This window comes from Mesorhizobium sp. P2_B5 (assembly GCF_056404775.1).
In genome coordinates this window covers 57,180-112,694 of the sequence record NZ_JBFUDJ010000001.1, presented here as the reverse complement: position 1 = coordinate 112,694, position 55,515 = coordinate 57,180, and the positions used below count along the sequence as shown (strand labels likewise).

The following is a 55,515-nucleotide window of genomic DNA, read 5'->3' as shown; positions in this document are numbered from 1 at the left end:
GCCGCCGGCCGGTACGGCTCCTGCGGCGGCGGTGTCGGAAACACGCCGGCTGCCGCCTGCATCTTGCTGGCCTCGGTCAGCGACGGATCGCGATCCCAGACCCGCCTGATATCGAGCGGCCTCGGGATCACAACCGTGCCGTCATAGCTGCGCGCGCAGCCGCTGCTGGCAAGCAGCGCCACGCCCAGGAAACAAGGCACGATCCAACCAGTCATCCGCAATACCCCTGCCGACTTATAGCCCGGCCGGGGTTCCGCCGACAACCGGCGGAATACCGCAGGGCAATGTGGGCTCTGGTTGGAGTTTGGATGCGTTATGGTTAGCGGATCATTAATGCTTCTCGGGCACATTTCGCCGGCGAACCGCTGAGGGGGTTCGGCCTTGGCTTTCGGGGTGGGAACGGAATGGCTGACGGGACTGTTGGAACACGCGGCGGACGCGGTTCCCGAGAGGGGGCTGTGAACGGCAAGGATACGTCCGTCGGGGGTTCACCCGAAGCGCCGCATGAGCCGGTCGAGGCCGGTTTGCATGGCGAGGACGATTCCGCCGGGGCTTCACCCGAAGCGCTGCGCGAGCTGTTCGAGGCCGCTTTGCGTGGCGAGGACACTCCTGGCGAGGATTCGCCCGAAGCGCTACGCCGGCTGGTCGAGATTGCTTTGTGTGGCGAGAACGCGTCCGCCGGGGCTTCACCCGAAGCGCTGCGCGAACTGGTCGAGGCCGGTGCTGACTGGGTCTGGGAGACCGACGCGGAACTGCGCTTTTCCTGGCTTTCAGAAAATTACCAGGCTGCCACCGGCATCGATCCCGCCAACATTCTTGGTCGCTTCCGCTTCGATTTCCTCAAGCAGATGGTGCATGGCAATCGACACGCCGCCGCACATCTGGAGGATCTGCAGGCGCATCGGCCGTTTCGCGACTTCGTTTATGAATTGAAGGGCGGCCGCCCCGGCTGCCGCTGGGTTTCGATCACCGGCTCGCCCCGTTTCGACGGCGAGGGCGAGTTTACCGGCTATCGCGGCATTGGCCGCAACGTCACGGCGCTGGCCGGCGCGCTGGACGACCTTCGGCAGGTGCCGCCAGCCGCAGACGAGAGCACGCAGCATCTTGCCGATCTCGAGCGGACGATGGATGCCATGCATATGGGCGTCGTGCTGCTCGACGCCAAGCTCGACACGCTCATTGTCAACAAGGCCTATCGCGACCTCTCAAGGATTCCCGATGGCGCCGTCACCGTCGGCGCGCCGTTCAGCCTCCTGATGGAGCTCAACCGCCGCAACGGCATCTATGGCGATCTCGACGAACAGCAGTGGCAGCATTACCTCGCCACCCGTATCGAGGAGATTCGCGCCGGCTCGGTTGCGCCGCGCGAGTTCACCCATGCCAATGGCCGCACCATGATGTTCTCGGTAACGGCGCTGTCCGGCGGCAAGCGGCTCCTGACCTATTACGACATCACCGAGCTGACGCTTCGCGACGCGGCGATCGAAAGCGCCAACGCCAGGACCGCCGAGACTTTCGCCAATCTGCGCACGATGGTCGACCAGATGCCGATCGGCGTGCTTGTCCTCGATGCGGACATGCGCACGGAGGTGATCAACCGCGCCTTCTATGATTTCTGGGAAATCGATCCCCGACGCGCCGGGATCGGCTGCGGCTTCCGCGAGCTGATGCAAGCCAGCCGCGATATGGACCCCTACGGCGCCGACGACGCCGAATGGCAGCGCCACATCGCCGAGCGCGAAGCAGAAATCTCGGCCGGCGTGGTGGGCTCTAGGCAATTGCCGCGCAATGACGGCCGTACGCTGATTGCATCGCTGGCGCCGCTCGCCGGCGGCAAAAGGCTGATCTCCTATGTCGATGTCACCGACATAAAGGACCGCGAGGCCGAACTCGCCGAGGCGCTCGAAAAATCACGGCTGGCCGAGGCGGTGATCAACGCCGTCGAGGACCCGATTTTCGTCAAGGACGACAATCTGCGCTTCGTCTTCGTCAACGAGGCGTTCTCGGCGCTGTTCGGACAGACGCCGCAAGCGATGCTGGGCAGGCCCGGCGGCGACTTCATGCCGGGGAAGGATGCCGCGCTGTTCGAAGACAGCGAACGCGCCGTGCTGGCGACCGGCACGCCTTATGAGATCGAGGAGAATTTCGAGGTCGAGGGCGCCAGGCGCTCGCGCATCGTGCGCAAGAACCGCGTCGGCATGCCAAGTGGCCGCAACTATGTCGCCGGCTTCCTATTCGACATCTCAGACATGAAGCGCCGCGAGACGGAAGCCGAGGACGCGCGCAAGAACCTTGCCACGGTGCTGGAATCGCTCCCCGCGGCCGTCATCATCTACGACCGCGACGACAAGTTCGTCTTCGCCAACCGCAAGCTGCAGGACACGCTGCCGGCGCTGGTGCCGGCATGGCAGCCCGGCAGCAGCTTCCGCGACGCGCTGGAACTGGGACATTCGGTCGGCTATTTCCGATCGAGCGGCGATCCCGAGATCGACAGACTCTATGACGGCGACCGCGACGTCTGGCTCAGTGCCATCCTCGCCCGCTACCACTTGCCGAACACCTCCTACGAGCGCCTCAATGCGGACGGCCGCTGGTACCAGGTCTACGATATGCGGACCGAGGACGGCACCTTCATCGGCGTGCGCGTCGACATTTCGGAGATCAAAAGCCGCGAAAAGGCGCTGCAGGAAAGCATGCGTCAGATCGACCTGTTCCGCCACGTCATGGACGAACTTCCGGTCGCCGCCTTCATCAAGGCGCAGGATCTGAGCATGGAATTCGTCAACAAGGCCTGGTGCGCGCTGACCGGCATCCCCAAGGAGGAGGTTATCGGCCGGACCGATCTCCAGCTTTTCAACATCGACGACGCCGAAACCTACACCCATGACGACACCGAGGTCGTCGTCACCGGCCGCGGTCGCGAGATCGAGGAGCCCGTTACCCATCGCGACGGCACGGTGCGGCAATTGATGACGCGCAAGAGCCGCCTGGTGGCGCTCGACGGGTCGGTGCACCTGGTCGGCTCCAGCACCGACATCACCGAGGTCAAGGCGCGCGAGCAGGCGCTGGAAGAAAGCATGCGCGAGAACGAGGTGTTCCGCAATCTCATCGACAATGTGCCGGTGTCGATCTACGCCAAGCGCTCGGACCTGCGCCAGTTCTACGTTAACAAGGGCTGGTGCGACCTGACCGGCCTGAGCAAGGAGGAGGCGATCGGCAAGACCGACGTCGAGATCTTCGGCGCGGACGGTGAGGCCTTCGTCGCCGGTGATATGGCCGTGCTGCGCACCGGCGAGACGCAGGAGATCGAGGAGACGGTGACGCTTGCCGACGGCAATGTGCGCCACCAGTTCGCGCGCAAGGGCGCAATGATCGCCTCCGACGGTTCGCTCTATCTCATCGGATCGACCACCGACATCACCGAATTGAAGATGCGCGAGGCCGAGCTGCGCGAGGCACGCCAGCGCGCCGTGCTCGCCGACCGCGCCAAGTCGGAATTCCTGGCCAATATGAGCCACGAGATCCGCACGCCGATGAACGGCGTGCTGGGCATGGCCGAGCTGCTCGCCAAATCCGACCTCGACACCAAGCAGAAGACGTTCACCGACATTATCGTCAAGTCGGGCAACGCGCTTTTGACCATCATCAACGACATCCTCGATTTCTCCAAGATCGATGCCGGCCAGCTCGTGCTCGACCCGGCGCCGTTCAACCTGCCCGAGGCGATCGAGGATGTGGCGACATTGGTGTCGACACGCGCCAAGGAGAAGGATCTCGAACTGATCGTGCGTGTCGAGCCGGGCCTGGAAAGCCTGTTCATCGGCGATGTCGGCCGCATAAGGCAGATCGTCACCAATCTGCTCGGCAATGCGGTGAAGTTCACCGACGAAGGCCATGTGCTGGTCGATGTCACCGGCGAGAGGGTTGTGGCCGGAACCAGGCTCACCATCTCGGTCACCGACACCGGCATCGGCATTCCGGAGGACAAGCTGAAGGCCGTCTTCGAAAAGTTCAATCAGGTCGATACCTCGTCGACCAGGCGCCACGAAGGCACCGGGCTCGGCCTTGCCATCACCTCGCGGCTGGTCGAGTTGATGGACGGCGAGATCGGCGTCGAGAGCGCCGAGGGCAAGGGCTCGACCTTCTGGTTCACCGTCACGCTGCCGAGGGCCGGCCAGCAGACGGTGCAGCGCATCATGCCCGTCGACGTCACTGGCGCGCGGGTGCTGATCGTCGACGATAACGCCGTCAACCGCTCGATCCTGACCGAGCAGATGGTGTCGTGGACGTTCGATTCCTGCGCCGCCGAAAGCGGTGCCGAAGGGCTGAAGGTGCTGGTCGCCGCGGCTGCCTATGGCGTGCCTGTCGACTGCGTCGTCCTCGACTACCAGATGCCGGGGATGAGCGGTGCCGAAATGGCGCGCATCGTGCGCAACACCGCAGGGCTGGCCGACACACCGATCATCATGCTGACCTCGGTCGACCAGTCGCTCGCCAACACCGGCTACCGCGACCTCGGCATCGACGCGCAGCTGATCAAGCCGGCGCGCTCCTCGGTGTTGCTGGAGACGCTGGTCGCGACCATCCAGCGCCATCGCCACGGCACGACAGGCCAGGCGCCGGAAGCCGCAAGCGGCGGTTCCGGCGAAGCGATGGTACAGCGGGTGTCGGCGCCGCCGGCACGCGCCGCGTCCGTGCGGGCGCAGTTGCATCCGCCGCCAGTGCGCGCCCGCGCCCGGGCCGGCGGCAACGAACGCGGGCTCGACATCCTCGTTGCCGAGGACAATGAGGTGAACCAGATGGTGTTCACTCAGATCCTCGGTGAAACCGGCTACAGTTTTGAGATCGTCGGCAACGGCCGCAAGGCGCTCGACGCTTTCGGCCGGCTCAATCCGCGCATGATCCTGATGGATGTCTCGATGCCGGAGATGAACGGGCTCGAAGCCACGGCCGCGATTCGCCGGCTGGAGCAAGAGAGCGGCACGCATGTCCCGATCGTCGGCGTCACCGCGCATGCCTTGAAGGGCGATCGCGAGCGCTGCCTGGAAGCCGGCATGGACGATTATCTGCCCAAGCCGATCAGTCCCAAGGCGCTGCTCGAAAAGGTCGAGCGCTGGGCCGGCATCGCGAGCGAAGCCCAGCGAGACGCCGGCTAGCTGACATCAGCGCCGGGATTCGGCGGTGCCGCGACGTCCAGGGATATGGTGCGATCGCACCATATCAAAGCTTGCGCCCAGTCGGGAAAATGGCGGCAACTCAACCGCTCATTCAGTTACGGGCGGGAGCAAGCGACCGCCGACAAAGAAACAGCGTCGAAATCTACCCCAACGGACCTGTTTTTGGCGATGGCTCGGCCAAGATACGCTCTGGCCACGGGCAACGCGCTCCCGTCCGGTTTTTCTTTCTCGGCATCGCGGCCTGCGATCCCCCGGGACAAATGCCGGCGCAAAATCCCGCAAGCTTATGATTCCAGCGGCAAACTGCGGCTCTCGCGGAGAGGCCGGGCGGTTGCGGTTTTCAGTGCGTCCATCCGACGTTACCGGGCTGACACGAAACTGTCATGCGACTGTAATAATCGAAGGCTATTGGCCTCAGCGGGCGCCGGCTGAAGAGGGCGCCGAGAGACCATCTTCCGAACAGGAGCAGGCCACATGAAGAAATTCCTCGTTACGGCATCGGCCGTGGCGGTAGCGTTCGCCGCATCGTCGGGTGTCGCCGCCGCGCGCGACCAGATCCAGGTCGCCGGTTCGTCGACCGTGCTACCCTACGCCAAGATCGTCGCCGAGCAGTTCGGCGAAACCTTCACCAACTTCAAGACCCCGGTGGTCGAGTCCGGCGGCAGCGGCGCCGGCATCAAGGAATTCTGCAAGGGCGTCGGCGAAGACACCATCGACATCGCCAACTCCTCGCGTCCGATCAAGAAGGACGAGCTGAAGTCCTGCGCCGACGCCGGCGTGAAGGAAGTCCAGGAAGTCCGCATCGGCTATGACGGCATCGTCTTCGCCACCGACATCAAGGGCCCGGATTGGGCGCTGGTTCCCGCCGACATCTACAAGGCGCTCGCCGCCAAGCTGGTCGTTGACGGCAAGCTCGTCGACAATCCGAACACCAAGTGGAACCAGGTCAACCCGAAGCTGCCCGACTGGGATATCGCCGCCTACATCCCCGGTGAAAAGCACGGCACCCGCGAAGTGTTCGAGACCAAGCTTCTCGACGCCGGCTGCGACAAGGCCGCCCTGAAGGCCGCCGGCGTTGCCGACGACAAGGAAATCGGCAAGACCTGCATCGCCATCCGCAAGGACGGCAAGGCTGTCGACATCGACGGCGACTACACCGAGACGCTCGCCCGCATCGACTCCAACAAGACCGGCGTCGGCGTGTTCGGCCTCGCCTTCTACGAGAACAATGCCGACAAGCTGAAGGTCGCCACCGTGGAAGGCATCGTGCCTTCGACCGAGACGATCGCGACCGGCAAGTATCCGGTCTCTCGCCCGCTGTTCTTCTACGTCAAGAAGGCGCATCTCGGCGTCGTTCCCGGTCTCAAGGAATATGTCGAGTTCTTCCTTGACGACCAGATGATCGGCCCGGAAAGCCCGCTCGCCCAGTACGGCCTGGTTTCGGCTCCGGATGCCGAACGTCAGGCGCAGCGCGACGCGTTCGCTGCCGGGAAGAGCATGTAATCAACGACTGGATCAGGGCGCGGACCAAATCCGCGCCCTGATTTCGCTGCATGCCGCAACGGCGGCGGCGATCTGAATTTTCCCTGGGGTGGGTGATGTCGTCCTTGCTCGTACTCGCCATAGTCATTGCCATCGGCGTGGTCGCCTTCGTGATCGGCCGCCAGCGCGCCGCGGCGCACGATACCGGCAAGGTCAAGCCGCATTCGCGCGCCCACTATCACGGCTGGTGGGCCTTTCTACTCGCCGTCCTGCCTGCCGTCCTGCTGCTCGCCGTCTGGGACATCGGCTCGTCCTTCTATCTTGACCGGCACATCCACGCCGCCCTGCCCGAGCGCACTGTCGACTCCAAGGTCGCCAGCGAAGCACTCGACGCCAGCCTGGTGAAGAGCCTCGCCAAGGGCCTGCGCCGGCTCGATGCCGGAACGCCGCTTCCCGCGACGTTCGCTGAATTGCAGCCGCTGCTCATCGCCAAGGGCGTGGCGCTGGCCAGCGACACGCAGGATTACATGATCCCGATCGCCGTCGAGGCGAACACGGTCCAGGATAGGCTCGGCCTGTTTGGCGCGGTGCTGACGCTTGCGCTGTCGATCGCCGGCGCCTTCTATGCGCTGCGGCAGATCGCGCCGCGCGCCAGGGCGCGCAACAATGTCGAGAGGCTGATGCTGTGGGGGCTGCTTGCTGCGTCGACCATCGCCATCCTGACCACGGTCGGCATCGTGCTGTCGATGCTGTTCCAGACCATCACCTTCTTCGAAAGCGTGTCGCCGATGAGCTTCTTCTTCGGCACCGTGTGGGATCCGCGTTTCGCCGCTGCCGGCTCCGGCGGCAGCCAGGGCCAGTTCGGCCTGATCCCGCTTCTCGCCGGCACGCTTTATATCGCCGCCGTCGCTCTTCTGGTGGCGGTGCCGGTCGGCTTGATGTCGGCGGTCTACATGGCCGAATATGCTTCGCCCAAGGTTCGTGCGGTGGTCAAGCCGGCGCTGGAATTGCTCGCCGGCATCCCGACCATCGTCTACGGCATCTTCGCCGTGGTCACGCTCGGGCCATCCCTGCGCGACCTGTCGGCGGCACTCACCGGCGGTTCGCCCTTCATCCAGGGCCAGAGCATCTTCACCGCCGGCCTGGTGATGGGCGTCATGCTGATCCCGGTCGTGTCCTCGCTGTCCGACGACATCATCACCGCGGTGCCGCGCGCCATGCGTGACGGCTCGCTTGGTCTGGGCGCGACGCGCTCGGAGACGATCAAGCGGGTGATCCTGCCGGCGGCACTTCCCGGCATCGTCGGCGCCATCCTGCTGACCGCGTCGCGCGCCATCGGCGAAACAATGATTGTCGTGCTGGCGGCGGGTGTCGCCGCCAATCTCACCGCCAATCCGTTCGAGGCGATGACGACCATCACCGTCAAGATCGTCAACCAGCTGACCGGCGACCTCGAGTTCAACTCGCCGCAGACGCTGGTCGCCTTCGCGCTCGGCCTGACGCTGTTCGCGCTGACACTGGTGATGAACATCGTCGCCCTCTACATCGTGCGCAAGTACCGGGAGCAGTACGAATGACCGACATTCCCCTGGACACGATGGCGGGCGCCGTTGCGCGTCCGCGCCGCGACATAGGGCTGAAGGCGCGCTACGCCGCTGAACGCCGTTTCCGCATCTACGGTGTGATTGCGATCTCGGTCGGCCTGGCCTTCCTGGCCATCATGCTGATCACCATCGTCTCGAAAGGCTACACCGCCTTCTGGCAGACGACGGTGACGCTGCCGATCAGCTTCGACGAGAAGGTGATCGATCCCTCCGGCAAGCGCGCCACCGATCCGAGCGTGCTGATCAAGGCGAACTATCCCAAGCTCGCCGACACCGCGCTGATGGCCAAGCTTGGCATCGACCCAAGCAACAAGCCGATGGTCATGAAGCTCAAGGGCTTCCTGTCGGAAGGCGCCCGCGTCCAGCTGCGCGACATCGTCGCCGCCGATCCGTCGGTGATCGGCACGACGCGCGACGTCAACATCCTGGCCGCGGCCAATCTCGACTCCGCCTTCAAGGGCCAGATCGACCTCGGCGTCGATGAAGCGCGCCGCAAGGTGTCCAACCAGCAGATCGACTGGATGAACAAACTCAAGGCCGACGGCGTGATGGCCGAGCATTTCAACACCGGTCTGTTCACCTATGGCGCCTCCAGCCGGCCCGAGACGTCAGGCATGGGCGTGGCGATCATCGGCTCGTTCTACATGATGGTGATCGTGCTGCTTTTGGCGCTGCCGATCGGCGTCGCGGCCTCGATCTATCTCGAGGAATTCGCCAAGAAGAACCGCTTCACCGACCTGATCGAAGTCAACATCAACAATCTTGCGGCGGTGCCGTCGATCGTCTTCGGTCTGCTCGGCCTTGCCGTGTTCATCAACTTCCTCGGGATGCCGCGCTCGGCCGCCTTTGTCGGTGGCCTGGTGCTGACATTGATGACGCTGCCGACCATCATCATCGCGACGCGCGCGGCCCTTGCCGCGGTGCCGCCGTCGATCCGCTCGGCAGCGCTTGGGCTTGGCGCCTCGAAGATGCAGATGGTGTTCCAGCACATACTGCCGCTTGCCGCTCCCGGCATCCTGACCGGCACGATTATCGGCCTGGCGCGTGCGCTCGGCGAGACAGCACCGCTGCTTCTGATCGGCATGGTCGCCTTCGTCGCCGACTATCCGAAGACACCCTTCGATCCGGCGACCGCCCTGCCGGTGCAGATCTACATGTGGGCAAACGAGGCCGAACGCGCTTTTGTCGAGCGCATGTCCGGCGCCATCATCATCCTGCTCGTCTTCCTCATGGCCATGAACATCACCGCGATCGTGCTTCGGCGCCGGTTCGAGCGGCGCTGGTAGAAAAAAGGCAATTTGGTATGAACATCATGACCGAACAGTCTCTTGAAAACGCAGTGGGCGATAAAATGAACGCCAAGTCGAACGAAGTCATCAAGATGCGCGGCGACAAGGTCGGCGTGTTCTACGGCGAGAAGCAGGCGCTGTTCGACGTCAATCTCGACGTCCGCCAGAACCAGGTGACGGCGCTGATCGGCCCGTCCGGCTGCGGCAAGTCGACCTTCCTGCGCTGCCTCAACCGCATGAACGACACCATCGATTCGGCGCGGGTGACCGGCAAGATCACGCTCGACGAGGACGACATCTATGACAAGAACATCGACGTCGTCGAACTCAGGGCGCGCGTCGGCATGGTGTTCCAGAAGCCCAATCCGTTCCCGAAGTCGATCTACGAGAACGTTGCCTACGGCCCGCGCATCCATGGGCTGGCCAAGCGCAAGTCCGACATGGACCAGATCGTCGAGTCGAGCTTGAAGAAGGCGGCGATCTGGAACGAGGTCAAGGACCGCCTGCAGGAGCCCGGCACCGGCCTGTCCGGCGGCCAGCAGCAGCGCCTGTGCATCGCGCGCGCCATTGCGGTGTCGCCGGAAGTAATCCTGATGGACGAACCCTGCTCGGCGCTCGACCCGATTGCCACCGCACGCGTCGAGGAGCTGATCGACGAGCTGCGCCAGAATTACACGATCGTCATCGTCACCCACTCGATGCAGCAGGCGGCGCGCGTGTCGCAGCGCACGGCGATGTTCCACCTCGGCTACCTGGTCGAGGAGGGCGCCACCGACAAGATGTTCACCAATCCCGACGACAAGCGCACCCAGGACTACATTACCGGCCGCTTCGGCTGAGCCGTCCAGCGGTTGAATTTTCAGGCACGAGGACCACGATCATGGGTGAACATACCGTCGCCTCCTTCGATGAAGAGTTGGGCCAGATCAGCAAGCTGATCCGCGACATGGGCGATCTGGCCGGGTCGATGGTCAGCGGCTCGACAAAAGCGCTGCTCAATTCCGACAATGCGCTGGCGCAGCGCGTCGTGTCCGACGACGCCATCATGGACGCGCGCCAGCGGGAACTCGACGATCGTGCCATCACGCTCATCGCCAAGCGCCAGCCGATGGCCAACGATCTGCGTGCCGTGGTCGGCTCGATCCGCATGGCCGGCGACCTCGAGCGCATCGGCGATCTCGCCAAGAACATCGCCAAGCGCGTTGGCACCGTGGGCCTCAGCGTCACGCCGCGCGACCTCTCGCATTCCATCGATGCGATGGCGCAGCTGGTGCTGATCCAGGTGCAAGGGGTGGTCGAGGAATATGCCGCCGCGGATGCCGCAGCCCTGGCGAAACTCAGGAATGAGGACGAACGTATCGACGTCAAATACACGTCGGTGTTTCGTGAACTCTTGACCTACATGATGGAAGACCCGCGCAACATCACCGCCTGCACGCATCTCCTGTTCTGCGCCAAGAATCTGGAGCGCATCGGCGATCATGTCACCAACATCGCTGAAAATGCGTATTATGTGCTGACCGGCCAGCAATTGCCCGCCAATCGCCCGAAGCAGGACGAGACGGCGATGGCCACTTCGGCCTGACAAGGGTGAACTGCTGATGATCGCGCCACGCATCATGGTCGTGGAGGACGAGGAGCCGCTGGGCGTTCTTCTCCGCTACAACCTCGAATCCGAAGGCTACCAGGTCGAGGTGGTGACGCGCGGCGATGAGGCCGAAATCCGGTTGCAGGAAAATGTGCCCGACCTTCTGGTGCTCGACTGGATGGTGCCGGCTGTGTCCGGCATCGAGCTCTGCCGCCGGCTGCGCATGCGGCCCGAGACCGAACGGCTGCCGATCATCATGCTGACCGCGCGTGGCGAGGAGAGCGACCGCGTGCGTGGCCTGTCCACCGGCGCCGACGACTATCTGGTCAAGCCGTTCTCGACACCGGAATTCATGGCGCGCGTGAAAGCGTTGCTGCGCCGCGCCAAGCCGGAAGTGCTGTCCAGCGTGCTCAAGGTCGGCGACATCGTGCTCGACCGTGAATCGCACCGCGTCTACCGCAAGAAGAGCGAAATCAGGCTCGGACCGACCGAGTTCCGCCTGCTCGAATTCATGATGCGCCATCCCGGCCGCGTGTTCTCGCGCAGCCAGCTGCTCGACAATGTCTGGGGCGAGACGATCTATATCGACGAGCGCACGGTCGACGTGCATGTCGGTCGACTGCGCAAGGCGGTCAATAATGGCCGCATGCCCGACGTCATCCGCACCATCCGCGGCGCCGGCTACGCCATCCGGGAAGATTAGGCGCGCCGCGCTGTTGCCGGCCCCTCAGGCGACATGCTTGCCCGCTTTCGCCTGAATCCCCGGTGCGAAAATCTCCTGGTCGACGAAGCCGAGCGCGCGCATGGCGCAGCCTTCGCGGATCAGCGGCAGTTCGTTGGGCTCGGTGTCGAAGGAGATCGATTTCGAGTGCTGGCCGCCGGCGGTCTGAGCAATCGCCTCGCGCAATGCCGGTTCGATCAGATCGAACGCGGCGGCGCTGACTCCGACCATGGCGACAGGTGCTGGATCGATCAGCGCGAACAGGCTGCCGAGGCCGAAGCCGAGCGCCTCGCCGGCCTTGCGGTAGGCTTCGCGCTCGGGGCCATCGGTCTCGCGGGCACGTGCGGCGAGCGCCCGCATGTCGGCGTCGCCGACATCGACCGGTTCGGCATCCTCGCTCATCATTTTGGCGCTGCGCCAGATGGCGTAGTTGCCGGCATAGGCCTCCACGCAGCCGCGCCGCCCGCAACGGCACAGCGCGCCGCCGGGCCGATGGATCATGTGGCCGAACTCGCCGCCCGACGAATGGGTGCCGGTGAACAATTCGCCCTTCAGCACCAGCCCCATGCCGATGCCATGCGAGAGCAGGATAGCGATGAAATTGTCGCGGTAGCGCTCAGGCTGGCGCCATTGCAGCGCCACCGCCATCATGTTGCAGTCGTTTTCCATGGTGGCCGGAATGCCGAACTCCGCTTCCAGTATGTCGGCGAAGGCAATGTCGGTCAGCGGCGTGATCGGCGACCACAGCATGGCGCGGGCCTGCGAATCGGTGATGCCCTGGATGCCCATGGCAATACGGGCGACGCTCTGGACATCGAGGTCGGGGTCCTCGATCCGGCGCCGGACAATCGCTACGCATTCGCCGATCAGCTCGTCGCGCGGCATGGTCAGCGTGTCCAGCCGACGCTGCTCCTCGGCGATCACATGGCCGGCATAGTCGATGACGGTGACGGAGAGGAAGTTCAGCGACAGCACCACGGTCATCACCGCGGCGGCTTCGGGGTTGAGCGCAAGGCCAACCTGCGGCCGGCCGCGCTTCAGCGCACCCGTCTCGCCGGGTTTGCTCTCGGCCAGGATGCCTTCGGCAATCAAATCCGAGGAGATCGCCGATATGGTCGAGTGGCTGAGGCCGGTGGTCGCCGCAATCTCGGTCCGCGACGGCTGGCCGGCCCGGCGCACGGCCGAAATCACCATCGCGCGGTTGCGACGGCGCAGATCATCGTGGCGGATTCCAACCGACATCGTTTTTGTTTTCCTCCCGGACCTCCTCGCGCCTCATGATAGTGGAGGCATTTGGTGGTACCAGCCAAATATTGGCAGAAGCAGGCGGCGCTGTCATTGTTTATTGCGAGTCTCGAAAAAATTCACAGAGGCCATCAGATTCCATCAGAATCGATGTTGACAGCGCCTCGCCGTTGGACCAGTATTTTTTCGAGGCTCGAAAAAATAGAGCCTCTGTGTGCCGGCCTTCGGGTCAGTTTTGTCGCGCCGTGCGCGGCGCAGGGAGGGTTATCATGAACAGATTTGCAGCCGCCATGCTGGCGGGTGTCGCCATGTCGCTGACGCTGGTGTCGGTCGCGCAGGCGAAGGACAAGGTCATCGGCGTGTCGTGGTCGAACTTCCAGGAAGAGCGCTGGAAGACCGACGAAGCGGCGATGAAGGCGGCGATCGAGGCGGCCGGCGACAAGTACATTTCCGCCGACGCGCAGTCCAATCCCGGCAAGCAGTTGACCGACGTCGAAAGCCTGATCTCGCAGGGCGCCAACTCGCTGATCATCCTGGCGCAGGACGCCTCGGCCATCGGCCCGGCGGTGCAGAAGGCGCTGGACGAAGGCATTCCAGTCGTCGGCTATGACCGCCTGATCGAGAACAAGGACGTCTTCTATCTGACCTTCGACAACAAGGAAGTCGGCCGCATGCAGGCCCGCGAAGTGTTCAAGGCGAAGCCCGAAGGCAACTATGTCTTCATCAAGGGCTCGGGTGCCGATCCGAATGCCGATTTCCTGTTCGCCGGCTCGATGGAAGTGCTCAAGGAAGCCATCGACTCGGGCAAGATCAAGAATGTCGGCGAGGCTTACACTGATGGCTGGCTGCCCGCCAACGCCCAGAAGAACATGGAACAGTTCCTGACCGCCAACGACAACAAGGTCGATGCGGTGGTTGCGGCCAACGACGGCACAGCCGGCGGCGTCGTCGCGGCGCTGACGGCGCAGGGCCTGGCCGGAACCGTTCCGGTCTCGGGCCAGGACGGCGACCATGCCGCGCTGAACCGCATCGCGCTCGGCACGCAGACCGTGTCGGTGTGGAAGGACGCGCGCGAGCTCGGCAAGAACGCCGCCGAGATCGCTTCGCAGCTGGCCGACGGCAAGAAGACGGGCGACATTGCCGGCGCCAAGGACTTCACCACGCCCGGCGGCAACACCGTCAAGTCGCTGTTCCTGACCCCGGTTGCCATCACCAAGGACAACCTCAACGTCGTCATCGACGCTGGCTGGATCAAGAAGGACGAAGTCTGCGCCGGCGTCACTGCCGGCAGCGTTGCAGCCTGCAACTAAAACCGGACCCTATCGGTTCGAAATCTCGGCGCCGCGGCCCAAAAGCCGCGGCGTTTCTCCAAGGGCTTCCGCTTCAAATGACCACGGAAAGCAAATAGCATCCATGTTCCGGCATCCGCGCCAGACGGCAAACCGGTGGGAGGATAGCATGACCGACACGACCTCTAATCAGCCGGTCGCCAGCACTGCTGCGGACCGGGCGCGCGCATCCGAGCTCAGCGCCGTCGGGCGGTTCCTCAAGGCTACCGAACTCGACACGCGCATGCTCGGCATGGTCGGCGCCCTGCTGGTCATCTGGGTCGGCATACACATCCTGTCGGGCGGGCTTTTCCTGACGCCGCGCAATCTGTGGAACCTGTCGGTGCAGACCTCCTCGGTCGCGATCATGGCGACCGGCATGGTGCTGGTCATCGTCATGCGCAACATCGACCTTTCGGTTGGCTCCGTCGAAGGCGTGATCGGTATGATCATGGGCGTGGCGCAGGCCGAATTCCTCATTCGCGTCATCGGCTTCCAGCTCGGAAATCCCTGGCTCTGGATCATCGCGCTGGCCGCCGGCGTGGTGCTTGGTCTGCTGATCGGCGCGTTCCAGGGCTTCATCATCGCCTATATGGAGGTTCCGGCTTTCATCGTGACGCTGGGCGGCCTACTGGTGTGGCGCGGTATGGCATGGCTGATCACCAGCGGGCGCACGGTCGCGCCGCTCGACGCCACCTTCCAGCTGATGGGTGGCGGACCACGCGGCTCGATCGGCGCTACCGCCAGCTGGATCGTCGGCATCGTCGCCTGTGCGGCGGTTGCCTTCGCGCTGCTCAATGGCCGCTCGCAGCGCAAGCGGTTCAGCTTTCCACTGCGCCCCGTGTGGGCTGAGGCCTTGCTTGGCGTGGTCGCTTGCGCGGCCATCCTCGGCGCCGTCTGGATCGCCAATTCCTATCCATGGCCGATCGGCATCGTGCGCCAGTATGCGCTGCAGAACGGCATCACCCTTCCCGAAGGCGGGCTGTTTATCGCGCATGGCATCGCCATACCGGTGCTGATGGCGGTGGCCACGGGCATCATCATGACCTTCATCACCAAGCGCACGCGTTTCGGCCGCTATGTCTTCGCCATTGGTGGCAATCCGGAAGCAGCAGAACTTGCCGGCATCAACACGCGCTGGGTGACCATGAAAGTGTTCATGATCATGGGCGTGCTGGCGGCGATCAGCGCGGCGATCTCGTCGGCCCGCCTCAACGCGTCGACCAACGCACTGGGCACGCTGGACGAGTTGCTGGTCATCGCCGCCGCCGTCATCGGTGGCACGTCGCTGGCCGGCGGCGCTGGAACGGTGATGGGCGCCATGCTCGGCGCGCTTCTGATGCAGTCGCTGCAATCCGGCATGGTGCTGCTCGGCATCGACTCGCCGCTGCAGAGCATCGTCGTCGGCGCCGTGCTGGTCATCGCCGTGTGGCTCGACACCGTCTACCGCAAGCGGGTCTAGGGGAGGAACGATCATGGAAAAAACTGCTCCCACGGGCACAGCGCTGATCGACATGCGCAACATCTCGATCGCCTTCGGCGGCATCCGCGCCGTCGACGATGCGTCCATCGATCTTTTCCCGGGCGAGGTCGTGGCGCTGCTCGGCCATAACGGCGCCGGCAAGTCGACGCTGATCAAGATCCTGTCGGGCGCCTACAAGCGCGACGCGGGCCAGATCTTCGTCAACGGCCAGGAGGCGGCGATCTCCAACCCGCGCGACGCCAAGAAATACGGCATCGAGACGATCTACCAGACGCTGGCGCTGGCCGACAATGTCGACGCCGCCGCCAACCTCTTCCTCGGCCGTGAGCTGATGACCGGCTGGGGCACGCTTGACGATGTCGCCATGGAAGCCGAGGCGCGCAAGGTCATGGGCCGGCTCAATCCGCGTTTCCAGCGCTTCAAGGAGCCGGTGATCAAGTTGTCGGGCGGCCAGCGCCAGTCGGTGGCGATCGCGCGCGCCATCCTGTTCAACGCCCGCATCCTGATCATGGACGAACCGACGGCCGCCCTTGGTCCGCAGGAAACGGCGCAGGTCGGTGAGCTGGTCATGCAGCTCAAGGCAGACGGCATCGGCATCTTCCTGATCAGCCACGACATCCACGACGTGTTCGAACTCGCCGACCGCGTCTGCGTGATGAAGAACGGCCAGGTCGTCGGCACCGCGCGCACCACCGATGTCACCCAGGACGAGGTGCTTGGCATGATCATCCTCGGCAAATGCCCACCCGGCGCCATTCCCGGACCGGGCGCGCTGAAGATCGCCGCCTGAGACGAGCGCCATCATCGGCCGACGGTCATCTTCTCCGATGCGCGATCGATAAGCCGGCTAATATCTGGAACGTGATGTGCCAGCTGTCACGATGGTTTGGCCTCGCCATTGTGTTGGCGCGGTGACATGCCATAAAGGTCCCAGATACATGGGCCGCAGCATCCTTTGAAGAAGTTTTTCCCCATCGTCGCCTTCATTGCCGTCGCGCTGATCAGCATGACGATGGCAGGCTTCGCCTACTTCGCCACCCAGGAGGCGGCGCGGATCAAATTCGAGGCGACGGCCGACGATGCGCTCAACCGTATCGAAAGCCGCATCGACCTGCATCTGTCGCTGCTGCGCTCGACGCAGGCGCTGTTCGACGCCCGCAATGGCGAGATTTCGCGTAGCGAATTCAAGGCCTTCTTCAGCGCGCTCGACGTCGACAGCAATTTCGCCGGCCTGCGCGGCATCGGTTATCTCAGGCTGGCCAAAGCCGGCGACGAAGCGGCGGTCGAGCGCGACATGTTGCGCGACCGTGGCGTGCCGCACGCTGTCTATCCGGACACGGCACAGTCCTGGCGCACCCCCGTCGTGCTGTTCGAGCCGCTCGATCCTGCCAACGAGTCGACCATCGGCTACGACATGTTCACCGAACCGGTGCGGCGCGAAGCGATCGAAAAGGCGATGGCCGATGACGCACAGCATGCAAGCGGCCTGGTTCAACTCGGCCAGGGCGCGGGCGCGGCACAGACCTTTACCGGCTTCCTGGTCTTCGTCAGGCTCAATGTCGAAACCGCGCCGGATGGCATTAACGCCTCCAGGTCGTCGACATCAGGCTTTCTCTACGCCGCTTTCCGCGCCCGCGACCTGTTCCAGACCGCGCTCAGCCGCACGCCGCTGCTGCCGGTCAACACCGAGGTCTATGACGGCAAGGTCGATGCCGACAATCTTCTGTTCCAGTCGGAAACGCCGCCGGTTGCGAGCTTTGGCGACAGGCTCTTGGTGACGCGCAAGATCATCGTCGCCGGCCGCCCGTGGACGGTGCTGTTTCGGCCGACCAGCGCTTTCTCGCAGCCGTCTTCGCGCGCCATTCCGGTGATGCTCGGCTTGTTCGGGTTGCTCCTGGCGGGCGCGATCGCGCTGGTGGCGCGCTATCAGGAGCGCGCCTATGACGCCAAGTCGCTGTTGCATGAGACGACGGAAAAGAGCCTGCTCGAAAAGGATCTGATGCTGCAGGAGATGAAGCATCGGATCAAGAATTCGATCACGCGGGTGCTGGCGATCGCGCGTCAGACGGCAGCGCACGCCACCGACGTAAAGGAGTTCTCCTCTTCCTTCTCGGCTCGCCTGCAGGCAATGGCGGCTTCCCAGGACATGCTGACACGCTCGCGCTGGCAGAAGGCCGACCTTGGCGATCTCTTGCGCATCGAGCTTGGCCAGGTGTTCGGCAAGGAGCTCCCGGACGGGATATTGTCAGGCCCTCAGGTGCTGCTCGACGAGACGACGACGCAGGCGCTTGGCCTGACCTTTCACGAACTGGCGACGAATGCGCTGAAATATGGCGAGGCCGGCAATTCGGTCGGCGCGCTTAAAGTGGACTGGTCGTTCCAAGGGCGCGGATCCGACAGGATGCTGGTTCTGAACTGGCGCGAGGCCGGGCAGAAGCAACTCGAAGCGCCGGCCAAGACCGGCTTCGGTACCAAGCTGATCGATCTCAATGTCACGCGCGAATTGCGCGGCACGATCAGTCGGGATTTTCGTGCCGACGGGCTTACGGTGGAAATTAGGATTCCGCCGCCTGATACACGCAAACAAACGGAGACCGGCTAACCGGTCTCCGTCTCGATCGTTTGACGCTTTGAAGCGGATCAGCAGCGAGCGGTGTAGAGCCGGCCGCGATTGTCGCGATACTGGCAATAGCCATTGCGCAGGTTGCGCACCAGCAGACCGGAACCGGCACCAACGGCTGCGCCGACGAGCGCACCCTTGCCGCCGCCAACCAAGCCGCCGACGCCGGCGCCTACCAACGTACCGACACCCACGTCCTGTTCGGTCGTGCTGCAGCCGCTGACGGCGACCACGGCAACCATGGCAATAATCAATTTCCGCATTGAGTCTCTCCTCACTTTCGTCCTCACTTTAGTAAGCTCGAGCCGCCATTTAGCATGAAATGGCGGCCTTTGCCCGCTCGATCTTATTGTTGGCCAAGATAGTCTTTTTCGCGGCGCGCCACGTTCGACGCGACCATGACGTTGGAAATCTGCAAGGATGCGTCAAGTGAACCGTCCGGGCGCACGTTCCAGACGATCTGGTCGTAGTCGTCCTCCAAGGCAGGATCGACGGCAAGGCATTTGGCGACGACATGCTGGGCCTGGCCCTGCACGTCGCCCATGGCAAAAGGCCGCTCGGCGGTGCATGCCTCCGCGGTTTCGAACACGCTGACCGGCACCGACAGTTCGCGGCATTCGGTCATGCTGTTCGAACAGCCGACAATCAGAAGCAAAGCAGCGATGTGTTCCACGGCGACAAGTCCTCTCGCCACAAGAACGGTCCACAGCCGTCAAAGTTCCTGTGATACAAGCTGGGGACGTTAATAATCGGCTGGCCAGGAGCCAGACCAGCCTTCAGCTCAGCCAGATTTGGGAGCAGCGTGAACCCGAAGCGAACGTGGCTCAGCCCAGCTGCGACGCCACGATCAGAACGATGGCGGCGACGAGCGCGACAGCGGCGAAACGAAGCAAGGGATGCCAGGCGTGCGGCGCAGGCGAGGCGAAAGCATCAGGATCCTGAAAGCCGCTCATCGAGACGCGGGCGGCCTGCTCCAGCCTGTTCATATCGGCAACCGTCAAGATCATTCCTCCCATAGTCGGGTAGCAGGCCACGGCGTCGGTTGAATCGGTCAAGAGCCGGCAATCTCTGGGTGCCTCAGCATCGGACTTTATGGTGAACAGCCGGTTAAGGAATCCGGCGCTCCGGGCTCTCTGTTTGACGCAATTCGGGACGGAATTGCTCTGAGGCAAAGCTGGCCGCTCACTCGGTTTCGAAATTGCCGTGCGGAACGACAAGCCGATATTCGAGGCGGTCGCCGGTGATTTCCAGCGTCGCCGTGCCGTTCAGCGATATCGGCACAACGCGTTCGAGAGCAACGCTGCCGAAGCGTTTCTCGGTGCGCCTGTTGTCATTGGCGACAATGGCCTCGACCCAGGTCAGCGACAAAGCCGGCTTATCAGCGGCCTCCGTGACGCTCGACAGATTGGCGGTTACCTCGACGAAGCCATCCGGCCGCGCCAAGGCGCCGTAACTGAATGAATTGACTGCGAGCTCGTGCATGGCCAGGCCGATATGAAGAGCGGCGTTGGGATTGAGGTAGGGATTGACGCCATTGAACCGCAGGCTCTGCGCGGGATCGGCGCCATAGCGCACGACCTGGCCACGGACTAGTTCGCGTAGTGCGGCACCCCGCCAGTTCGACGACGTCACCAGGTCCTGGGAGGAGGCCAGTGACTGCAGCCGACCGCGAAAGCGCGCCAGGAAATCGTCCGATGTCTCGGAATAACGGCTGGTCTGTGTGGCAATGCTCTGGATGATGGCCAACAGGTTCTTGGAGCGGTGACTGACCTCGCGCAGCAGCGTCTTCAACGTTTGTTCTCGGCGTTTCTGCTCGGTTGTCTCCACCATTGTGGTGACAACGCCTTGGACATCGCCGCCGTCGGCGCGATCGGCATCGACCCAGACTTGAAACCAGCGGATGCCTTCAGCAGTGGGAACGCTGAGCTCGAGGCGCTCAGGATTGCCGGAAGCGATGACATGGCGTCTGATGGTATCGATGTGGTCGGCCTGCGCCGGCGGCAGGATGCCGTTGCTGTCCGCAGTATCGGAAGCCCATGGCTCACGCATGTTGCGCGCCCACACGGTCTTCATTTCGCGGTCCTGGTACAGAACGGAAATGCCGGCATTATGCAGAGCATGGAGCAAGGCGCGGCCGAGCTGCATGCCGCTTTCAGCGGGGTGCAGGGCGATGACTTCGTCATTCCGCCCGCTTTCGCCTGTCTGTCCGCCTCTGGAACGCATCAGTCACCTGTCCACCCACTCAAGCTGAACGATTCACGCTGAAATCAGTTCCTGAAATAACCCCCAAAACAGGTCCGCCGGACGGTGTCCCGTTGAAGGATACCGCCCGGCGGTAGCTGGAAACCGTTTGAGGGGTGCGGCTTCCAGTGTTGGCTCGCTGCCGGTCTTACGACGCCCGCCTGAACAGGCCGGCCAGAAGCGAGATGACGAGGAAGGCGAGAAAGATGAAGAACAAGATTTGCGCGATGCCGGCGGAGGTGCCGGCGATACCGCCGAAACCAAGCGCGCCGGCGATGATCGCCACGACAAGAAATACGAGCGCCCAGTAGAGCATGATCCGTCTCCTTCCGATGCTGAGATAAAAACGTGGGTGGCTGGTGTTTGTTCCACCATTTGCCGAAAAAGACAGGCTTTGGAAGGGCCCGGACGCGAATTGATTCGGGGCACGCGAGCGCGACCACGCAAAGCGCGGCATGGAGCGACCGACAACTGGCGATCACCGGGTGGACGATCGCCAGTGCTTGGCAACGCCGGGATGCGGCGACGTTGGGGATTGTGTCAGGCGGCGGCCTTGGCCTGACGGTCGAAGAACAGCGCCTGGCTGATCAGCGCCTTGACCATGTCTGGGTTGAACGGCTTGGTGACGAGGAAAGCGGGTTCGGGCCGCTCGCCGGTCAGCAGACGCTCGGGGAAGGCGGTGATGAAGATCACCGGCACCGAAGTCGACGACAGGATTTCGTTGACGGCATCGATGCCCGAGCTGCCGTCGGCAAGCTGGATGTCGGCCAGCACCATCTTCGGCCTTGTCTTGCCGAACATCGCCACCGCCTCGGCATGGGTGCGGGCCGTGCCGACGACACGGTGGCCGAGGCTCTCGACCATTTCCTCGATATCCATGGCGATCAGCGGCTCGTCCTCGATGATCAACACGTCGGTCGCCACCTGGCGGGAGATCTCGTTGCTCGCCTGGGCCAGCAGTTCTGAGAATTCCCTGGCGTCGACATCGAGAATTTCAGCCGCCTCGTCCTCGCTAAAGCCTTCGACGGCGACCAGCAGGAAGGCCTGGCGGGGCCGTGGCGCAATGGCGTTCAGATTGGCGGCGGCGCGCTGCTCCCATGCCGATTGCGCATGCTCCTGCGGAACGCGGATGGCAATGGAGGTGAACAATTTTGCGAAAACCTTGTAGATCGCGATGCGGTCGTTCGACGCTTCGGGGAAGATGTCGACGTCGGCGATGATGGCTTCGAGCATCGCGGCGACCAGCGCATCGCCACTCTCCTGCGATCCCGAAACGGCGCGCGAGAAGCGGCGCAGGAACGGCAGGTGCGGAGCAATGGTTGCGGAAAGGCTCATGATAGACGTCTCCCTCAGATGACGTAATTGCATAGATTCCAGGTCAAGCTGATTGCAAGCCCCGGCAAACAACGCGGGTTTTGTGAAAAAGTTCCGAGGGTTGTGGAACGAATCTCCAAGGACGACGTTTGTGGTGCGATGGGCAACCAGACGAGGGGGCCGCTTTTGCGTTGTGTAACAGGGCGGCTAAGGCGCTGGAATTTAAGGGCGAAATGAGGACATGAATAAAGAAACACTGGCTGGCGCCGCTGACAGGCGCCGGGCCAATTCCGGTGACCCGCTCGGGGCGAATTCGGAAATCGGCCGCAAACTCAAACAATATTATGACGAGCTGGTCTCCGACAATGTGCCGGATCGCTTCGCCCAGTTGCTTAGGCAACTGGAACAGGCCGAACCCGCACAGAAGAAGGACTGAGGCATGGCAGCTGTCTCACAAGGGTTCAAGACCGATCTGCTCGGCTCGATCCCGAGCCTGCGGGCCTTTGCCGTGTCGCTGACGCAGAATGCCGACAAGGCCGACGATCTGGTGCAGGAGACGCTGGTCAAGGCCTGGGACAAGCATGAGAGCTTCCAGCCCGGCACCAACCTCAAGGCATGGCTGTTCACCATCCTGCGCAACGAGTTCTATTCGCAGATGCGCAAGCGCGGCCGCGAGGTGCAGGACAGCGACGGCATCATGACCGCCAGGCTCGCCGTTCATCCGGCCCAGCACGGCCAGCTCGACCTCAAGGATTTTCGCGGCGCGCTCGAGCAACTGCCCGAGGACCAGCGCGAAGCCATCATCCTCATCGGCGCTTCCGGCTTTTCCTATGAGGAGGCGGCCGAGATTTGCGGTTGCGCGGTCGGAACGATCAAGAGCCGGGTCAGTCGGGCTCGCACACGGCTGCAGGAGATCCTGAAAATCTCCGGCGAAGACGAATACGGCCCCGACGCCATCTCGTCGCAGGTTACCGGCTCAAACGCCGCCTGACAGCGGAGCCCGTTTGCGGGCTCGGGCTTTCGAGTACCGATCGAAGGCATTTCAGACTGGCGCGCGGCCGCAGGCCACCGCCAGCGCCCCGACGAGATCGTCTCCCGAATATGGCTTGGTTACCAGTCGTACGCCGGGGAAAGACGCCCTGATCTCGTCCGCGTCCGAATAGCCGGAGGCAAAGACGAAGGGCGTGCCCGCCTGGCGCAGTTGCGCGGCGAAGTCGAGCGTCGACGTTCCACTCAGCATCAGGTCGACGATAACGCCGTCGAACTTGTCGGCGATCGTCTGCTCGTCGATCTCTGCCAGGTCGCGGGCAATCACCACGTCGCCGGCGCCATGGTCGCGGCAAAGCTGCTCGACATCCATGGCGATCAGGAATTCATCCTCCAGGACAAGAATTCGCAATCCCTCAAGCAATGGGGGCACCTGGCAATCTCTCCTTGATTCTTGCGGCATCGGGCTCAGTGACTCCAGTCAACCGCATCGCGGACCTTGGGGGGAATGGCCAGTGGGCCTTAATCCGAAAAATTCGCTCGCCGGGTCTGCTCCAACGCCAGGCGAGCTTCGAATTCGCCTCACTGGAGTGCAGTGAGTCATGATCGCTATTTGCTATCCTGTCATTTAAAAAAGACATGCCCATCGCCGGCGTGGAACTGCGGCCCTTGCAAAGGCGTTGCAGTCAGTCTCTGTCAAAGGGGCATTCGAAGAGGGGTCGAAATGTCTGGCCAGAATGGTCGTTCCTTTTCCAGTCGCCAATATCCGTGCGAGAAGTGCCCGCTCCGGCCGTTGCAGGTGTTCCGGGACTTCGAGAAGCAGGAGCTTGCGTTCGTCAGCACGTTCAAGAAGGGCGAACTTGCCGTCGACAAAGGCGCGACCGTCCTCGTCGAAGGCAGCCACAGTGCTCATCTCTACACGGTGCTGTCGGGCTGGGCTTTCCGCTACAAATTGCTGTCGGACGGCCGCCGCCAGATTCTGAACTATTCGATGCCCGGCGATCTCATCGGCCTGCAGGGCAGCCTGCTTGGTGAGATGCAGCACTCGATCGAGGCGCTGTCGCCGATGCTGTTGTGCGTCTTCGAGCGCGAAAACCTGCACGAGCTCTACCGCAACCATCCGGGCCTTGCCTACGACATCACTTGGCTGGCATCGCGCGAGGAGCGCATGCTGGACGAGAATTTGCTCAGCATCGGTAGGCGCACGGCGCTCGAGCGCACCGCCTATCTCATCGCTTTCATCGCCAGCCGCGCGGCGATAGTCGGGCTCAACGGCAAGGCGCCAGTGCAAATCCCGATCACGCAGCAACACGTCGCCGATACGCTCGGCCTGTCTCTGGTCCACACCAACAAGACGATCCGCAAGCTGATCGACCGCAAGCTGATCGTCTGGCGCGACGGCGGTTGCGAAGTGGTCGACCGGGAGGCGCTGAAGGACCTCGCACGCTGGGAGGGCTTGAGCGAGGGCCGCCGGCCGCTGATCTGAGGCTGATCTGAGAGGGAAACGAGTCCGCCGGGCTGGACTCGCACAGGCAAACACCCTTTCATGGATATGGTCTCCGATTTCGGAACCTTGACGTGTGTGGGGCGTTTGAAATCAAGCAAACGCAAGGAGTTATAGAATGGCAACTGCCACAGGAAAAACCGCTGGCGAAACCCAGACGAACGCCGACCTCGAAGCCGATATCCGGCAGTTGAAGGCCGACATAGAAAAGCTGACCAAGCAATTGGCCAAGACCGGCGAGCATGGCTACGGAACGGCGCGGCGCGCTGCCGCCGAAGGCGTCGAGCAGTTGCGCGCCCAGGGTGAGGCTGCCTTCGACAGCCTGCGCGGCAACGCCAAGGACATCGAAGCCCAGATCACCGCCAATGTGCGCGAAAAGCCGGTGACGTCGCTGGCCATCGCAGCCGGCGTCGGCTTTCTGTTCGCGCTTCTCGCCCGGCGTTAGTTTTCGCTAGAGATGGGGACGCTGGCATCGTTGATTTCGGCTTTGGCCTCGGGCGAAGCCATTGCCGCCATGCGCCGCGCGCGCACGGCGGCAATCGTCTATGGGCTCGCCGCGGTTGCGGCTCTGTGCGGGCTCGGATTTCTCCTGGGGGCGGCCTATATCTGGGCCGCCGGCCGCTATGGCTCGATGGCGGCCTGCCTGGGCTTCGCGGCCGGCTTCCTGGTGCTTGCCGGGCTCATCCTGCTCATCCATCAACTGGCGGCCGGCACGCGCGCCCGTAGACGTGCGCGAAGGCGCAATGCCGACCTCAAGGCACTCGGCATCACGGCGGCCCTTGCCGTATTGCCGTCGCTGCTCAAGGGGAAAGGCGGCAAGGAACTTGTCCTCGGACCGATCATCGCGCTGGTGGCCTATGCCATCTACAAGGAAAACGTCAAACCGCGGCCGGGCGATCCGGACGACGAGGCCGAGTAGACCCGAACTCCCCCGACGCTTCAGCTCGGCAAATCTTCCAGAGGCATCGATATTTCCGCGAACACGCCTTCCCGACGGAACTCGTGCACAACCTCGCTGGACAAAACCTTAGCGAGGCTGCGGCGGATCAGGATCGAGCCGAATCCCTGGCGTTCCGGCGGCTGGACCTGCGGCCCACCGCTTTCGCGCCAGGTCAGCACAAGGCGGCGTGCGCCTTTCTTGCCCAGCGCCTTCCAGTCGACGTCGACCTTTCCCGAGCCCACCGACAGCGATCCGTATTGCAGCGCGTTGCTGGCCAGTTCGTGCATGATCAGGCCGAGCCCCACCGCCTGGTCGGGCGAAAGCAGCAGATCCGGGCCGGAAATCGCGATGCGCGGCTGTTCGGTCGAATCGAACGGCTTAACCTCTATCTGCATCAGTTCGCGGATGCCGATGCCGCGCCATTCGCGATCGGACAAGAGGTTATGGGCAGCCCCCAGCGCCTGCAGCCTGGCGCCGAAGGCTTCGAGGAATTCGCTTGGGCGGCGGGCGTGGCGAACGGTCTGCGTCGCCAGTGCCTGCACCGTCGCCAACGTGTTCTTGACCCGGTGGTTGAGCTCGCGCAACAACAGCCTTTGCCGCTCCTCACCGAGCTTGCGTTCCGAAATGTCGTAGTTGACACCGAAGATCAGCGTCGGTTTGCCTTCGCCGTCGCGCTCGATGACGCGGCCGCGGGTGGCTATCCAGCGCGGCGGATCGAAGCCCTTGACCCGGTATTCGCCGAAATAATCGTCGCTGCCGGTCAGGGCGTCGCGAAAGCGCGTCTCGGTCTGGTATACGTCGCGCGGGTCGATGGCGCCCAATATGTCGCGCGCCCGCAACCGGTTCGAGCGCGGCAGATTGAACAGTTCCGACAGGCGCACATCGCATTCGATCATGTCGGTGCGGATATCCCAGGCCCAGCTGGCAAGCGAGGCGGCATCGAGCGCGATGGCGCGGCGCTTTTCCTCCTGCGCCAAAGCTGCGGCGGCGATGGCGCCGCTGCGGGTGGCGTTTTTGAGCGTAAACAGGCTGGCGGCGAGACTGGCCAACGCCTTCAGTTGATCGAGTGCGGCAGAGGACGGAAAGTCATGCGGTTGCCGGTCGAGTACGCATACGGTGCCAATGCGCGCACCGGCCACCACCATGGGCGCGCCGACATAGAACCGCAGATGATGCTTACCGGTCACGAGCGGATTGGCGGCGAAGCGGGGATCGATGCTGGCATTGGTCACCACCATAGGCTCGTCGCCGGCGGCAATGGCGTGCGCGCAAAACGAGATGTCGGTGGCGGTCTCGGTCTCGTCCAGTCCGACACAGGACTTGAACCATTGTCGTTCGGTATCGAGCAACGTGACCAAGGCGATTGGCGCCTGCATCACGGCGGCGGCAAGACCGGTGATGTGATCGAAGTCGGGATCGGAGGCCGTGTCGATCGCGTCGAGCCCGTGCAGCACGGCAAGCCGCTCCGGCGCCGCCACGGCGCGGCGAACGTCGGCCGGCAGACCCTTCTCCACCTTCTTATCCACCAAGTCCCCTCGCTTGCAGGTCCCATCCGCAGTGCCGCGCGTTGTGCGCTGCCGTCGGGACCCGGAACTTTTGTAGCAAGCAATCGTTACCCGACCATGTTTCGCCAGACATGGCTTTGTCCGCCACGCCTGCAGTCGTATGATGGGAACGCCGCCAATGACCAAGATCATCCCTGAGAACAAGGCCCGCCAGGGGCGCTGGGGTTGGCATGGGCTGCGCATCCTGATCGCAGCGCTGCTCTTGGCCTTCATCGCCTGGGGCATCGCCGAGATTTATGGCGAAAAGATCGACAACAGCGCGCCCGCCAACCAGAGCGCGCCCGCCAGTCAGAGCCAGCCGGCCGGCGGCTAAAGCGCTCGCCGTCTTCGGCGCTCGCATCAGGCGGCCTTTGCCTGCGCAGCGCGCGCCGGCACCAGCACGTTCAAAGCACCGGGATGGATTTTGAATGTCGTTTCGCGCTCCAGCTTGACCAGTTCGCCGTCGATGACGGCGCCGAATTTTTTGCTTCCGGTGTGGATTTTCACGACTGCCTTGTCGGCCTGATGGATTTCGACATGGTCGCTGTCGCGCCACCTGCCGCGCGCCATGTCGAAGAGGGCCCTGGCCAGTTCGCCGCGCCGCCGTGCCACGGTGACATAGATGCCGAGCACGCCGCCGGCAGGATTGTCGGCATAGGGCAGGTGTCCCTCGCCGAACAGGTTGTTGGAGATGCCGATGCCGCTGATGCGGGTCACGATCTCGGCGTCGCCGACCGTCAATGTCACCTTCATGGCGGGCGGATTGTTGATCGTCGTCCAGGCGGCCTTTGCCGAAGCACGGATCTTTCCCAGTCGCGAGGCGAACTCCATGGAGTCGCGCAGCCTCACCATCCTGGCGTGCAGGCCGATGGAGAACTGATGCACGAAAGGTCGACCATTGGCGCTGGCGACGTCGATCGCGATGACCTCGCCATCGGCAAAGGAGGTCAGGGCTCCGTCGAGGGTCTGCGGAATGCCGAGGCCGCGGGCGAACAGGTTCATGGTCCCGGCTGGCAGGATAGCCAGCGTCTTCTTCGTGTTCATCAGCCGCGCCGCCGCCGCCGAAATGGTGCCGTCGCCGCCACCAGCCAGCACCACATCGATGCCGCGCCGCGATGCGACCTTGTCGAGCGCCGCGACAATGTCCTTGCCTTCGACGATCTCGATATCGACGGTGTGGCCAGCCGCCTCAAGCGTCTGGCGCATCCGGTCCGAAAAAGCGGAAACATCGGTCGTCCGCAAGGTGCCGCCGTCCCGGTTCAGCACCGCCGCAAATCGCATGCCCGCTCCGTATTCATTTTAGCGGCTGGAATGCCCAGCCGCAGGCTGAAACGGCGAAGCCTTACAAAGGTTCCATCGGCCGCCGGAAATGTCGGGCGATTCCACGGACTTGCCCGAGGTGTCCCGATGTCCCCGTTTTTTCGGAACAAGCGCCTTGTCACGACGTTGTGAACGCATTGGAGGCGCCGCTTTCGGTCTCCCGGCGACGGTTTGCCGGTTGCGGCGCGCACGAGATCACGCAAGAGGAGACTTAATCATGATCCGCACTCTTTTCGCGACGACCGCGCTCGCAACGCTGATCGCAACCGGTGCGTTTGCGCAGTCAACGACCGCCCCGCCGACGACCCCGGCGCCGGCGGAAGCCCCCGCCACCATCGCGCCGGCCGCGCAGCGGGCCGAGGGCGCCCTGATGACCAATGTTATCGGTGAATCCGTCTATAACGGCACCGCTGATGATGCGCAGAAGATCGGTGACGTCAGTGATGTGGTCTTCGATGAACACGGCCAGGCCAAATCCGCTATCATCGGCGTCGGCGGGTTCCTTGGTATCGGCAGCAAGAACGTCGCCTTCGACTACGGCAAGCTGCAATGGGTCGAGAAGAACGGCGACCGTTGGCTGGTCGCCGAGACGACAAAGGAAGCACTGACGGCGCTGCCGGACTTCGACCGCAAACCTTATGATCCGGCGCCTGCGCCTGCTTCCACCGACAGTGCGCAGAACGATCCGCAGAAGCCTGTCGACCTCAACGCCGCTCCGTCAGAGCCGGTGGTGAAACGCGCCGAAGGCAACCTTGCCACCAACATTGTCGGCGAGACCGTCTATAACGGCACCGCTGATGATGCCGAGAAGATCGGCGACGTCAACGACATCGTGCTGACCAAGGACGGCAAGGCGCAGTCCTTGGTAATCGGCGTCGGCGGCTTCCTCGGTATCGGCGAAAAGAACGTCACCTATGATTTCGCCAAGGCGCAGTGGGCGGAGAAGAATGGCGATCGCTGGCTGGTCGCCCAGACGACCAAGGAGGAATTGCAGGCACAGCCGGATTTCGACCGCAAGGTCTATGATCCAGTGCCGGTGACGACGATGTCCGACGCCGGGACACCCGCTGCCCCGGCAGCCACTGCGCCGCCTGCCGCACCGGCTGACACAGCGGCGCCGATGGACAAGACAGCCGAGGCTCCGGCGGCCGAGTCACCTGACGTGAAGGCCACCGACCCGACGCAGACCGCAGCCATCGACAAATCGACGCTGACCGAAATGCCAGTCGGCGAGATCAGGGGCGACGATCTGAAAGGCACGACCGTCTATGGCGCAAACGACGTCAAGGTCGGCGAGATCGGCGACGTTGTGCTGGCACCCGACAGCAAGCCGGATGCGGTGATCGTCGATGTCGGCGGCTTCCTCGGCATTGGCGCAAAGGAGGTCGCGATCGGCATGGACAAGCTCAAATTCATGACCGACAAGGACGGCAAGAAGTACCTCTACACCAACTTCACCAAGGAGCAGCTTCAGGCGCAGGCTGCCTACGACAAGGGCAGCTACGCCGAGAAGCGGGATGAGCAGCGGTTGATGATGCAGTAAAGGACGGGAGTAGGGCAGTACGGCAGTAGGGATAAAAATTAGGGAGCGCGACAGCGCCGCCTATCCCATACTTTTCCTACTGCCCTACTGCCCTACCCACATACCCAGCCACGCCATCCTCGGTCAGCTCTGCCAGCGCCAGCGACTGGTCGAGATGTTCGGCGCGCCAGGCAAGCAGACGTTCGGCAAATTCGAGCCGCGCGGCGAGGTAGGTCGGGTCGGCGGCAACATTGGCCAACTCGCCCGGATCCTTTTTCAGGTCGAACAGCAGCGGCGGCAAACCACCGCCGAAGTGTACGTATTTGAAGTCTTCCGTGCGGATGACGGCGAGGTTGCACAGACGCGAGGCGATGCCGAAGTGCCGCTCGGCTTCCCCTTCAGCAATGGAGCGGAAATCGAACTCCCAATGCGCGGCGTCGCGCCAATCCTTGGGCGGTTTACCTTCCAGGAACGGTTTCAGCGAGCGGCCGTCGAGATGCGGCTGGGCGTCGGCATCCAGCAGATCGAGCAAGGTCGGGAAGATGTCGACGGCCTCGGTGAAGCGATCGACGGTCGAGCCCGCCGCCTCGCCGCAGCGCGGGTCGCGGACGATCAGCGGGATGTGATAGCTGCCGTCAAAGAAACCCCCTTTGCCGAGCATGAAATGGTCGCCCATCATCTCTGCGTGGTCCGATGTCAGAATGACGATCGTGTCGTCCCAGGCTCCCTCCGTCTTGATCGCCTGCCAGATGCGGCCAAGCTGCGCGTCGACCTCCGAGATCATGCCGTAATAGATCGCGCGGATGGCGCGGATGTTGTCGTCCCCCCAGTCGCGCACCTTGCCGTCAGTGCCGGGGCGGAAGTTCTTACGCTTTTGCCGGCCGAGATCGTAGGCCAGATAGGGATGGCTTTCCGCCTCCGCCTGCCAGCTTTCGCCACGAGGGAAGGCCGGGCCGTCCGTGGGATCATACAGCGTGTTGTAAGGTTCGGGCACGATGAAGGGCGGATGCGGGCTGATGAAGGACACATGCGCGAACCAGGGCACATCCTGTTCGCCCAGCCAGCGGATGAATTCGCCGGCGAGGAAAGCCGTCGGTGTCTCGTCCCTGGAATAGACCGGCGGCGCGTTGGTCACACCGTCGCTTGCTTCCTCACCGAGGGGGCGATGGATGCCGGGAGAGCCGGCGCTGGTGTCGAGCCCGCGCGCCGTCAGCCATGACAACCACGGTTTCTGATGCTCGGGCAGGAACTGGCGCACGCTGAAGCCGGGCAGCACGCCCTCGTAGGTTTTCAGCCGGGGATCGTCCGGCGCCAACGTGCGCGGATCGGACGAGACGTCGGTGTAGCCGAACAGCGTCGGATCGTAACCGAGGGCGCGGGCCGAAAGCGCGATGTTGCCGTGGCGGGCGTCGAGCGGCGTGCCGTTGCGGCAGACGCGGTTGTTCATCTGGTAGAGGCCGGTGTATAGGCAAGCGCGTGCCGGCGAGCAGGGCGCCGCACCGCCGTAATGTCGCTTGAAAAGGACACCCTCGGCAGCCAGCGCATCGGCGTTCGGTGTCTTCACCGTGGGATGGCCGGCAGCCGACAGGCAATCGCCGCGCCACTGGTCGCAGGAGATCAGGAGGATGTTCGGACGTCTGCTTTTCGCGGCCAATAGCTGTATCCTGTCACGTCGGGAAGACGCTCAATGAACCGGATTCTGGCGGCGGCGCAAGACCGTCGGCTTTACGGAAATGGTGAACGAAATTTTTCTACTGTTCACGATTGGGATACAGTCCATTCTGAGTTTGCCGCCTTTGCCTTTGCCGGGCGGCCCCTCATATAGGCGTGGACAGCGGCGAGGGCCGCACAAACACCAAGGGAAGGAGCAAGACAATGCTCGACCAGATCAAGGGTTTGCATCACGTCACGTCAATGGCCGGCGATGCGCGCCAGAACAATGATTTCTTTACACACAAGCTCGGTCTGCGCCGGGTCAAGAAGACCGTCAACTTCGACGCGCCCGATGTCTATCACCTCTACTATGGCGACGAGCACGGCACGCCGGGCTCGGTGATGACCTATTTTCCGTTTCCAGACATTGCGAGGGGCCGCCACGGCGTCGGGGAGGTCGGCACCACAGCCTACTCCGTACCGGCGGGCACGCTTGGCTATTGGGAAAAGCGCTTTGCCGATGAAGGCGTCAGCGGTCTCTCGCGCGAAGAAACATTCGGCGAGAAGCGGCTTGCCTTCGCCGGTCCCGATGGCGATGGCTTCGCGCTGGTCGAAGACAAGGCCGACAGCCGCGCGCCGTGGTTGAAGGGCGGTGTTCCCGCCGACGAAGCGATCCGCGGCTTTCATTCGGTGTCGCTGCGCCTCAAGGATGGCGGCGCCACCGAGGAGCTGTTGAAGTTCATGGGTTACGAGCAGGTCGACAAATCAGGCAATGTCAGCCGGCTGGCGATGAAGAACGGCAACGGCGCCGATGTCGTCGACATCGAATCGCTGCCGACGGCTGGCTTCGCCAATCTCGGCGCCGGCTCGGTGCATCATGTCGCCTTCGCGGTGGAGAACCGCGCCAAGCAGCTCGAAGTGCGCAAGGCGCTGATCGATACGGGCTATGGCGTGACGCCGGTGATCGACCGCGACTATTTCTGGGCGATCTATTTCCGCACGCCGGGCGGTGTGTTGTTCGAAGTCGCCACCAATGAGCCGGGTTTCGACCGCGACGAGGACACTGCCCATCTCGGCGAGGCGCTGAAATTGCCGACGCAGCACCAGCATCTCAGGCCCTATCTCGAAGAACATCTGCAGAAGCTGGAAGGCTGAGACAATGAGCAAGGACGCTTACATTCATAAGGCGCTGCCGGGTTCGCCTGGCGGCCCGCTGCTCTTCGTCTTCCACGGTACCGGGGCGGACGAAAACCAGCTGCTGTCGCTGGGGCGCGACCTCGCGCCCCAGGCGACCATCGTGTCGCCGCGCGGCGATGTCTCTGAATATGGTGCTGCCCGCTTCTTCCGCCGCACCGGCGAGGGTGTCTACGACATGGACGACCTTGGCCGGGCGACCGCAAAGATGGCCGGCTTCATCAAGGCGCAGGTGGAAGCGGCAAAGCCGTCTTCCGTGCTCGGCCTCGGCTATTCCAACGGCGCCAACATACTGGCTTCCGTGATGTTCGCTGCGCCGGGTCTGTTCGATGCGGCGGTGCTGATGCATCCGCTGATTCCGTTCGAACCTGAGGTGAAAGGCAGCCTTGCCGGCCGTCGTATTCTGGTGACCGCCGGCAAGCGCGACCCGATCTGCCCGCCCAATCTGACGTCGCGGCTGGAAGCCTATTTGCGCGCCGATGGCGCCGATGTCACAGTGGAATGGCACGATGGCGGCCACGAGGTGCAGCCGAACGAGATCGAAGCGGCAAGGCGGCTTTTCGCTGGCGCGCCGGTTGAAGGAGCAAGCAATGCCTGACCAATTGCCTGAAATCGAACTGGAGGACCGCGGCTCGAAGGGCCGTTATGTCCTGCGTGGGCCGGGCGGCGCCGAGGCGGAGATGACCTTCACCAAGGTCGGCGAGCACCAGATCATCATCGACCACACCGAAGTGCCGGACGTGTTTCGCGGCCAGGGCGCCGGGCTTCGGCTCGTCACCCGCGCCGTCGAGGATGCGCGCGCAGCGGGCAAGAAAATCATCCCGCTTTGCCCCTTCGCCAATGCCCAGTTTCGCCGCCATCCGGAATGGGCCGATGTGCTGAAGCAATAGGGTGAGCAGCCGGTTCGCGAAGCGAATTCATCGTGCCGGTGGCACGATGAAAGGCTGGCGAACGGCGGGACGCTGCGAAGCAGCGGGGACCCGGCAGGTGGATCGGAGCCGCTCAGCCACAAGAGCGAACACGTCTCTGGCATTTGCGCAGTTCGGCCTTCTTGCCTAAGTACACAGTTCGCTGCGGTTCGTCCGCTCCTGCCAACTGACCGAATGGCTTCCTGATGACCGAATCCGATCTCGTCCCCGTCTTCGACGGCCACAACGACACGCTGCTGCGACTTTACCAGTCGAAGGACACAGACGTCGAAAAGCTGTTCGTCGAGGGAACGCAGGGCGGTCACATCGACTTGCCGCGCGCCAGGAAGGGCGGCTTTGCAGGCGGCATGTTCGCGATCTTCCCGCCACCGGTCGAGAAAAGCAAACGCTCTGCGGTGCCGCCGGCGCCGAGCGACAACGAGCCGCTGCCGCCGGAACTGCCGCGTGCTGATGCGCTGACGTCCACCATTGGCATGGCTTCGATCCTGTTTCGGCTGGAGCGGGCGGGAGCGCTGACCGTCTGCCGCAGCGCCGGTGACATTCGCGCGGCGATGGCGAAAGATTCGATCGCGGCGGTGTTCCACATCGAAGGCGTCGAGGCGATAGACCCCGAGCTCACGCTGCTCGACGTGCTCTATGAAGCCGGCCTGCGCTCGCTCGGCATCGTCTGGAGCCGTCCCAACGCCTTCGGCCATGGCGTGCCGTTCCGCTTTCCGTCGTCGCCCGACACCGGACCGGGACTGACCGATGCCGGCAAGGCGCTGGTCAAGGCCTGCAACCAGCTGAAGATCATGATCGACCTGTCGCATCTCAACGAAAAAGGCTTTCGCGATGTCGCCGCGCTCAGCGACGCGCCGCTGGTCGCCACCCATTCGAATGTGCATGCGCTCTGCACCCATTCGCGCAATTTGACCGACTGGCAGCTCGGCGCCATCCGCGAGACCGGCGGCATGGTCGGGCTCAACTTCGCCACCGGCTTCCTGCGCGAAGACGGCCGGATGAATTCAGACACCAGCCTCGACATCATGGTTCGCCATGTCGATTCGCTGCTGCAGGCGCTGGGCGAGGACGGCGTCGGTCTCGGCTCGGATTTTGATGGCGCCATGATCCCGGCGGTCATCGGCGACGTCGCCGGCCTGCCGAAGCTGATCGATGCGCTGGCCGCGCGCGGTTTCGGCCGGACGCTGATCGAGAAGATTGCCTATCGCAATTGGTTGAGCGTGCTGGAAAGGACGATCGGCTAGGCGCCCATGCGCTTCAGCCAGTCCTGGCCGGTGCCGCGATCCCTGATGATGGGCAGCGGGTTATCCGAATCCAGCCGCGCGCAGATGCGGTAGACCTCGAGCGTCTCGGCGCTCATTTCGCCGCGCTTGTAAAAGTACATGGCGGCGGCGTAGCGCGTGCGGCCCGACCATTTTTCGCCGAGCGGCGTGTTGACCAGTTGCCACTGTTCGGCGGCTTCCGCCTCATCATCAGGTTCGTCGGCCATGATCAGAAATCCGCCGGCGGATTGGCGGTGCGGCGGTCGAGTTTTATGAAGGGACGCGCCACCACCTTGGCCCGCTTCATCAGCTTCTGGTACTGCAGTTCGCGCCTGGCGTAGATCTCGACCCAGAGGTCTTCCACCATCGTATCACCGTGGGGGCGCGTAAGCGAAGCGATGGCGATGTTGCGCTTGGCCATCGGCGACCACATGGCGGCGCTGACCAGGCCTACCTCCTGGCTTTTCTTGTGGTAGACGATGGCGTGTTCGGCCGGGATGTTACCTTCGATCTCCAGCCCGACCAGCACGTAGCGCAGCCTACGCTTGGCGCGGGCTTCGAGGATGGCGCGGCGGCCGTTGAAATGGCCTTTTTCCAGATCGACCATGAAGCCGAGACCGATCTCGTCCGGCATGCGCAGGCGATCGGCGCGAATGGCATGCTCGGCGGTGGTGAAATCGGCATTGGCGACGATCAGCCCTGCCTCGAGGCGGGCGCGGTTGAGCGCGGTATAGCCGATGGCGCGGATGCCTCGCAGTTCGCCTGCGGTCATCAGCCGGTCCCACAGACTCAGCGCATTTTCAGCCGGTACGAACAGTTCGTAGCCGAGATCGCCGGTAAAGCCGGTGCGCGAGATGGTTACCGTGCCGCCATCATGCGGGAACTCGGCGAGGTCGAAGATTTTCAACGTCTCGACGCCGGCGAAACCGGCATCGCGCAGCACGGCGAAGGAGGTTGGTCCTTGCAGGGCGAGACCGGCGACGCTTTCGGTCTCTTCCTCGACCGCCACATCGAAGCCAATGGCGCTGTGGGGGAGGTGCCGTTCCTGTGAGCATAAGCGGAAGCGGGTCGGCGACAGCCGGAACAGCGTGCCGTCGTCGAGCACGAAACCCTCGTCATCGCACCAGGCGGTGTAGTGGACGCGGCCGGGCTTCAGCTTCGTCACATCGCGCAGCGTGACGCGATCGAGAAAGGCTTCGGCATCCAGGCCCTCGACGCGGTATTTCGTCATCGGCGAAATGTCGAACAAAGCTGCCTGGCTGCGAATGGCGAAATATTCGAGCTCTTCGTCCCACAGCGAATGCGGGGCGCGGTAGCCGGCCCAGTTGTACCAGTCCTGTGTCTTGGCCAGTGCATCGATGCGCGGCTGGAACGGCGTGCCGAGACGCAAGGTCCGGAAATGACCCTGTGCTGCGGCGCGGGCTTTTGACGGTTTGATGGTGGGTTGATGGTTCATGACAGCGATCCTTCGCGCCCCCCTCTGTCCTGCCGGACATCTCCCCCACGAGGGGGGAGATTGGCCGTCATCGCGGCTTTCGCCAATTGCCAACGTCTGAGGAATAAGCGGTTGCGCCGAAGCTGCTGATCTCCCCCCAAGTGGGGGAGATGTCCGGCAGGACAGAGGGGGGCGCCGTAGAGCGCGCCGTTTGTGATTTGCAAAATCATGCTCACCCCTTTATCGCGATGATGCGCTTCGCGGCGTTCAAGCCCGGCGCACCTGAAACACCGCCACCGGGATGCGAGCCGGCGCCGGCGAGGAACAGCCCTTCCACCGGCGTGTCGTAGCCCGACCAGCCGGAGACCGGTCGCGACATCAGCATCTGATCGGCCTGCAATTCGCCGTGGTGCCAATGGCCACCCGGCATGCGGTAGCGCGCCTCGATGTCGGCCGGTGTTAAAAGCTCTGTATGCAGCACTGATTTCCCGATGCCTGGCGCGTAGGTCTCAAGCTGCGTCATGATCGCCTTTAGGAATTTCGGCTTACCGACGTCCCAGCCCTCTTTCAGCGCATAGGGCGCATATTGCACCACCGCCGAGAGCACGCAGGCGCCGGCAGGTGCGAGCGATGGATCGGAGAGCGAGGGCAAAGTGATTTCCATCACCGGTTCGGCAGAGAATTCGCCGTATTTCGACGGGTTGAAGGCGCGTTCGACATGGTCGGGCGAAGGCGCGATGACCAGCCGGCCCTTATGGCCAGCGGCGTCGACGCCTGAAAACTGTGGCGGCCGGTCGAGCGCCAGATGGAGCTTGGCCGCATCGCCCTTCATGCGGATGTTCTTCACCTTGCGCACGAAGCCGGTGTCGATCTCGCGCGGCCAAACGAGGTCGAGCATGGTGGTGGCGGGATTGATGGCGGAGACGATGGTTCTGGCGTGCAGCATCTCGCCGCTGTCTAGCGCGACGCCGACGGCGCGGCCTTTCTCGACAATGATCCTGGCCACGGGTGCCGCCGTGCGGATGGTGACGCCGGCTTTCTCCGCCGCAGACCTTATGGCGATGATGACCGCGCCCATGCCGCCTTTGGGCAGCATCTGCGCGCCGGCCGCACCGCCGGTCTCGCCGGCCAGCCTATAGTAGAGGCCGAGCAGCGAGGTCGGCGATCGCGGGCCGAGATGGTTGCCCAGTGTGGCGTCGAAGGCGAGCAGGCCCTTCAGCCTGGTGTCGGCAAGCTGCTCATCGAGCAGGTCGGCGACGTTCATCAGGAGAACACGCAGGAAGTCGCGCATGTCTTCCTTGCCGAGTTTTTTCAACGCCAGAGCGGTCTGGCCGAGCGCCGCGGTCTCCTTGAGCGACATGCCGGCGAGATCGGGCGGGCGGCGGGAGAGGAATGGTTTCAATATGCCGGCATAGCGGAGCAACTGCGCGCGCAATTCCTTCCAGGCGGATTGCTCGGACGGAGTGGAACCGGTCAGCACTTCGCCATAGGCGCCATGCAGAACCAGCGGCGGGCCATCCTTCGACAAGGCAACGGACGGTATGAAGTCGCCGCGCGCGATTTGCAGCCCGTGCTTTTCCAGCTCCAGTGTTTTCACCACATCGGGGTGCAGGCGGTTGAGCACATGGGCGATCGAGGAGACGCGGAAGCCCGGCGCGAAGTCTTCGGTGCGCGCCGCGCCGCCGACATCGACGGCGGCTTCCAGCACTAATACCTTGCGGCCGGCCTTCGCCAGCGTCGCGGCGGCGACAAGCCCGTTGTGGCCGCCGCCAATGACGATTGCATCAAATGACGTCATGGGCCGGGCTCATATGCGAGGTCGATTTGGCGAGGTCGCGAAGGATCTCGGCTGCCGCATTGCGGCCGGGTGCGCCCATGACGCCGCCGCCGGGATGGGTCGAGGAGCCGCACATATAGAGCCCGCCGACCGGCGAACGATACTGCGCGTAGCCCGGCACCGGACGGTTGAACAGCAGCTGGTCGAAGGTCAGTTCGCCCTGAAAGATGTTGCCTTCGGTGAGGCCGACCTCGGCCTCGATCTCGCGCGGCGTGCGCACCTCCATGTGGACGATGCGGTCGCTGAAACCCGGCGAGTATTCAGCGATCTGCGCAATCACGCTTTCGGCAAAGCCGTCGCGGTCGGCATCGGTCCAGTCACGGCCGTTCACCTTGGGCGGCGCATATTGCACGAAGCAACTCATGAAGTGCTTGCCGGGCGGCGCCATCGTCGGGTCGAGCGTCGTCGGGATGACCATGTCGAGGAACGGATCGGCCGACCAGCGCCCGGCCTTCCAGTCGTCATAGGCGCGCTCCATGCGCTCCATCGAATCGGTGAAATGCATGTCGCCGCGATAGACCGGCGAATCCTTCGGCAACGCCGGAAATTCTGGCAGTGAGTCCAGCGCGATATTGACCTTTCCGGACGAACCGCGAATCTTGAAATTCCTGACCCGGCGCAGGAAGATGTCGGGCAGTTCCTTTTCCTCGACCAGTTTCAGGAAGGTGCGCTTCACGTCGGCGTTGGAGACGACGAGCTTGCCGTAAATCTCTTCGCCGCCGGCCAGCACCACGCCCTTCGCCTTGCCCCTGCCAACCAGCACATGGTCGACCTCGGCGCCGGTTCGGATGGTGCCTCCGCTAGCCTTGAACGAGGCGGCAAGCGCCTTGGTGACGGCGCCCATGCCGCCGCGTGCATAGCCCCAGGCGCCGACCGAGCCATCGACCTCGCCCATATAGTGGTGCAGCAGCACATAGGCCGTGCCGGGCGACATCGGCCCGAGCGCGGTGCCGATGATACCGGACAGAGCGAAGTTCGCCTTGATGACATCAGTCTCGAAATACTCGTCGAGGAATTCCGAGATCGACATGGTCCAGAAGCGCAGCGTCAGCGCCATTTCCTCGGCCGACAGGCCGGCGAATTTCTTGCCGAGATAGAGAAGTTCGCCGAGGTCGCGTGGCCGAAAACTGGTCGGGTCAGGGGCGGTGCGCATCAGCAGCGGCTGGATGAAGCGGCACTGCCGCGTCACGTCGCGCGAATAGCGATCGTAGGCTTCGGCGTCGCGCCTGGAGAAGCGGGCGAATTCGCGCCGGTGGGCGTCATGGTCGCGGTAGTTGGCGAGGTAGTCGCCGTCGCGGGTGAATACAGCGCCGCCTTCGTAGGAGATGACCTGCAGGCCGAAGCGCGGGAGTTCGAGGTCGCGCATGATTTCGGGGCGAAACAGCGAGCAGACATAGGAGCAGTTGGAGTAGAGGAAACCCGGCGTCAGCTCGCGGCTGGTGGCGGCGCCGCCGACCCAGTCGTTCTTCTCCACCACCAGCACGTCGAGCCCGGCGCGCTGCAGGTAGCAGGCGTTGACCAGGCCATTGTGTCCGCCGCCGATGATGATCGCATCCCAAGCTTTCATTCTGCCTCAGTCTTCTCTCTTTTTCGCAATTCCGGACGGAAAACCGCTCACACTTTTCCTGGAATTGCGTAGGCGATCCGCTGTTCATTTTTGCGTGGTCTGTTCCCGAATGCGCGGAATTTGGCATGGCAGCCGCCATTTTGTCCAGCCATATTGAATGAATGTTCAACAAATGGTCTTGCGTTTTCTCTGGTATGCGCTACGTTTTGCCGGCAATCGAACGTGTTGAATTCGGCTGACGGGACCGAGGTTCGATGATCGAAGCGGCAGATGCCGAGCCGGAATATGACGACACCGCCATCCGCTTCCTCGAGGCGCTGTGGGGCGAGGGGTATCTGTCGCCGGGCGGACCTGATGAGGTCGACCGAGTCGTCGAGGGGCTGTCGCTGAGCGGCAAGACCATCCTCGATATTGGCTGCGGCTCGGGCGGCATCGCGCTGCATCTGATCGAGCGCCACGGTGCCGCCCGTGCCACCGGCTTCGACATCGAGCGCCCGGTGATCGAGGCGGCGATGAAGCGCGCCGCCGCGCGCGAGCTTTCAGACCGCGCAAGCTTCATTCAGGCGCCGCCGGGGCCGCTGCCTTTTGCCGATGCTTCGTTCGATGTCGTCTTCTCCAAGGATGCGCTTTTGCATGTGCCCGACAAGGACGCGCTGTTTGCCGAAATCTTCCGCGTCCTGAAACAGGGCGGCGTCTTTGCCGCCTCCGACTGGTTGATCGGCCATGACGGCGAACCGTCACCTGACATGAAGGCCTATGTCGCGGCTGAGGGCCTGTCCTTCGCCATGGCGTCGCCGGCGCGCTATGCGCAGGCGATGCAGCGCGCCGGCTTTGCCGATGTGGTCGTTAAGGACCGCAATCCCTGGTATCGCGAGGTCGCGCGCGGCGAGCTGGAAAGGCTGAAAGGCCCGCTCTACGGGACCGTGGCGGCCGCGGTTGGGGCCGCCTATGTCGACAAGAACATACGAACCTGGGAAGCCATGCAGAAGGTGCTTGACAGTGGTGAGCACCGTCCCACTCATCTTCGCGGGTGGAAGCCGGCTATGGTGGGATAGCCGGCAATGTGGAGCATGACGGCACCGATGAAAGCTGCAGCGCGCGAAGAGCGATCCTCCGACACGTCTGGAAAAACCGAACCGGAAAAACGCGGCCGCAAGGCGTCGAAGGAGGTCAGGCAGCAGCAACTAATCGAGGCGACCATCGATTCGTTGGCCAAGCGCGGCTATGCGGAGACAACAATGGCCGATGTCGCCGATGGCGCCGGCCTGTCGCGCGGCATCGTCAACTTTCATTTCGAGAGCAAGGAGAAGCTGCTGATCGCCACGCTGCAGTATATGTATGACGAGTATTCGGCACATTGGCGTGCTGCCCTGCAGAAAGCCGGTGATGATCCCGCCCGCCAATTGCAGGTGCTGGTTTGGGCCGACTTCGACCGCTCGATCTGCAACAAGCGCAAGCTCGCCGCCTGGCTCGCCTTCTGGGGCGAGGCCAAGTCGCGGCCGGTCTATCAGGCGCTGAGCAGTTCCCGCGACGCGTATTACCAGCAGGTCTTCATCGATCTTTGCGCGACGCTCAAAGAGAGCGGTGGCTATGGCTATGAGCCGCAGGTGATGGCGCTGGCGCTGTCGGCCATGCTGGAAGGCCTGTGGCTGCGGCTGATGATGGGAACTGAAGACACCACGCGCGAAACCGCGCTGCAAGCGGCGAATGCCTTCCTCGCCGCGGCCTTTCCCAAGCACTACGGATAACCAGAAGCCGGCCAGTCGAGCCGGCGACGCAACGACAAGAGAGGATGGAACAGCAATGAAAAGACTAACCAGGCGTCTGACGCTGACATTGGCGCTGACGGCAACGCTTGCGGCTTCGGCCGCAGCGCTAGCGGTTGCCGCCGACAAGGACCTGATCGTGTTCGACTGGTCCGGCTATGAGGATCCGAGCTTCCACCCGAAATATGTCGAGAAGAACGGCGACTCGCCGACCTTCGCCTTCTTCGGCGATGAGGACGAAGCCTTCGAGAAGGTGCGCTCCGGCTTCAAAGCCGATCTTGGCCATCCCTGTTCGCAGAGCGTGACCAAATGGCGTGAAGCCGGACTGCTGCAGCCGCTCGACACGTCGAAGATCACCGGCTGGAAAGACCTCAATCCCGGCATCATGGCGATGAAGGATCTGGCCACCACCTCGGATGGCAAGGCGTGGTTCATGCCCTGGGACTGGGGCAATACCCAGGTCACCTACAACTCCGACAAGATCGACGCGAAGGATGTGCAGTCGCTAAAGGCCTTCGCCGATCCCAAGTTCAACGGCCGGGTCTCGATCGGCGACAATGTCGACGACGCCTATGCGCTGGCCAGCCTTGCCATCGGCCTCAAGGACTGGACCAAGATGACGGATGACCAGTTCAAGCAGGCTTCCGACTTCCTGCGCCAGGTGCACAAGAATGTCCGCTCCTATTGGGCCGACACCACCGATATCGTGCAACTCCTCTCCGGCGGCGAGGTTGACCTGGCCTGGGCGTGGAACGACGCGACGGTCCAGTCCGTGGCGGCCGGGGTGCCGATCAAGTCCAGGAAGGACACGGATGAAGGCATTTCGACCTGGGTCTGTGGCTATGTGCTATTCAAGGACGCGCCCGGCAACATCGACAAGGCCTATGACTATCTGAACGCCGTCAACGATCCGGAGACGGCCAAGGTGCTGGTCAAGGACTGGGGCTATGGCCAGGCCAACGCCAAGGGCATGGCCGGTGTCGACCAGGCGATCCTGAAGGAAAAGGGCTATGACGACGTGCAGAAATTCGTCGACAAGACGCTGTTCCAGTCGCCTCTGCCGTCCGACCTCAAGCTCAAGATGATCGCCGAATTCGAGAAGATCAAAGCGGGCTACTAAAGCCCGTCAGGCTTCATCCGTCTGCCCGCGATTGAGGCGGGCGGACGGTCTCGCCAAGGTCGCTGAAATTCCGTAACGTCGCCCGGCTGCTTTTAGCGATGAGGAGTTTCGCACCATGACTTCCATGCTTCGCCGCCTTGCCCTTGCCGGCGCCTTCGCATTGGGCGCCGGCGCCGTGCTGGCTTATGCCGAGGGCGGTGGCGACCTCGTCGTGTTCGACTGGTCGGGTTATGAGGATCCGCTGCTGCATCCCAACTACACCGCCAAATATGGCGCCGAGCCGACCTTCGCTTTCTTCGGCGACGAGGACGAAGCCTTCGAGAAGATGCGGGCCGGCTTTAAGGCCGACATCGCCCACCCCTGCTCGCAGAGCGTGACCAAATGGCGCGCGGCCGGCATTCTACAGCCGCTCGACACCTCCAGGATCGTCGGCTGGAAGGACCTCAATCCCGGCATCATGGCGATGAAGGATCTTGCCGTCACCGCCGACGGCAAGGCCTGGTTCATGCCGTTCGACTGGGGCAACACCTCGCTGCTCTATCGCACCGACAAGGTGACGGCGCAGGAGGCGCAATCACTGAGGATTTTTGCCGATCCTAAATTCAAGGGCCGCGTCACCATCGGCGACAATGTCGACGATGCCTATGCGCTGGCAAGCCTGGTCCTCGGCCTCAAGGACTGGACCAAGATGACCGACGCGCAGTTCCAGGAGGCGTCCGCCTTCCTGCGCGACGTGCACAAGAACGTTCGCTTCTACTGGACCGACGACACCGATCTCAACCAGGCCTTTACGGGCAATGAGGTCGACCTCGTCTGGGGTTGGAACGAGACCTTCGTGACGCTCAAGGGCCAAGGCATGCCAATCGCCATGAACCGCGACACCAAGGAAGGCATTTCGACCTGGGTGTGCGGCTATGTGCTGATGAAGGATGCGCCTGGCAAGCTCGACCAGGCCTATGATTTCCTGAGCGCCGTCAACGCGCATGCCGTGTCCGACTATCTGGTCAAGACCTTCGGTTACGGTCACGGCAACAGCGCCGGCATGGCGGCGATCGACCATCAGGTGCTGATCGACCGCGGCTTCGACAATCTCGACAAGTTCCTCGACAAGACGCTGTTCCAGCAACCGGTGCCGCCCGAGCTCAAGCAGCGCATGGTCACGGAATTCGAGAAGATCAAGGCCGGCTATTGAGCGACAAGACTGAAAGAACCGACGTCGTTATCGTCGGCGCTGGTTTCACTGGCCTGTCGGCCGCGCTTGTGCTGAAGCAGGCTGACATCGATTTCGTGCTGCTCGAAGCGCGCGACCGTGTCGGCGGCAGGGTCGAAGCGGTTCGCAACGGGCTTGGCGAACGGATCGACAGCGGCGGTCAGTTTTTCTGCGAAGACATGCCGGAGGTGACGGCGCTGGCGGCGGCCCGCGGCAAGGCCTTCGTCGAGACCTATGTGGATGGCGATTTCATCACCCATCCGTCACTGTCGGTCGAACAGGCCGAGCGGACCTATTACGGCGCGATGGCGATCCGCGAGCGCATGAATGCGATCGAGCCGGACGATCCTGCGATCGCCGGCATGAGCGTTGCCACCTGGCTTGAACGCCAGCCTGATCCAGTCGATGCCAAGACGGCTTTCCGATCGGTGATCGAAGGCCTGTGGTGCCTGGCGATGGACAGAGTGCCGCTGTGGCACCTGATCGACAACGACCGGCGCATCACCAACGAGGTGCCGGAACTGCAATATTCGCTGCTCGATACCATGCAGTCGCTGGCCGAGGATTTGGCCGGCGATCTCGGCGACCGGGTGCGGCTCAACGAACCCGTTACGCGCGTCGAGCACGGGTCGCATGGCGTTCGTGTCGTCTCGGCCGGTAGCGTCATAGAGGCGCGAAAAGTGCTGGTCGCGCTTCCGCCGGCAACGGCCGCGAAGCTCGATTTCGCGCCGGCCTTGCCGTCGGTCCTCGAGAAGGCGCTTGGCGTCTGGGAAAGCGGCGCGGTGATCAAGATCGTGGTGCGCTATCCCAAGCCGTTCTGGCGGGATCGCGATCTGTGCGGCATGGTGATGTGGCGCGATTTGCCGGGCCTGTTCGCCTGTGACGCCAGCAAGGATATCGACCACGCCGCACTCGTCGTCTTCGTCGGCGGCCCGCTGGCACTGCGCTGGCGCCCACTGGACGATGCTTCGCTGCGCGCGGAAGTAACGGCAAGGCTGGTGAGCGCCCTTGGTCCGGACGCGGCCGACATTATCGATTTCAGCCAGCGCGACTGGATCCAAGACCGCTGGAGCGGCGGCGCCTACAGCGACCTCATTGTCGATGTGACGGCACGGGATGCCGAACACACGATCCGCGCCGGCGCGGCTCCTGTCCATTTCGCATCGTCGGAACTGTCGCCGTCCTTTCCGGGCTATGTCGAAGGTGCGATCGTGATGGGGCGGATCGCCGCCAAAGAGATCGTAACCGAGCTTCAGTCCGCCATAGCCACCAAAGCCTCGGGATCGTAGGCGAGGCGGATTGAGGTGCCGACCGGGATATCATCGGCGCCGAAATCATTGGTCTCGGTGACCGACAGCGGCCTTTCCAGTCCGGGTATCTCGACGATCAGGTGGGTGATCTCACCGAAATAGTGGCGTTCGACTACCTTGCCGGCGACCTCGAATTTGGCCGTCGCATTGTCCCACAGCACACGCAGGCGCTCCGGCCTGATGCCCAGCGTGGCGCGGCCGCCATTGCGCACGAAGGCCTTCGGCTTGTCGGTCCTGACGCGGCCGAAGCCCAGTGTGTCGACGACCAGCGAGGCGGCGTTCTCCTCGACGATCTCAGCCTTGACGAAATTCATGCCGCCGAGGAAGTCGGCGACCTGGCGGTTGACCGGCCGCTGGTAGATTTCCTTGGGCGAGGCGACCTGGGCGATCTTGCCGCCGAACATCACCGCGATGCGGTCGGACATTGCGAGCGCCTCATACTGGTCGTGGGTGACGAGCACGAAGGTGATGCCGACCGCCTGCTGCAGCCGGCGCAGCTCGACCTGCATCTGCTCGCGCAGCTTCTTGTCCAGCGCCGACAGCGGCTCGTCGAGCAGCAGCACCTTGGGCCGCATCACCAGCGCGCGGGCGAGCGCCACGCGTTGGCGCTGGCCGCCGGAAAGCTCGGTGGCGAGGCGCTTGCCGAGTCCAGTCAGCGACACCTGCGCCAGCGCCTCCTCGACGCGGCGCTTTTCTTCCGTTCCCCCCAGCTTCAGCCGTTTCAGCCCATAGGCGACATTCTGCTCGACATTGAGATGCGGGAAGATGGCATAGCTCTGGAACACCATGTTGGTCGGCCGGCGGTTGGCCGGGATGCCTTCCATCGACTGGCCGCCGACCGAGATCGAACCGCTGGTCGGGTTGTCGAAACCGGCAATCATGCGCAGCAGCGTTGTCTTGCCGCAGCCGGAGGGGCCGACCAGCGAAAAGAACTCGCCTTCCCTGATGGTCAGCGTTGCATCGTCAAGCGCCTTGAAGGCGCCGTAGCTGCGGGTGACGCTGCGGATCTCGATCATAGCACGCTCGGACTTTGTTCGATCCTTTTGGGGCCGTTCGGCCTGGATTGGCTCAGGCATAGAGGCCTCCCTCGTTCTGGGTGCGCTTGGCCGCACGGCGGCGCAGGACTTCGGCAACGGTCATCAAGACAAAGGAGGCAACCAAGAGCAGCGTGCCCAGCGCCAGCACGCCCGGCAGCTTGGCGGCGAAGCGCAACTGGCCCCAGATATAGATCGGCAGCGTCGTCTCGGTTCCGGTCAGGAAGAAGGCAATGACGAACTCGTCGAGCGAGATGGTGAAGCAGACGAGCAGGCTGGAAATGATCGCCGGCGCCACCATCGGCAGCGTCACCCGACGGAAGGTGCCGAAGGCGCTTTCGCCGAGATCGGCGGAGGCCTCTTCAAGGCTGCGGTCGAAGCCCTCGAAGCCTGCGGTCAGCACCGTCATCGAATAGGGAATGCAGATCAGGACATGGCCGAGCACGACGGTGAACAGCGACAGGCTGAGGCCCAGTTGCAGCATGACCAGCAGCATGGAGATGGCGAGGATGATTTCCGGCAGCACCAGCGGCGCCATGATCAGGCCGTTGATGGTGCGGCGGCCGGGATAGCGGTAGCGGGTGATGGAACGGGCGGCGAGGATACCGAGCAGCGTCGCCAGCACCGATGCCGAGACGCCGACGATCAGGCTGTTCCAGGCGGCATCAAGCAGTGCCGGCGTCTTGGGCAGGTCTTCGTACCATTTCAGCGTATAGCCGGTGAGGGGAAACTTCGGCGTCGGCGCGGTGTTGATCGAGAAGATCGGCAGGAAGATCACGGGCAGATAGAGAAAGACGATGTAGAGGAAGGCGTAGGCGGTCAGCCAGCCGCCGGCAAGGAGGCGCCGCATCGCCGTCATCGCGCCAGCCTCTGAATGGCGCGGATGATGAGCACCGTGGCGCCCGCCATCAGCGACACGACCAGCATGGTGGTGACCGAAAGTGCCGCGCCGAGCGGCCAGTTGGCGGCCTTGCCGAACTGCGCCTGGATGGCGTTGGCGATCATCACGCCATCCTTGCCGCCGACAAGCTTCGGGGTGACGTAATCGCCGACCGTCGGGATCATGACGATGAGTGCCGCCGAAATGACGCCCGGCGCCGACAGCGGCAGCGTCACCCGCAGGAAGGAGCGCAGCGGGCCGTCGCCGAGATCGGTGGCCGCCTCGACCAGCGTGCGGTCGACCTTCTCCAGCGAGACGAAGATCGGCAGGATGGCGAAGGCCGCCCAGGCATGGGTCAGCGTGATGATGACGGCGCTGGAATTGTAGAGCAGTGCTGTCGACGGTTCGTCGATGATGCCGAGGCCCATCAGACCGGAATTGAGCACGCCATTATAGCCGAGGATCACCTTCCACGACATCACGCGCAGCAGATAGCTGGTCCAGAACGGGATGGTGATCAGGAACAGCCACAGGCTCTTGTGGCGGCCGCCGTGGAAGGAAATGAAATAGGCGATCGGATAGGCGAGGATGACGGTAAAGAAGCTTACCGTCAGCGAGATGTAGAGCGAGCGCCAGAGGAGATCGCGGTAGATCGGCTCGGTCAGCGCGATGCGGTAGTTTTCCAGTGTAAAAGTGTGGTCGATGTCGAGGTAGTGCTGCGTCCAGAACGAATGGGCGAGCACCACCAGGATCGGCAGCACAAGCAGGATCAAAGCGTAGACGCAGGTCGGGCTGATCAGGGCAAAGCCCTGAACGGATTCGGACTGCAGAAGGGCGTTTCGCCTGGCCCGCGTCATGCCGAATACGGGCGACCCTTCGGCAGCCGCCGTCATTGCAGCGCTCCGGGCGTGATCTCGGTTGCTGGCTCGTGTCCCGCCATGATGCTCCCATTGACCGGGCCGGCTGCCTGTTCCCAATTTTTTGCGGAGCGCGATTTCTGGCCGCGCTCCAAGCTTGCCGGCTTTCTTTCATCATGAGCGCATCCGTGGATTGAAATCAAGCGCTATTTCTGCAATATTGATTGAACGGACATTCAAAATGAAGTGAAGAAAGCCCGCTTTTCAACGCTTGGCGCTTCGTTTCGTGTCCGGCGAAAATTACGCTCCAGACCTGCGAGGCAATGATGGCGGCTGCAAGAGACCTAAGAGCGATGGAGATGGCTGGTGACGACGATGCGGTCGAGTTGGCCAAGCGCCATCTTGTCCAGCCCTGGCCTTATGCCGGCTCGGTCGGCAATGAAGCACGCGCGCTGATCGGCGAAGGCGACGGCATCTACATCACCGATGTGACAGGCAAGCGGCTGATCGACGGACCGGCCGGCATGTGGTGCATCAATGTCGGCCACCGCCGCGAGGAACTGGCCCAGGTGATGTACGACCAGGCGATGATGCTGTCCTACAACACGCCCTGGTACACGATGAATGCGCCCTCGGCCGAACTCGCCAAGCGCATTGCCGATCATGCGCCGGGCGATCTCAGCCATACCTTCTTCACCACCGGCGGTTCGTCGGCTGTCGAGACGGCGCTGCGTTTCATGCAGTTCTACAACAATGTGCGCGGACGGCCGGAAAAGAAGCTGATCCTCAGCCGCGGCGGCGCCTATCACGGCTCGACCTATCTGTCGGCCTCGCTCAATGGCCGGCCGCGCGACCGCGACTGGATGGACGGCGCCGACGATCTGGTGGTCAAACTGTCCTCGCCCGACCCGTTCCGGCGGCCGAAAGGCATTGATATCGCCGCCTTCACCGATTTCCTGGTCGATCAGTTCCGCGACACGGTCGCCCGCGTCGGGCCTGAGAAGATCGGCGCTTTCGTCGGCGAGCCGGTGCAGGCATCGGGTGGCGTCGTCGTGCCGCCGGATGGCTATCTCAAGCGCATCCGCGAGATCTGCAGGGACAACGACATCCTCTATATCTCCGACGAGGTGGTGACCGGCTTCGGCCGGCTCGGCCATGTCTTTGCCTCTGGCGATGCGTTCGGCATCGACCCCGACATGATCATCTTCGCCAAGGGCGTCACCTCAGGCTATTTCCCGCTCGGCGGCGTCATCATCTCGGAGCGGCTGCTTCAGGAAATGCGCCGCTCCAACCATCCCGACGCGCTGTTCGGCCATGGCCTGACCTACACCAGCCATCCGATCGGCTGCGCCGTGGCGCTGAAGAACCTCGACATCCTCGAAGACAGCGTGCTTGCCCATACGCGCGAGGTCGCGCCCTATTTCCAGGCGCAGTTGAAGACGCTTGAGGAACTGCCGCTGGTCGGCGAAGTCCGCGGCATGGGTCTGATGGGCTGCGTCGAATGCGTCGCCGATCGCGAAAGCAAGGATCCGCTGCAACTCGACAAGGATGTCGGCAAGCGCATCGACGCGCACTGCCATGAACTCGGCCTTTTGGTGCGGCCGCTGATCAACATGTGCGTGATGTCGCCGCCGCTGATCATTACGCGCGCGCAGATCGACGACATGGTCGCCATCCTGCGTGAAGGCATTTCGCGGACCATGGATGATCTGAGGAAAGAAGGGGTTTGGCAGGGGTGATAGCGTTCCTCCCCCCGTTCTACGGGAGAGGATGCCGGCAGGCAGGTGAGGGGCGGCGCCGGCTTGCGAGACTTTGGTGCAGGCGCTTGCCGGGGTTAGGGTTCAGCAACCAATAGCGAGATGATGGCGCTGCCCCTCATCCGCCCTTCGGGCACCTTCTCCCCGTGAAACGGGGAGAAGGGAAAAAGCCCTACACCTGCGACCGCATGGCCTCGTTGAGGTTCCACATGTCCTTTTCCTCAGGTGCCGTCTCCAGGCCCAAAACCGGAATCTGCTTGCGCAGATGGTCGTGGTGGGTGCGCACGCCGTATTCGAGGTCGGAGAGATAAAAACCTTCGAAGGCGTCCGAGATCATGGACTCGTTCGACCACACGGAAAGCTGCACATCCTCGTTCATGGTGTCGCGGTCGATGCGATAGGCGAGATAGCGGGCCGCGGCCTGTTCGCGCGTCTCGTCGGGGTAGCGGTAGATGGCGCCGCGCAGCAGCGTCTGCCCGGTCGACAGCGGGAACTCCTGATAGAACTGCACCGATTCCGGCATGATCGACAGCGCGTTGTTGGGGAAGATGCCGTAATAGATCCAGGCCCTGCGCAGATGCTCCGGCAGATGCGACGCGTCGGGCGCAAGCTTGATGTATTCGCGCACGCTCCAGCGCCTTCCGGCATGCGGATTGTAGGTGGCGAAGGAGCGCGACACGCCGTTGATGAACGGCTCGTCGAAATAGGTCGCACCGTAGAGATCCTGCAGCGCCGGATGCGCCATGGCGACGTGGTAGCCTTCGTTGTCGACGTCGCGCACCGACTTCCAGTTAACCGGCGACTTCTGCGTCCAGATACCCCAGGACGGCATCATCTCGGCCACATTGTAGTGAGCCATCTCTGCTTCGATCGGCTTCAGCAGTTCGGCCACCGAAGGCTGTGGGCCGCCCTTGCGAAAGCGGATGAAGATAAAGCCCATCCAGACTTCGAGGTCGAGCGGCATCAGGCCGAATTCGGTCTTGTCGAGTTCGGGGAAGGAGCGCGGCCGGGCGGCGCCGCGCAGCGTGCCGTCTAGATTGTAGACCCAGCCGTGGAAGGGGCAGACCAGCGCGTTCTTGCAGGTGCCCTGGCTGTCGGCGACGACGCGGCTGCCGCGATGCCGGCACATATTGTTGAAGGCGCGCACGACGCCATCCTTGCCGCGCACGATCAGCGCCCGCTCGCCGACCACGTCCATGGTCAGATAGTCGCCGGCATTCGGCACGTCGGAGATATGGCCGGCGATCTGCCAATGATTTCGGAAGACGTATTCCTTCTCGAGTTCGAGAAGCGCGTCGGAATGATAAGCCCAGCCCGGCAGGCCCCGCCGGTCCCAATCATTGGGGATCGCCACGTCACGGAGGTGCGGGTTCATGGGAAGCTCTTCTTTTGTTGAATACTCATTCAATAAAATCATATTTTGCATTGAAATGCAATGGTTTGCGGAAATAATAGACTTTCAGAACAGATCAATAGAGTCGATCTGAAGCCACCGCGAGCGAAGAAAATCTCGGAAAATCCGGGCGTTAACCAGGGTCGTGAAATGGCCGTCCCGCATGTGGGTACGACGGTGCCGCACCGGCAAAACCGGGCCTCGCTCAAGACGAAAAATGCCTGCCGTCGCAAATTCAATCCGCAGTGTGAGCTTGTTCATAGTTCAACTGGCCAACAATAGGCTTTGCTGCGTTCACGGCCCGCCTGTCGTCAACGTTTTGATTGCGCGCATGAAACAGCACCGCAAACGAACCCTGCCGTCGGCACATGACCGGATTTGCCCGGACATGCCCGAATTTCTTGTTTCAAACCTGTTACGCGGGCAAGCCAAGCGCATCATTCGCCCGTTACCAGGTGCGCTTAGGTTCGTTTCATAAAAAAGCGAAGGGGAGCAACATGTATACGAAAGCCGAGATCGCCAGCAATGAACAGCGCGCCAGACTAGCACTGCGCCAGCGAGCCAGCGACCATCCGGTCGTGATGTTCTCGATGCTGGGCGCCTGCGCGCTTGCCGTCCTGTTCCTGACGCCGGCTTCCGGTCCGGCCTTCGCATCGCTCAACCCGCCGGCCAATGTCGTCGATGGCGCGCCGACCACCATCAAGACCGCCCGGCTGCCGGTGCCGGAAATCGATTTTGCCTGCAAGGGCCAGGCCTGGGGCGCCGAGAGCGCGGAGTGCCTGCGCGTCATCGCCGCCCAGTCCGGCGTGCACAAGGCGCGTGCCATCCGCATGATTGCCAACGCCGCGCCGCTGACCACGACACCCAACGTTTTTTGAACCTCCCGAGCGCTTCCTCCCGCGCTCCTTCCTGGCTCCCGCCGCCCTGCCGGTCGGGAGCCTCTTTTTTTTCCGGGCTAGGCGATATTCAGGTGAGGCCGGCCTGCGGATGGCGCTCCGCTCCGGTTCTCGGAAGCCGCCATTCTCGACTCGGCCTGACCTGAATCTCGACTGGCTCTGGGGTGGCCCCGGAAAGAAAAATCAGCCGGCGGCGGCGACCTGGTCAGCGATGGCGGAGAGGACGCCGCGGACGTCGAGCGTCGAGAACGGCTTTTCCAGGATCTGCGGCCGCTGTTGCGCCGGCAAGGCTTCGATCTCGGCCTTGGCGCCGATCAGGTCGCCGGTGACCAGCACGAAGCGTTTGGCGAGCGCCGACTTCTCGGCCAGCAGCTCGCGGTAGATGGCGATGCCGCTGATGCCGGGCATACGCAGGTCGGAAAAGACGATGTCGGGTGGCATGTGGTCACTCAGGGTTGTCGCCGCCGATGTCCAGACCGGCACGATCCGCGATTTGATGCCCATCAATTCCAGAATGTCGGAGAGCGAGCCGGCGACGTCGGGTTCGTCGTCGATGATCAGTGCGTGGCGCAAGCCGCTCGAACGGGCCGGGCTGTCGCCGACCGTGGCCGCACCGCTGCTGATCGCTGGCAGCTGGACGACAAAGCGCGCGCCGCGCGGCAGCACCTCCTCGAACCAGACATTGCCATTGTGCCGCTCGATGATCGACTTCGAGATCGACAGGCCGATGCCGGTGCCGACGCCAACCGGCTTGGTGGTGAAATAGGATTCGAAGATGCGGCCGCGGATCGCCTCCGGAATGCCCGGTCCATTGTCCTCGACCGAAAAGCCGGGATTGCCGCGGTCGCTGCGGAATGTCCGCACCTTGATCAGGCGGTCGCCGCCAATGCCGGCCAGAGCATGCTGGGAGTTGATCAGGAAATTGGCGGCCACCTGCGTCACGTGGTCGGCATCGGCCATCGCCAGCAGCGGGCCGGGCGCGAAATCGGTGTCGATGATGATGCCGCTCGAGCGCGCGCCATAGGCTGTCACTTCGAGTGCGGCGCGGATCACCTGGTTGAGATCGGTCTCGGCCTGGGCCGCCGGATGCAGGCGCACCATCGACAGGAAGCTCTTGACGATGCGGCCGCATCGCTCGGCGGCGGCGCGCACTTTCTCGGCGCGCACCTTGGTTTGCGGGTCGGTGGCGAATTCGTGCAGCAGCGTCGACTGCGCGACGACCACGGCGAGCGGGTTGTTGAGCTCGTGCGAAACGCCGGCCAGCAGCGAACCCATCGCCGCCATCTTCTCGTTCTGGTGCAGTTTCTCGCGTTGGCGGTTGATCTCTTCCTCGGCGCGCAGTTTGTCGCGCAGGTCGCGGATCGAGCCGAAGATGAGGTGGCGGTCGGCAACCCGCATCTCGGTCGCGGTCAGCTCGATGGGAAACACCTCACCGGCCGCATTCTGGGTCACCGTCTCCAGCCGCTGGCCGACCATCGGCGCGCCGCGGCCAGACATGTACTCGGCCCCCGACACGTAGCCCTTGCGATAATATTCCGGCACCACCGTATCGAGCAGGTCCTTGCCGAGAATGTCGCTGCGCTGGAAGCCGAACATCTTTTCGGCGGCCGGATTGAATTCGATGATCGAGCCGGTCTCGTCGATGACGATGATGGCGTCGAGCGAGGCCTGCAGCATGGTGCGGCGAATGACTTCGCTGGCATGGGCATCCGACGGCGACCGCTCGATGGCGTCGCCGATGGCAAGCGCGATGATGTGCAGCGCCGCCTCTTCCTCATCGGTCCACTCACGCTCATTGACGCAGTCATTGACCGCAAGCGTGCCCCACAGATGGCCGTGGGCGAACACCGACACCGACAGGAACGATTTGATGTGCTGCTTTTCGAAATCGGTCCTGAGGAAACCGTCGAGGTTGCGCGTGTGGCCGGCGAAGATCTTGCCTTGCCGTTCGTCCTCCGCAACCCGCTCCAGCAGCGGGTCGTTGTCGACGATCGATTGCATGATCACTGTCGGTGAGGCCAGCTCGCCGCCGAAGCGCGGGTCGATCCAGTAGGCGGCGACCGACTGGGCAAAACCCTGGCCGGGCAGCTCGCGCAGCCTGAACAGAATACCCCGCTGGCAGTGCATGGCGACGCACAGCGTCTCCAGGATGGTGTCCATCTCGCGCTGCCAGTCACCCGCTTCGCGCAGCCGGCGCACGACACGCACGGCCGCCATCGCGGCGCCCTGGCGAACGCCCTTCAGGTCCATGCGTGCTGGGTCAGCGGTCATGTCAGCCATCTATACAAGGCCGTGGGTGGTAGGGCTCTAGAACGGTGCACCCGTTCCATCTCTTTGTTCCGACGCAATTCCGGGCGGAAAACCGCTACGCACTTTTTTCCTTGAATTGCTAGTGTCCGTCGCCGGTCGGCAGCGAGAAGATATAGCCTTCGCCGCGCACCGTGCGCAAAAATTTTGGATTGGCCGGGTCGGCTTCGATCTTCTTGCGCAGCCGCATGATGCGGATGTCGACCGCACGCGACGATTCCGGGTCTTCGACGAAGCCGATCGCCTCGGAGATCGCCGCCCGCGTCAACAGCCGGTTGGCACGGGTCAGGAAAACCTCCAGCACGTCGAACTCGCTCTTGGCCATGTCGATGACGGTGCCGTTGGCGCCGGTGACAAGCCTGCCGTCGAGGTCAGCCTGGAATTGACCGAAGCTCAGCCGGCGCCCGCCATCGGCTTGCGCCTTCGCGGCCTGCGGCGGGCTCGGTTGCGGAACCCGGCGCAGCACGGAGCGGACACGGGCCAGCACCTCACGCAATTCATAGGGCTTGACGATGTAGTCGTCGGCGCCAAGCTCCAGCCCGACAATGCGGTCGAGCGCGGTGCCGGCAGCCGTGGCATAGATGATGCCGATCGGCATTTTCGAGCGCAGCCAGCGGCCGAGCGACAGGCCATCCTCGCCGGGCATGGCGATGTCGAGGATGGCCAGGTTGAACGCTTCGGTCTCCAGCAAGGTGCGCGCCTCGGCAGCGCTTCCGACCTGGGTCACATCGTAACCATTGGCGCCGAGATACTCGGCGACCGCGTCCCTGAGATCGGGCTCGTCCTCGACGATGACAATTCGTGCCCGCACTATGGCCTCGCTCCCGCTTTCAGCAGAAAGTAGATTGGGTATAAACATGATGTCCAGCACTCATATCCGGTTGCAGGGGCAGGGGAAGAAAATATGGCTGCACGATCCGTCATCGCGCTGATTTCCGTCGCCGATGTGGTGGCCGGCGATCTCGCCGACCATCTCGACCGGCGTGGCCATGACGTGCGCGAGGCGCGGCAGCCCTGGGAAGCCGAATCCCTGCTCTCGGCCGGAGGCATAGACGTCGTCATCGTCGGTGACAGCGTCAGCCAGGCGGAGGGGCGGGACCTGCTCAGGCGTTATGGCGGCGGCAAGAGCGTGGACGGGAAGGCCGGGCCCGATTTCATCCTGATCTGCCGACCGGCCGATCTGGTCGACAAGGTGCTGG

General features: G+C 63.3%; 54 protein-coding genes (2 of these 54 running past the window's edge). 31 read left to right on the top strand and 23 right to left on the bottom strand.

Features of this window, described 5'->3' with window-relative positions:
- Positions 1–215: the 5' portion of a hypothetical protein gene (locus AC1D1N_RS00535; protein ID WP_477346137.1), read on the bottom strand. The gene continues 139 nt to the left of window position 1, outside the view; 215 of the gene's 354 nt are visible here — the first part of the coding sequence; its start codon is at positions 213–215; its stop codon lies beyond the left edge, outside the window.
- A 426-nt stretch (positions 216–641) separates the two neighbouring features.
- Between AC1D1N_RS00535 and AC1D1N_RS00530 the strand changes: the two genes are divergently transcribed.
- From AC1D1N_RS00530 to phoB, 7 genes are all read left to right on the top strand, one after another.
- Positions 642–5,156, top strand: coding sequence for a PAS domain-containing protein (locus AC1D1N_RS00530; protein ID WP_477347329.1), 4,515 nt, complete (start codon positions 642–644; stop codon positions 5,154–5,156).
- A 495-nt stretch (positions 5,157–5,651) separates the two neighbouring features.
- Positions 5,652–6,680, top strand: coding sequence for a substrate-binding domain-containing protein (locus AC1D1N_RS00525; RefSeq protein WP_477346136.1), 1,029 nt, complete (start codon positions 5,652–5,654; stop codon positions 6,678–6,680).
- Between the two features lie 95 nt (positions 6,681–6,775).
- Positions 6,776–8,236: a phosphate ABC transporter permease subunit PstC gene (gene pstC, locus AC1D1N_RS00520; protein WP_477346135.1), complete on the top strand. Its 1,461-nt coding sequence runs from the start codon at positions 6,776–6,778 to the stop codon at positions 8,234–8,236.
- On the top strand, positions 8,233–9,549 hold the full coding sequence (pstA, locus tag AC1D1N_RS00515) for a phosphate ABC transporter permease PstA (protein WP_436261678.1): 1,317 nt from the start codon (positions 8,233–8,235) through the stop codon (positions 9,547–9,549). Before pstC ends, pstA begins: the two co-directional genes overlap by 4 nt.
- A gap of 17 nt (positions 9,550–9,566) precedes the next feature.
- Positions 9,567–10,391: a phosphate ABC transporter ATP-binding protein PstB gene (gene pstB / locus AC1D1N_RS00510; protein ID WP_112559514.1), complete on the top strand. Its 825-nt coding sequence runs from the start codon at positions 9,567–9,569 to the stop codon at positions 10,389–10,391.
- Between the two features lie 41 nt (positions 10,392–10,432).
- A complete protein-coding gene (gene phoU, locus AC1D1N_RS00505; RefSeq protein WP_192259346.1) occupies positions 10,433–11,137 on the top strand; it encodes a phosphate signaling complex protein PhoU in 705 nt (234 codons plus the stop codon).
- Positions 11,138–11,153: 16 nt separating this feature from the next.
- Complete coding sequence (gene phoB, locus AC1D1N_RS00500; RefSeq protein WP_010911896.1) at positions 11,154–11,843, top strand: phosphate regulon transcriptional regulator PhoB; 690 nt, start codon at positions 11,154–11,156, stop codon at positions 11,841–11,843.
- A 24-nt stretch (positions 11,844–11,867) separates the two neighbouring features.
- On the opposite strand, the gene AC1D1N_RS00495 is transcribed toward phoB, so the two are convergent.
- The gene (locus tag AC1D1N_RS00495; RefSeq protein ID WP_477346134.1) at positions 11,868–13,103 is read right to left on the bottom strand and encodes an ROK family protein; all 1,236 of its coding nucleotides are present in this window, start codon (positions 13,101–13,103) and stop codon (positions 11,868–11,870) included.
- Between the two features lie 272 nt (positions 13,104–13,375).
- On the opposite strand from AC1D1N_RS00495, the gene xylF reads away from it, so the two are divergent.
- From xylF to AC1D1N_RS00475, 4 genes are all read left to right on the top strand, one after another.
- Complete coding sequence (gene xylF, locus AC1D1N_RS00490; RefSeq protein ID WP_112559512.1) at positions 13,376–14,416, top strand: D-xylose ABC transporter substrate-binding protein; 1,041 nt, start codon at positions 13,376–13,378, stop codon at positions 14,414–14,416.
- 148 nt (positions 14,417–14,564) lie between these two features.
- Positions 14,565–15,896 (top strand): sugar ABC transporter permease, encoded by a 1,332-nt coding sequence (locus AC1D1N_RS00485; RefSeq protein ID WP_203279579.1) that lies wholly within the window; start codon positions 14,565–14,567, stop codon positions 15,894–15,896.
- A gap of 13 nt (positions 15,897–15,909) precedes the next feature.
- Entirely contained in the window at positions 15,910–16,707 is a 798-nt protein-coding gene (locus AC1D1N_RS00480) for an ATP-binding cassette domain-containing protein (protein ID WP_477346133.1), read from the top strand.
- A gap of 165 nt (positions 16,708–16,872) precedes the next feature.
- Positions 16,873–18,519 carry a CHASE domain-containing protein gene (locus AC1D1N_RS00475; protein WP_477346132.1) on the top strand — a complete coding sequence of 549 codons (1,647 nt, stop codon included), beginning with the start codon at positions 16,873–16,875 and terminating at the stop codon, positions 18,517–18,519.
- Between the two features lie 38 nt (positions 18,520–18,557).
- On the opposite strand, the gene AC1D1N_RS00470 is transcribed toward AC1D1N_RS00475, so the two are convergent.
- The 6 genes from AC1D1N_RS00470 to AC1D1N_RS00445 all read right to left on the bottom strand — a co-directional run bounded on the left by AC1D1N_RS00470 (position 18,558) and on the right by AC1D1N_RS00445 (position 22,113).
- Complete coding sequence (locus AC1D1N_RS00470; protein WP_436261673.1) at positions 18,558–18,800, bottom strand: YMGG-like glycine zipper-containing protein; 243 nt, start codon at positions 18,798–18,800, stop codon at positions 18,558–18,560.
- Positions 18,801–18,883: 83 nt separating this feature from the next.
- Positions 18,884–19,210, bottom strand: a complete 327-nt coding sequence (locus AC1D1N_RS00465; RefSeq protein ID WP_436261672.1) for a hypothetical protein — start codon at positions 19,208–19,210, stop codon at positions 18,884–18,886.
- A 151-nt stretch (positions 19,211–19,361) separates the two neighbouring features.
- Positions 19,362–19,544, bottom strand: a complete 183-nt coding sequence (locus AC1D1N_RS00460) for a hypothetical protein (RefSeq protein WP_436261671.1) — start codon at positions 19,542–19,544, stop codon at positions 19,362–19,364.
- Positions 19,545–19,719: 175 nt separating this feature from the next.
- Positions 19,720–20,760: a sensor histidine kinase gene (locus tag AC1D1N_RS00455; protein WP_477346131.1), complete on the bottom strand. Its 1,041-nt coding sequence runs from the start codon at positions 20,758–20,760 to the stop codon at positions 19,720–19,722.
- A 166-nt stretch (positions 20,761–20,926) separates the two neighbouring features.
- Complete coding sequence (locus tag AC1D1N_RS00450) at positions 20,927–21,094, bottom strand: DUF1328 domain-containing protein (RefSeq protein ID WP_023670098.1); 168 nt, start codon at positions 21,092–21,094, stop codon at positions 20,927–20,929.
- A 224-nt stretch (positions 21,095–21,318) separates the two neighbouring features.
- Positions 21,319–22,113: a response regulator gene (locus AC1D1N_RS00445; protein ID WP_192259355.1), complete on the bottom strand. Its 795-nt coding sequence runs from the start codon at positions 22,111–22,113 to the stop codon at positions 21,319–21,321.
- A gap of 220 nt (positions 22,114–22,333) precedes the next feature.
- Between AC1D1N_RS00445 and AC1D1N_RS00440 the strand changes: the two genes are divergently transcribed.
- Entirely contained in the window at positions 22,334–22,528 is a 195-nt protein-coding gene (locus AC1D1N_RS00440; RefSeq protein ID WP_142866552.1) for a NepR family anti-sigma factor, read from the top strand.
- Positions 22,529–22,531: 3 nt separating this feature from the next.
- Complete coding sequence (locus tag AC1D1N_RS00435; protein WP_023670095.1) at positions 22,532–23,083, top strand: sigma-70 family RNA polymerase sigma factor; 552 nt, start codon at positions 22,532–22,534, stop codon at positions 23,081–23,083.
- 51 nt (positions 23,084–23,134) lie between these two features.
- Here the strand turns inward: AC1D1N_RS00435 and AC1D1N_RS00430 are convergent, their stop codons facing one another.
- The gene (locus AC1D1N_RS00430) at positions 23,135–23,512 is read right to left on the bottom strand and encodes a response regulator (protein ID WP_112559504.1); all 378 of its coding nucleotides are present in this window, start codon (positions 23,510–23,512) and stop codon (positions 23,135–23,137) included.
- Between the two features lie 291 nt (positions 23,513–23,803).
- Between AC1D1N_RS00430 and AC1D1N_RS00425 the strand changes: the two genes are divergently transcribed.
- From AC1D1N_RS00425 to AC1D1N_RS00415, 3 genes are all read left to right on the top strand, one after another.
- A complete protein-coding gene (locus tag AC1D1N_RS00425) occupies positions 23,804–24,565 on the top strand; it encodes a Crp/Fnr family transcriptional regulator (protein ID WP_436261669.1) in 762 nt (253 codons plus the stop codon).
- 136 nt (positions 24,566–24,701) lie between these two features.
- On the top strand, positions 24,702–25,028 hold the full coding sequence (locus AC1D1N_RS00420) for an ElaB/YgaM/YqjD family protein (RefSeq protein ID WP_142866548.1): 327 nt from the start codon (positions 24,702–24,704) through the stop codon (positions 25,026–25,028).
- A 12-nt stretch (positions 25,029–25,040) separates the two neighbouring features.
- On the top strand, positions 25,041–25,502 hold the full coding sequence (locus AC1D1N_RS00415; protein ID WP_477346130.1) for a hypothetical protein: 462 nt from the start codon (positions 25,041–25,043) through the stop codon (positions 25,500–25,502).
- A gap of 20 nt (positions 25,503–25,522) precedes the next feature.
- Here AC1D1N_RS00415 and AC1D1N_RS00410 read toward each other — a convergent pair whose 3' ends face one another.
- Entirely contained in the window at positions 25,523–27,049 is a 1,527-nt protein-coding gene (locus AC1D1N_RS00410) for a sensor histidine kinase (protein WP_477346129.1), read from the bottom strand.
- 157 nt (positions 27,050–27,206) lie between these two features.
- Here AC1D1N_RS00410 and AC1D1N_RS00405 point away from each other — a divergent pair, with 157 nt between their 5' ends.
- Positions 27,207–27,401: a hypothetical protein gene (locus tag AC1D1N_RS00405; RefSeq protein WP_192259361.1), complete on the top strand. Its 195-nt coding sequence runs from the start codon at positions 27,207–27,209 to the stop codon at positions 27,399–27,401.
- A gap of 26 nt (positions 27,402–27,427) precedes the next feature.
- Here the strand turns inward: AC1D1N_RS00405 and AC1D1N_RS00400 are convergent, their stop codons facing one another.
- Positions 27,428–28,348 (bottom strand): diacylglycerol/lipid kinase family protein, encoded by a 921-nt coding sequence (locus tag AC1D1N_RS00400; protein ID WP_477346128.1) that lies wholly within the window; start codon positions 28,346–28,348, stop codon positions 27,428–27,430.
- A gap of 256 nt (positions 28,349–28,604) precedes the next feature.
- Between AC1D1N_RS00400 and AC1D1N_RS00395 the strand changes: the two genes are divergently transcribed.
- The gene (locus tag AC1D1N_RS00395; RefSeq protein WP_477346127.1) at positions 28,605–29,930 is read left to right on the top strand and encodes a PRC-barrel domain-containing protein; all 1,326 of its coding nucleotides are present in this window, start codon (positions 28,605–28,607) and stop codon (positions 29,928–29,930) included.
- A gap of 76 nt (positions 29,931–30,006) precedes the next feature.
- Here the strand turns inward: AC1D1N_RS00395 and AC1D1N_RS00390 are convergent, their stop codons facing one another.
- Positions 30,007–31,563, bottom strand: a complete 1,557-nt coding sequence (locus AC1D1N_RS00390) for an alkaline phosphatase family protein (RefSeq protein ID WP_477346126.1) — start codon at positions 31,561–31,563, stop codon at positions 30,007–30,009.
- A gap of 33 nt (positions 31,564–31,596) precedes the next feature.
- On the opposite strand from AC1D1N_RS00390, the gene AC1D1N_RS00385 reads away from it, so the two are divergent.
- From AC1D1N_RS00385 to AC1D1N_RS00365, 5 genes are all read left to right on the top strand, one after another.
- Entirely contained in the window at positions 31,597–31,734 is a 138-nt protein-coding gene (locus AC1D1N_RS00385; RefSeq protein WP_436261664.1) for a hypothetical protein, read from the top strand.
- A gap of 50 nt (positions 31,735–31,784) precedes the next feature.
- Positions 31,785–32,717, top strand: coding sequence for a VOC family protein (locus AC1D1N_RS00380; RefSeq protein WP_477346125.1), 933 nt, complete (start codon positions 31,785–31,787; stop codon positions 32,715–32,717).
- Between the two features lie 4 nt (positions 32,718–32,721).
- Entirely contained in the window at positions 32,722–33,354 is a 633-nt protein-coding gene (locus tag AC1D1N_RS00375; RefSeq protein WP_436261662.1) for an alpha/beta hydrolase, read from the top strand.
- Positions 33,347–33,646 (top strand): GNAT family N-acetyltransferase, encoded by a 300-nt coding sequence (locus AC1D1N_RS00370; protein ID WP_192259367.1) that lies wholly within the window; start codon positions 33,347–33,349, stop codon positions 33,644–33,646. Before AC1D1N_RS00375 ends, AC1D1N_RS00370 begins: the two co-directional genes overlap by 8 nt.
- A gap of 224 nt (positions 33,647–33,870) precedes the next feature.
- A complete protein-coding gene (locus AC1D1N_RS00365) occupies positions 33,871–34,929 on the top strand; it encodes a dipeptidase (RefSeq protein WP_477346124.1) in 1,059 nt (352 codons plus the stop codon).
- Here the strand turns inward: AC1D1N_RS00365 and AC1D1N_RS00360 are convergent.
- The 4 genes from AC1D1N_RS00360 to AC1D1N_RS00345 all read right to left on the bottom strand — a co-directional run bounded on the left by AC1D1N_RS00360 (position 34,926) and on the right by AC1D1N_RS00345 (position 39,786).
- Positions 34,926–35,174 (bottom strand): hypothetical protein, encoded by a 249-nt coding sequence (locus tag AC1D1N_RS00360; protein WP_477346123.1) that lies wholly within the window; start codon positions 35,172–35,174, stop codon positions 34,926–34,928. The two genes, AC1D1N_RS00365 and AC1D1N_RS00360, sit on opposite strands and share 4 nt — an antisense overlap.
- Positions 35,175–35,176: 2 nt before the next feature.
- Positions 35,177–36,403: an aminomethyl transferase family protein gene (locus AC1D1N_RS00355; protein WP_477346122.1), complete on the bottom strand. Its 1,227-nt coding sequence runs from the start codon at positions 36,401–36,403 to the stop codon at positions 35,177–35,179.
- A gap of 211 nt (positions 36,404–36,614) precedes the next feature.
- Positions 36,615–38,180 (bottom strand): phytoene desaturase family protein, encoded by a 1,566-nt coding sequence (locus AC1D1N_RS00350; protein ID WP_477346121.1) that lies wholly within the window; start codon positions 38,178–38,180, stop codon positions 36,615–36,617.
- Entirely contained in the window at positions 38,167–39,786 is a 1,620-nt protein-coding gene (locus tag AC1D1N_RS00345) for a phytoene desaturase family protein (RefSeq protein ID WP_436261657.1), read from the bottom strand. Before AC1D1N_RS00345 ends, AC1D1N_RS00350 begins: the two co-directional genes overlap by 14 nt.
- Positions 39,787–40,040: 254 nt before the next feature.
- Here AC1D1N_RS00345 and AC1D1N_RS00340 point away from each other — a divergent pair, with 254 nt between their 5' ends.
- From AC1D1N_RS00340 to AC1D1N_RS00320, 5 genes are all read left to right on the top strand, one after another.
- On the top strand, positions 40,041–40,841 hold the full coding sequence (locus tag AC1D1N_RS00340) for a class I SAM-dependent methyltransferase (protein ID WP_436261656.1): 801 nt from the start codon (positions 40,041–40,043) through the stop codon (positions 40,839–40,841).
- Between the two features lie 27 nt (positions 40,842–40,868).
- Entirely contained in the window at positions 40,869–41,534 is a 666-nt protein-coding gene (gene betI, locus AC1D1N_RS00335) for a transcriptional regulator BetI (protein WP_112559488.1), read from the top strand.
- 55 nt (positions 41,535–41,589) lie between these two features.
- On the top strand, positions 41,590–42,672 hold the full coding sequence (locus AC1D1N_RS00330; RefSeq protein ID WP_436261655.1) for an ABC transporter substrate-binding protein: 1,083 nt from the start codon (positions 41,590–41,592) through the stop codon (positions 42,670–42,672).
- 115 nt (positions 42,673–42,787) lie between these two features.
- Complete coding sequence (locus AC1D1N_RS00325; protein ID WP_477346120.1) at positions 42,788–43,864, top strand: extracellular solute-binding protein; 1,077 nt, start codon at positions 42,788–42,790, stop codon at positions 43,862–43,864.
- Positions 43,861–45,171 carry a flavin monoamine oxidase family protein gene (locus AC1D1N_RS00320; protein WP_477346119.1) on the top strand — a complete coding sequence of 437 codons (1,311 nt, stop codon included), beginning with the start codon at positions 43,861–43,863 and terminating at the stop codon, positions 45,169–45,171. Before AC1D1N_RS00325 ends, AC1D1N_RS00320 begins: the two co-directional genes overlap by 4 nt.
- Here AC1D1N_RS00320 and AC1D1N_RS00315 read toward each other — a convergent pair.
- The 3 genes from AC1D1N_RS00315 to AC1D1N_RS00305 are packed head-to-tail and all read right to left on the bottom strand — an operon-like array spanning position 45,135 to position 47,999.
- Positions 45,135–46,208 carry an ABC transporter ATP-binding protein gene (locus AC1D1N_RS00315; protein WP_477346118.1) on the bottom strand — a complete coding sequence of 358 codons (1,074 nt, stop codon included), beginning with the start codon at positions 46,206–46,208 and terminating at the stop codon, positions 45,135–45,137. The two genes, AC1D1N_RS00320 and AC1D1N_RS00315, sit on opposite strands and share 37 nt — an antisense overlap.
- A 52-nt stretch (positions 46,209–46,260) precedes the next feature.
- Positions 46,261–47,085, bottom strand: coding sequence for an ABC transporter permease (locus AC1D1N_RS00310; protein ID WP_436261651.1), 825 nt, complete (start codon positions 47,083–47,085; stop codon positions 46,261–46,263).
- Positions 47,082–47,999, bottom strand: a complete 918-nt coding sequence (locus tag AC1D1N_RS00305; RefSeq protein ID WP_477346117.1) for an ABC transporter permease — start codon at positions 47,997–47,999, stop codon at positions 47,082–47,084. The genes AC1D1N_RS00310 and AC1D1N_RS00305 overlap by 4 nt, the downstream gene beginning before the upstream one ends.
- 290 nt (positions 48,000–48,289) lie before the next feature.
- On the opposite strand from AC1D1N_RS00305, the gene AC1D1N_RS00300 reads away from it, so the two are divergent.
- Positions 48,290–49,702: an aminotransferase gene (locus tag AC1D1N_RS00300; protein WP_477346116.1), complete on the top strand. Its 1,413-nt coding sequence runs from the start codon at positions 48,290–48,292 to the stop codon at positions 49,700–49,702.
- A gap of 190 nt (positions 49,703–49,892) precedes the next feature.
- Here the strand turns inward: AC1D1N_RS00300 and AC1D1N_RS00295 are convergent, their stop codons facing one another.
- Positions 49,893–51,095 carry an aromatic ring-hydroxylating oxygenase subunit alpha gene (locus tag AC1D1N_RS00295; protein WP_477346115.1) on the bottom strand — a complete coding sequence of 401 codons (1,203 nt, stop codon included), beginning with the start codon at positions 51,093–51,095 and terminating at the stop codon, positions 49,893–49,895.
- An 84-nt stretch (positions 51,096–51,179) separates the two neighbouring features.
- Positions 51,180–51,374, bottom strand: coding sequence for a hypothetical protein (locus AC1D1N_RS00290; protein ID WP_477346114.1), 195 nt, complete (start codon positions 51,372–51,374; stop codon positions 51,180–51,182).
- Positions 51,375–51,610: 236 nt separating this feature from the next.
- Here AC1D1N_RS00290 and AC1D1N_RS00285 point away from each other — a divergent pair, with 236 nt between their 5' ends.
- The gene (locus AC1D1N_RS00285; RefSeq protein WP_477346113.1) at positions 51,611–51,991 is read left to right on the top strand and encodes a hypothetical protein; all 381 of its coding nucleotides are present in this window, start codon (positions 51,611–51,613) and stop codon (positions 51,989–51,991) included.
- 201 nt (positions 51,992–52,192) lie between these two features.
- On the opposite strand, the gene AC1D1N_RS00280 is transcribed toward AC1D1N_RS00285, so the two are convergent.
- Both AC1D1N_RS00280 and AC1D1N_RS00275 read right to left on the bottom strand, forming a co-directional pair.
- A complete protein-coding gene (locus AC1D1N_RS00280) occupies positions 52,193–54,280 on the bottom strand; it encodes a GAF domain-containing sensor histidine kinase (protein WP_477346112.1) in 2,088 nt (695 codons plus the stop codon).
- A 118-nt stretch (positions 54,281–54,398) separates the two neighbouring features.
- Positions 54,399–55,175, bottom strand: coding sequence for a response regulator (locus AC1D1N_RS00275; protein ID WP_203279116.1), 777 nt, complete (start codon positions 55,173–55,175; stop codon positions 54,399–54,401).
- Between the two features lie 45 nt (positions 55,176–55,220).
- Here AC1D1N_RS00275 and AC1D1N_RS00270 point away from each other — a divergent pair, with 45 nt between their 5' ends.
- On the top strand, positions 55,221–55,515 hold the beginning of the coding sequence (locus AC1D1N_RS00270; protein WP_477346111.1) for a winged helix-turn-helix domain-containing protein. The gene runs 410 nt beyond the window's last position; 295 of the gene's 705 nt are visible here — the first part of the coding sequence; the start codon lies at positions 55,221–55,223; its stop codon lies beyond the right edge, outside the window.

Excerpts from the sequence above, each read along its gene's own strand:
- AC1D1N_RS00525 (WP_477346136.1), top strand. The coding sequence starts at position 5,652 with ATGAAGAAATTCCTCGTTACGGCATCGGCCGTGGCGGTAGCGTTCGCC.
- pstC (WP_477346135.1), top strand. The coding sequence starts at position 6,776 with ATGTCGTCCTTGCTCGTACTCGCCATAGTCATTGCCATCGGCGTGGTC.
- pstA (WP_436261678.1), top strand. The coding sequence starts at position 8,233 with ATGACCGACATTCCCCTGGACACGATGGCGGGCGCCGTTGCGCGTCCG.
- pstB (WP_112559514.1), top strand. The coding sequence starts at position 9,567 with ATGAACATCATGACCGAACAGTCTCTTGAAAACGCAGTGGGCGATAAA.
- phoU (WP_192259346.1), top strand. The coding sequence starts at position 10,433 with ATGGGTGAACATACCGTCGCCTCCTTCGATGAAGAGTTGGGCCAGATC.
- phoB (WP_010911896.1), top strand. The coding sequence starts at position 11,154 with ATGATCGCGCCACGCATCATGGTCGTGGAGGACGAGGAGCCGCTGGGC.
- AC1D1N_RS00495 (WP_477346134.1), bottom strand. The coding sequence starts at position 13,103 with ATGTCGGTTGGAATCCGCCACGATGATCTGCGCCGTCGCAACCGCGCG.
- xylF (WP_112559512.1), top strand. The coding sequence starts at position 13,376 with ATGAACAGATTTGCAGCCGCCATGCTGGCGGGTGTCGCCATGTCGCTG.
- AC1D1N_RS00485 (WP_203279579.1), top strand. The coding sequence starts at position 14,565 with ATGACCGACACGACCTCTAATCAGCCGGTCGCCAGCACTGCTGCGGAC.
- AC1D1N_RS00480 (WP_477346133.1), top strand. The coding sequence starts at position 15,910 with ATGGAAAAAACTGCTCCCACGGGCACAGCGCTGATCGACATGCGCAAC.
- AC1D1N_RS00470 (WP_436261673.1), bottom strand. The coding sequence starts at position 18,800 with ATGCGGAAATTGATTATTGCCATGGTTGCCGTGGTCGCCGTCAGCGGC.
- AC1D1N_RS00460 (WP_436261671.1), bottom strand. The coding sequence starts at position 19,544 with ATGATCTTGACGGTTGCCGATATGAACAGGCTGGAGCAGGCCGCCCGC.
- AC1D1N_RS00455 (WP_477346131.1), bottom strand. The coding sequence starts at position 20,760 with ATGCGTTCCAGAGGCGGACAGACAGGCGAAAGCGGGCGGAATGACGAA.
- AC1D1N_RS00450 (WP_023670098.1), bottom strand. The coding sequence starts at position 21,094 with ATGCTCTACTGGGCGCTCGTATTTCTTGTCGTGGCGATCATCGCCGGC.
- AC1D1N_RS00445 (WP_192259355.1), bottom strand. The coding sequence starts at position 22,113 with ATGAGCCTTTCCGCAACCATTGCTCCGCACCTGCCGTTCCTGCGCCGC.
- AC1D1N_RS00440 (WP_142866552.1), top strand. The coding sequence starts at position 22,334 with ATGAATAAAGAAACACTGGCTGGCGCCGCTGACAGGCGCCGGGCCAAT.
- AC1D1N_RS00435 (WP_023670095.1), top strand. The coding sequence starts at position 22,532 with ATGGCAGCTGTCTCACAAGGGTTCAAGACCGATCTGCTCGGCTCGATC.
- AC1D1N_RS00425 (WP_436261669.1), top strand. The coding sequence starts at position 23,804 with ATGTCTGGCCAGAATGGTCGTTCCTTTTCCAGTCGCCAATATCCGTGC.
- AC1D1N_RS00420 (WP_142866548.1), top strand. The coding sequence starts at position 24,702 with ATGGCAACTGCCACAGGAAAAACCGCTGGCGAAACCCAGACGAACGCC.
- AC1D1N_RS00415 (WP_477346130.1), top strand. The coding sequence starts at position 25,041 with ATGGGGACGCTGGCATCGTTGATTTCGGCTTTGGCCTCGGGCGAAGCC.
- AC1D1N_RS00405 (WP_192259361.1), top strand. The coding sequence starts at position 27,207 with ATGACCAAGATCATCCCTGAGAACAAGGCCCGCCAGGGGCGCTGGGGT.
- AC1D1N_RS00400 (WP_477346128.1), bottom strand. The coding sequence starts at position 28,348 with ATGCGATTTGCGGCGGTGCTGAACCGGGACGGCGGCACCTTGCGGACG.
- AC1D1N_RS00395 (WP_477346127.1), top strand. The coding sequence starts at position 28,605 with ATGATCCGCACTCTTTTCGCGACGACCGCGCTCGCAACGCTGATCGCA.
- AC1D1N_RS00385 (WP_436261664.1), top strand. The coding sequence starts at position 31,597 with ATGAACCGGATTCTGGCGGCGGCGCAAGACCGTCGGCTTTACGGAAAT.
- AC1D1N_RS00380 (WP_477346125.1), top strand. The coding sequence starts at position 31,785 with ATGCTCGACCAGATCAAGGGTTTGCATCACGTCACGTCAATGGCCGGC.
- AC1D1N_RS00375 (WP_436261662.1), top strand. The coding sequence starts at position 32,722 with ATGAGCAAGGACGCTTACATTCATAAGGCGCTGCCGGGTTCGCCTGGC.
- AC1D1N_RS00370 (WP_192259367.1), top strand. The coding sequence starts at position 33,347 with ATGCCTGACCAATTGCCTGAAATCGAACTGGAGGACCGCGGCTCGAAG.
- AC1D1N_RS00365 (WP_477346124.1), top strand. The coding sequence starts at position 33,871 with ATGACCGAATCCGATCTCGTCCCCGTCTTCGACGGCCACAACGACACG.
- AC1D1N_RS00360 (WP_477346123.1), bottom strand. The coding sequence starts at position 35,174 with ATGGCCGACGAACCTGATGATGAGGCGGAAGCCGCCGAACAGTGGCAA.
- AC1D1N_RS00355 (WP_477346122.1), bottom strand. The coding sequence starts at position 36,403 with ATGAACCATCAACCCACCATCAAACCGTCAAAAGCCCGCGCCGCAGCA.
- AC1D1N_RS00350 (WP_477346121.1), bottom strand. The coding sequence starts at position 38,180 with ATGACGTCATTTGATGCAATCGTCATTGGCGGCGGCCACAACGGGCTT.
- AC1D1N_RS00345 (WP_436261657.1), bottom strand. The coding sequence starts at position 39,786 with ATGAAAGCTTGGGATGCGATCATCATCGGCGGCGGACACAATGGCCTG.
- AC1D1N_RS00340 (WP_436261656.1), top strand. The coding sequence starts at position 40,041 with ATGATCGAAGCGGCAGATGCCGAGCCGGAATATGACGACACCGCCATC.
- betI (WP_112559488.1), top strand. The coding sequence starts at position 40,869 with ATGAAAGCTGCAGCGCGCGAAGAGCGATCCTCCGACACGTCTGGAAAA.
- AC1D1N_RS00330 (WP_436261655.1), top strand. The coding sequence starts at position 41,590 with ATGAAAAGACTAACCAGGCGTCTGACGCTGACATTGGCGCTGACGGCA.
- AC1D1N_RS00325 (WP_477346120.1), top strand. The coding sequence starts at position 42,788 with ATGACTTCCATGCTTCGCCGCCTTGCCCTTGCCGGCGCCTTCGCATTG.
- AC1D1N_RS00315 (WP_477346118.1), bottom strand. The coding sequence starts at position 46,208 with ATGATCGAGATCCGCAGCGTCACCCGCAGCTACGGCGCCTTCAAGGCG.
- AC1D1N_RS00310 (WP_436261651.1), bottom strand. The coding sequence starts at position 47,085 with ATGACGGCGATGCGGCGCCTCCTTGCCGGCGGCTGGCTGACCGCCTAC.
- AC1D1N_RS00305 (WP_477346117.1), bottom strand. The coding sequence starts at position 47,999 with ATGACGGCGGCTGCCGAAGGGTCGCCCGTATTCGGCATGACGCGGGCC.
- AC1D1N_RS00300 (WP_477346116.1), top strand. The coding sequence starts at position 48,290 with ATGGCGGCTGCAAGAGACCTAAGAGCGATGGAGATGGCTGGTGACGAC.
- AC1D1N_RS00295 (WP_477346115.1), bottom strand. The coding sequence starts at position 51,095 with ATGAACCCGCACCTCCGTGACGTGGCGATCCCCAATGATTGGGACCGG.
- AC1D1N_RS00290 (WP_477346114.1), bottom strand. The coding sequence starts at position 51,374 with ATGAACAAGCTCACACTGCGGATTGAATTTGCGACGGCAGGCATTTTT.
- AC1D1N_RS00285 (WP_477346113.1), top strand. The coding sequence starts at position 51,611 with ATGTATACGAAAGCCGAGATCGCCAGCAATGAACAGCGCGCCAGACTA.
- AC1D1N_RS00280 (WP_477346112.1), bottom strand. The coding sequence starts at position 54,280 with ATGACCGCTGACCCAGCACGCATGGACCTGAAGGGCGTTCGCCAGGGC.
- AC1D1N_RS00275 (WP_203279116.1), bottom strand. The coding sequence starts at position 55,175 with ATGTTTATACCCAATCTACTTTCTGCTGAAAGCGGGAGCGAGGCCATA.